Here is a 56,193-nt window from a genome sequence, read left to right as displayed (position 1 = left end):
GAACCCGCTTTGCCGTGGCCTGACCGATCACATAGTCGTCCAGAACTTCGCAAATGTCCTTGGGTGTCGGAACACCATCCGAAGATTTCAGCCCACTGGCCTTCGTCTCTTCGCGGATGATGTCCATGCACAGTTCGACGCATTCATCGCAGATAAAAACGGTCGGTCCAGCAATCAGCTTGCGCACCTCATGCTGGCTTTTGCCGCAGAAGCTACAGTAGAGCGTGTTCTTGCCGTCGCCGCCTGAATTCGTCGCCATGTTCTACCTTTCGGGCTTCGTCCCTGCGGTCCCCCTCGGACCGCTTGCCGCCTATTGGTGCAGCTTAGGCCAGCACCGAGACGGCTACAATCTCAAAATGCGCCTCCGCACAACGCGCACAGAGGCTCAACCTTAGGCCTCGTCACCGTCCATTTTGGCGCGGTTTTCGACGATTTCGTCGATGTGACCCCAATCTTTCGCCTCTTCCGGGCTCATGAAATTGTCACGATCCAGCGCCTTTTCAACCGCCTTTTTGGTCTGGCCGGTATGACGCACGTATATGTCATACAGGCGATCCTTCAGCTTCTGCGTCTCGGCCGCATGAATCATGATGTCGCTAGCCTGACCCTGATAGCCACCGCTGGGCTGGTGCACCATGATGCGGCTGTTGGGCAGCGAGAACCGCATTCCCTTCTCGCCACCGGCCAGCAAAACTGACCCCATCGAAGCCGCCTGACCGATGACCAATGTTGAACATTTCGGCTTGATATACTGCATTGTGTCGTAAATCGACAAACCGCTGGTCACAACACCGCCAGGCGAGTTGATGTAGATCGAGATTTCTTTGCTGGGATTTTCCGCCTCGAGATGCAGCAGCTGGGCAACGACCAGATGACTCATCCCGTCATGGATCGGCCCGTTTATGAAGATGATCCGCTCTTTCAGAAGGCGCGAGAAGATATCGTAGGCGCGTTCGCCCCGGCTGGTCTGTTCGACCACCATCGGGACGAGCGTATTCATATAGGTATCAACTGGATCGAACATTCTGAACCTGCCTGCTTTGCTATGGATCGGGACATTACCCGAAGAAACGTTACCCAAGTCTTAGTGTCGCCACAGGGGGGCTGCAAGGGGGACCGGAGACTTCATGCCCTGCAGCCGGAATTTGAGTGTTGAACCTGCTCTTTCGTAACCAGTTCGGACAGCGCCACACAAATAGACGCCCTCACATCACATCATTTTGATTCATGCATATGGAAATACATGCGCAAAATATGTAATCAAGGCTCTCAACTCTGAGAACCCGCACTCAAAGCCCGCTCTGTTTTCGAGCAAACAAGGAAAAAACGATGGCCCTTCCCCAGCTTTCGCAAGATATGCCTCCCGAGTCGTTCGACAAGATGGTTGAAAACGCAACGCGCGCGTCGAATTTCCTAAAAGCCATCAGCCACGAAGGTCGCTTGATGATCCTGTGCCATCTGGTGTCAGGTGAAAAATCAGTAACCGAGCTAGAAGGGTTGCTGTCCGCCCGTCAGGCGGCCGTGTCCCAGCAGCTGTCCCGTTTGCGCCTTGAAGGTCTGGTAACGCCACGCCGCGAGGGCAAGGCGATCTACTATCGTCTGGCGGATGACCGCCCCCGTCGCTTGATCGAACTGATCTACGATATGTTCTGCGGCGAAGACAAAGGCTGATTGCACAATCCTGTCGCGTTCTGATCGCCGTGCTTGGTTCGGCGACCCTTAAAGACCAAACAGGCCTCAAAGCACTGGTTCAATTCAAGGAAAACTGCTACGCAACACAAGACTAACACGAATGGAGATACTGATGATCCGTGCATTTCTGATTGGGCTTGCCCTGTTCACCCTCACCGCCTGCGAAACCACAAAGGGCGCTGGCAAAGACATTGAGAAAGCGGGTGACGCGATTCAGAACGCAGCCACGGACGTTCAGGAGAACCTTTGACGCCCTAGGTATCGTTAGGTCGCAAAGCGGGCACCCAGCATACAGTTGAAAATCAGCCGACCTGCCGCAGGGTTCGGCTTGCAGGTGGATAGGCGTTGCATTGCGTTTCCGACAGGACAGCGGGTCTTGTGAACACACAAAATCCCGCTTTCCTGTCAAACAAGGGTAAATTGGCAGCCTGTTTCAAGCCGAAATACGGCAAAAGGAAAAGGCGTCAGGTGCGCGGACGCTGTCCATGCACGTATCCTAGCGGACACTCCTGACGCCTTGCCGGGTCGACACGTCCGGGGGACGTCCCGAGCCAGTTGCCCTGGCCCTGATAGGAACCACGGCCGCCATGCCGCGCCAACAGGCACCTCACAGCCCGCGCCGGCCTTCTGAGAGGCTGGTCACCTGACCCGGATGCGTAATCCCGATCAACTGTCCATCCACCGGTAAGTCTCTGCGCAACGAGTCAAATCCTAAAATTCGCCCTCACAGCGCCGACCCCCTGGCCTTTGCGCCCCACCCAGGCTCCTGGGAACCTTTGTGGTAGGGTGATCGTTGCACCAGGGCCGGGGTCCGGCAAGAGAATAGCACTGCAGCATGAAATTTAGCCGGGGATAACGTGTTTATATCCTTTGGGAGCGTTTTGGGGATAACTCTGGAAGTCGCGCGACACGGCCAGTTTGAGGCAGGAAAACTTTGCGCAACGCCAAAACGCCCATTCAGACTGCGTTTCTGCGACTGCAAAGGGGTTAAAACGACACCTAAGTTTGAAAATTGCGTGTCCTGTGCCGATTTTCGGTTCCGCGATTCGAATACAGCCCGAGTCTCACACATCCAATAGACATGGAAACGGAACCAGAGCCGGACGCACGCCCTGCTCCCCCTGCAACGCCGTGCTGAAGGTTCACGAGCTCAGGATCGCCCATGTCGGGCTATACCTCAATTCGGCATGTAGCGATCCAAACCCTGTTGCAGGCAGCGCAGTGGCCGTCCGACCTGCCTCTTTCCGTCAGAGGCTTTGGTTCCGTCTCCTGCGAAGCGCTCCGACCCGACCGGGATTACCTATTATGCGCTGCACCACATCGCAGCCAGTACCCCCTACATACCGCTCGGGCCGGAGACGCTTCAGTTCACCTGACGTTCCAGAACGGTGCTGTAGGTCGTTCCGTTTCGCAGGCTACGGAAATCCGCAAATATCTTTCCGTCTTCGTACCGGGCATCGATCAACGCATTCGCACCGATGACCAGTGGTGAGGTTTCGATGATCCCGATGCTGCCTGACCCATCGAGGCTGATGGTGCCGGTGGCCTCATTCACATTCCACTCGGTGTCGCCATCGCGCCGCCATTTGCTGGGGCCCCAGAAGACGTTTTCCTCCTGAATCTGGATATCCAGCATCCACTCGGCCTGATTGAACCGGGGTTCATCGCCGCGATGCGTATGAGATGGCGAGACGGTCGTATACGACCCCAGCCATGTTCCGCGCAGGTCCGGCGCATCGGCCAAAGCGGCCGTTCCAAGGGTGAGGGTCGCGGCCAGAGCGGCTGCTCCGGCAGTCATGTATCTGGTCATTGGCTCTCTCCTCCAAAACAGTGGCCGTCCTTGGCCTGCTAGACAGATTGGAAGCGAGAGAGCCGGATACAACTTACCTAAGGGAAACTTCATCTGTGGTTCATTGATCCCTCAGACGACCCAGGGGACGGGGACACAGTCCCCGCCTTAATTCATTGTAAAAGTTACTTTATTCGACCGAAATACTACCATTGATCGTATTCACGAATTTCCTGGTATCGGGGTCGGTCAGAGATGAAAAGCTTCCACCTCCGGTTGCGCTGGCCCAGTTGCCCGAGCCGCCCGAAACCGTCCATTCACCGGTCAAGGCGCCGTCCTCACCGATCCCCGTGGCCGTCCAGGTCATCACCGCCTTTTCCCCTGCGGCAGTGTCGAACACGCAATTCCCGGTGCCCGAGACCCCGGCCCCATTGATCAGCACCGCGCCGAAGCACGATCCACTCGCCCCTTCCAGAGGGTGCCCGGCAGCGACCTCGAAACTTTCGTAATCGGTCTGCGTATTCACCACCGCGTGGCTGTCCGAGATGCCATAGACCTGGTTCGCATTCGTCCCCATGCCTTTGCTGGTGGCGTCATAGGTTTCTGCCACGGACAGGCCTGCGGACAGGCCGAGCGTCAGGGCTGTGGTTGCGGTCGCAATTAGGAACTTGTGCATAATAACCTCTCATTTCTGAGGGTCAGGCGTTGCAAGCATGTAAAGAAAAAACCGCCTGAACGCGGTCCCCCGCGCGGAGGATAACACATTCCGATCTTTGCGTCTAAACCGGGCGTTCAGCTTTCGAGTTTGCGGGCCACCAGAAACGAGACCGGAAACGCCGCCACAAACCCAACAACCGCAGCGATCAGCAGGGTTGTCCACGATGCGTGGCCCATGACCAGAACCGCAATCACAGCGGACCCGGCAAGGGTGGAACCAAGGAAGATGTGAAGGATCAGTGTCAGCGGCGACATAGCGGCCTCGTTTTTACCAGTCTGTTTCCGCGGACCATAGAATTGAGATCAGGAACCCTCCTTGATCTGTGTCAGAAAGCGCAGCGCGATCAGGCCCATGCCAGTGCCGTTCCCACCAAAACAAGGCCAATCCCCGCGACCTCACGGTACGAGAAATTCTCTCCGAACAAAAAATACGAGGCAATGGCGATCAGGATGACCTCGGCCCCCAGAATGCCGGTATAGATGATGCCCAGCCGTTCCTCGCGCAGCGCTGCAAGCTCCAGCGTTGCTCCGGCAAGCAGGGTCGCAACGATCAGCAGGCCAAGGCCCACGCCGGGGAGTTTCCACCAGAACTTCATCGCGATCATGGCCACGGAATAGAGACCCGCCGACCCGAGGGCGATGATGGGGATCATGGATGTGGACATCTGCGCCTCCTGCCGAGGGTTCCGTTGGGTCAAGTGTAGCAGGTGTGAGGGGTTGGGGCTGTGAGGTGGGTCACAGTGCGAGTGATGGGTTGAAAACCCATCCTACGTAGGGTGGGTTTTCAACCCACCATTTCACCCGTAGGGCGGGCTCCAGCCCGCCATCTCCATCCAATTAATTCGCGTTGGTTCGGTCAGGCAAATGGCGGGCTGAAGCCCGCCCTACGTTTAATGAATACTGTTCGATCAAAGAACTGAGGGCAGCGCCGGCCCGAGGGGTGCGCAAACGCGCAGCCCGTTTTGCCGGAGGCAAACATTCGGTTTGACAGGGGCGGTTCATGCCGGAGGCATGCTTTCAGCATGACGCGGCCCGGCGGTGCCGCCGGGCGGGTGGGTTGATTTGACTGCGGCACAAAGCAAAAAATGGAAATAAGCTCTTGCTGCAGCTACTTTTTTCGCGCTCAATCAGCTGATTGAGACAGAACCTGTTCGAGCAAATACATGAGTGAACAATTTCCTGACAAAGGCACGGCTATGGAAGGATTGCTTCCAAAAGAGTTCGCTTATTGCTTAGGGCTCTATCTACAAACCTGCGCTCACATTGAACTTTGGGTAAGTGCGCTGATTGTTTGCCTTGAAGAATTGAAGCCAGAAAACAAAGACTGGTTTGATCGGTACTGCCAAGTGCGAAAGCTCCCTACAAAAGAACTCATCAGAGAATTGAAAAAGTCTAGCGAACTCGCCAAAAACTTCGGATTCGATGAAGACTTGTCAGCGTTATCAGATTGGATAGCAAGGTTTGTTGGTAACCGACATATGGCCGCACATGGCGCTTTTTTCGGATCGCTGAACGGTTTCCTTCGTGTTGACTATGTGACGAACACTGGCTCGAGAAAGGACCCTATCTTCAAACGTTCAACAAGTGCCGTGACAAAAGAAAGTATTGACGAAGTACTAGCAGACGCAGACCGAATCTACCTCATCGTTCTTGGGATGATTGGCCGTATCCAAGAAGATTTGCCAACTAGAGTACATCGAGCGATCGTGCCGATAGTAGAGCACCCTACTTGGGAAACTCGGTCGCTATCACGCTCCACCATGTGGGCACGCAGTCGGCTGCGCCAACCGCTTTCGCCCACTCGCCGTAAAAATGGCCAGCATTTTAGCTGTCCATTTTTAAGGCGCTAATAAACGCCTCCTGCGGGATATCGACCTTCCCGAACTGGCGCATTTTCTTCTTACCCGCCTTCTGCTTGTCCAGCAGTTTGCGTTTCCGTGTGGCGTCGCCTCCGTAGCACTTCGCAGTCACGTCCTTGCGCAAGGCGGACAGGGTCTCTCGGGCGATGACCTTGCCTCCGATGGCGGCCTGGATCGGGATTTTGAACATGTGGCGCGGGATCAGGTCCTTGAGCTTTTCGCACATCGCCCGGCCCCGCATCTCGGCCCGGTCGCGGTGAACCATGGTCGACAGCGCATCGACCGGTTCGTCATTCACCAGCACCGACATCTTGACCAGATTGTCCTGCGTGTAGCCGGTCATCTGGTAGTCGAAGCTGGCATAGCCCTTGGTCACCGATTTCAGGCGGTCGTAGAAGTCAAAGACAACCTCGTTCAGCGGCAGGTCATAGACGACCATGGCGCGGCTGCCCGCATAGGTCAGGTCCAGCTGGATACCGCGGCGGTCCTGGCACAGTTTCAGCACGTCGCCGAGGTATTCGTCGGGCACCAGAATGGTCGCCTTGATGCGCGGCTCTTCGATATGATCGACCTTGGACGGGTCGGGCATGTCGGCGGGGTTGTGCAGCTCGATCATCTCGCCGTCTTTCATGTAGACGTGATAGATCACCGACGGCGCGGTGGTGATGAGCTCGATATCATATTCGCGTTCGATGCGGTCACGGATGACCTCAAGGTGCAGAAGGCCAAGGAAGCCGCAGCGGAAGCCAAAGCCAAGTGCGGCCGAGGTTTCCATTTCAAAGCTGAAGCTGGCGTCGTTCAGCGCCAGTTTATCGATCGCGTCGCGCAGGTCTTCGAATTCAGCCGAGTCCACGGGGAAGAGGCCACAGAAGACCACCGGTTGCGCGGGCTTGAAGCCCGGCAGGGCGACCTCGGCGCCGTTGCGGTCATTGGTGATGGTGTCACCGACGCGGGTGTCGCGGACCTGTTTGATGGACGCGGTGAGAAAGCCGATCTCGCCGGGGCCCAAGGAGTCGATCATCTGCATTTCGGGCCGGAACACGCCGACCCGGTCAACATGGTGCAGGGTGTTGTTCGACATGAACTTGACCCGCATCCCCTTTTTCAGCGTGCCGTCCATGATGCGGACCAGAACGATGACGCCCAGGTAGGCGTCGTACCACGAATCCACCAGCATCGCCTTGAGCGGCGCGTCCAGAGTGCCCTTTGGTGCGGGCAGTAGTTTTACGATGGTTTCCAGCGTCTCATGGATGCCCTGCCCCGTCTTGGCACTGACTTGAATGGCGTCGGTCGCGTCGATGCCGATCACATCCTCGATCTGTTCGGCCACGCGGTCACAGTCGGACGCGGGCAGGTCGATCTTGTTCAGCACCGGCACGATCTCATGATCGGCGTCGATGGCCTGATACACGTTGGCCAGCGTTTGCGCCTCGACCCCTTGGGTCGAGTCCACAACCAGCAGCGAGCCCTCGACCGCACGCATGGATCGCGAGACCTCATAGGCAAAGTCCACGTGACCGGGGGTGTCGATCAGGTTCAGCACGTATTGCTCGCCGTTGTCGGCGGTATAGTCGATGCGGACCGTGTTGGCCTTGATGGTGATGCCGCGTTCCCGCTCGATATCCATACTGTCGAGCAACTGTTCCTTCATGTCGCGATCCTTGACCGTTCCGGTCTCTTGGATGAGCCGGTCAGCAAGGGTGGATTTGCCATGGTCGATATGCGCGACGATGGAGAAATTGCGGATATGAGCGAGGTCTGTCATGGGTTGGGGATATGCGTCGGAAATGGGCTGTGGTCAATGGTTCAAGGTGATCTGCCGTAGCCAAAACACTCTCATTGCAAGTTGCCTAGAAATTGGCTCGATACTGGTACGTGGCGTCGCACCTGATTTCGGAGTTTGTCTCGTGTTGTCGCGGCACGCCTTGTTAAGGCCAATGCGCGTGCTGAAGTTGCTGCATATTGGATATAAAGCACTGATTGTATCCATAGTCTGAATCAGACCTCCAATCCCTGAGGTCTATGATTGTGCGCGCGACGTCCCCTTCAATGCGTTCACTCGCCCAATAGTCTTCATTGGCAATCAAGCTCTGTAGCGGGCTTCTCGGAGAGTAAGGAGAGGACAGCAACGCAGCAGCGGTAACGGTACAATCGGAAATCTCATCCGCACAGTAATCGCTGCAAAAGTTACGAATGGGGGTCCAAGCCACTATCTCTGCGCTAAGTTTAGCCGCTGCCTCCCGGATATCGGTGTCATGAATCAATTCTCTTGGAGCGAAAATGCCCCAAGCTAGCTCGGACGCCTTGAAGCGATCATCTCCAGTATTAAGCCAGGCCAGCGATGCCGAACCTCCATAATTTGGACCGTCCGAACTATGTGTCTGTAGGTACAATGCCCAGAATAGGAAGATACTGGCTTCTTCGGGCAATTTGTGGTCAAGGCCTCGCAAAACCTCAACCAAATCAGCCCCTCTGCCATCGTAGAGCATGGATTGCGCTGCAAGCATTGCTGTTATTGGCTCACCAAGCTCGACTAGCACTGCGATTGCAGGCGCTTTATCCTCGAACTTGGCAGCTTGCAGTAATGCAAGGGCCAAAGGCTCAGAGTTTTGCGCTTCTGTTAGCCATGACTTTCCCGACAGACCGCCGGGTTTTCGTAACAGAGCTATGCGGACTTTCCGAGCCATTTCAGAAGTTACATGCGCGTGGAAACTACTCCGGCCAGCGATGCTAGCCAGCAAGATCTGCGCAGCTGCGTTGCCCTTTTGTGCCTGATCAGACAAGCTTTGTAATGCTGTCAAATCCTCTCCATTCAACCACGCCTGAACCGCCTCTATGAATTCCGGCGCATCTTTACCTTGCAAAGAAGGCGTATCCGACAAAGCCATAATCGGCGACAAACAAAGTAACGCTGAAATAAAAAACGACCTGATAGAATTCACTTGTCTACCCTATAATTCGACTGCTCATACTCGCTTCCAACGCACCTCAGCGTGCTGTTTTATCCCCAGCAAATCAACACCGTTTGATTTGGCTGTCAAAACAATTGATCCCTTCCCCCGTTTGATTCATACTCCTGCCCAGACCGAGAGGGGCAACAGACCCGTCCGGGCAGGCAAAAACGAGGCTCGAGCATGAAACAGTTTCTCTTAATCGCATTCTGTGCGGCATCGCTGACGGCGATGGCTCCGACAGTGGACGCGGCGCAGATCAAACGAGCGTGTCTGACGTCCGACCGTACGGCCGCAACGCGGGACCGGTGTAGCTGCATCCAGCGCGTCGCGGATCAGGCGCTCACCCGCAGCGACCAGAAGACTGTCGCCAAATGGTTCAACGATCCCCATCAGGCGCAAGAGCTGAAGATGTCGAAAACCGCGCGCGATGATGCGCTGTGGGACCGGTATCGGAACTTCGGCCAGATGGCGCAGGCAATCTGCAACTGACCCGCTTCAAATCCTTGACCTGACGCTCGCTGCCCCTCAGAAAAGGCGCAGCGAGAGGATGTTGCATGCTTATAAAAGGGCTGACCCTGCGCGGACTCGAAGTGTTCGAGGCGCTGGCGCGGACTGGCTCGGTGGCGCAGGCTGCCGAGATCACGGGGCTCAGCCAGCCCTCGGTGTCGCAGCAGTTGCGCAATCTGGAAAACGCCCTGGGGACCGATCTGGTCGATCACGGGCGCCGCCCTATGCGACTGACGCAGGCGGGGCGCAGCTTTCTGACCCGGACAGAGGCAGTGCTGGCCGAATTGCAAATGGCTCAGAGCGAGTTGACCGTGATGGACCTGGGCCATCTGACCACCCTGTCCATCGGGCTGATCGACGATTTCGACAATGACCTGACGCCTCGGCTTGCGACCCTGCTGGCCGACAGCCTGACCCGTTCGAACTTCAAGCTGCTCACCCTGCCCAGCCTGGATTTGTTCGAAGAGCTAGAAGCCCAACGTTTGCATCTTATGGTTTCGGCCCATTCCGGCGAGGTGCTGGAGGGCGTGATCGAATACCCCCTGGTGCAGGACCCATTCATCCTGGTGACGCCCAAAGGGGTTGAGAATGCCATTCAGGAACTTCCCTTCTTGCGCTATGCCCGCGAACAATTGATCAGCCGCCAGATCGAGGCACATCTGGCCCGGCAGCGACTGGACTATGAAGAGCGGTTCGAAATCGGCTCACATCTGGCGCTGATGGCGATGGTTGCGCGCGGGTTGGGATGGGCTATTACCACGCCTCTGGGCTACATGCGGGCAACCCGGTTTCACGATTCACTCGAAGCGCATCCCGCCCCGTTCGGGGATTTTGCACGCACGATTTCCCTGTTCACCCGTACCGACTGGTCCGATCAGGTTCCACAAGAAGTTGCAGGCATGATGCGTCGTCTGATGCGCAACCAGATCGTCGATCCGGCGTTGGCGCAATTGCCGTGGCTTACCGACCGCCTGAAGGTGATGGGCTAGGTCTGCAGATACGCGTCGAGCCCCGCCACGGCGGTCTCGATCAGGTCCAGCGCCCCTTCAAAATCCCGCGTATAGTAAGGGTCGGGCACGTGGTCGGCTCCTGCCTGCGGCGCGAAATCGGTCAGAAGGCGGACCGGGGTCTCATTCCCTGCAGGCCGCAAGGACTCAATGTTCCTGATGTTCTCGGCATCCATACCAATGACCAGGTCAAACCGATCAAAATCCTCGGTCCCGAATTGCCGCGCCCGCAGGTCGCTCAGTTCAATACCCCGTGCTCGCGCCGCCGTCTGCATCGGCCCATAGGGCGGATCGCCGATATGCCAGCCCGAAGTCCCGGCACTGTCGGTCATGTGTTGGGGAGCACGGGCGCGAAACGCACCTTCGGCAGCGGGAGAACGGCAAATATTGCCGAGACAGACAAAGAGGATACGATGGGTCATAGGCCAAGGTGTACCGCGTGAGGCAAAGATGGAAAAGATCGTCATTCTGACAGGGGCCGGGATCTCAGCCGAAAGCGGGCTGGGCACGTTCCGCGATGAAGACGGCCTGTGGGCAAAGCACCGGATCGAGGATGTCGCCACACCCGAGGGCTTTGCCCGCGATCCGGCTCTGGTCCATGGCTTCTACAACGCCCGCCGGGTTCAGGCAGCCAAGGCCTTGCCTAACGCAGCGCATCAGGCGTTGGCCCGCTTGCAACAGGACTTTCGCGGCGACGTGGTGATCGTCACTCAGAACGTCGATAACCTGCACGAGGTTGGCGGCGCCCGAAACGTGTTCCACATGCATGGCACGCTGGCCGGGGCGCTGTGTGCGGCTTGCGATCACCGTTGGCCCGCTCCACCTGAAATGGCGGTTGGCGAAAACTGCCCGGCCTGTAACGCCCCCAAAGCGCGACCGGATGTGGTCTGGTTTGGTGAAATGCCGTACCACATGGACGCGATCTATGACCATCTGGCCAATTCAACCCTGTTCGCGGCCATCGGCACCTCGGGTCAGGTCTACCCCGCTGCTGCCTTCGTGCACGAGGCCCGCATGTCCGGCGCGCAAACAGTCGAGCTTAACCTCGCCCCGTCGGATGGCGCGTCCAGTTTTGACGACGTAATCCTCGGCCCCGCGTCAGAAACTGTCCCACGCTGGGTCCAGGGGTTGCTGGGATAATCTGGTAGCAAACCCCGCAGACAGCAGCAAATTTTCCTGTTTATAATAAAGGCCTAACACGCCGGGAGAGCATCATGACAGACCCCCAGTTTCCACGCGAAGAAATCCTTGATGACGACAGTCTGGACGACCGCGACGCGCTGGGTGACCAGTTGGCGGGGCTGTGGTGGACCTTCCTGGTGCGCGGGGTTTTGGCCGGAGCGCTGGGCATCGCGGCCCTGTTCTGGCCGACGGGCAGCATCTCACTGCTGTTGCGGTTGGTCGGCCTGTTGCTGGTGTTCGACGGCGGCCTGACCTTGCTGGGCTTTGGACGACGCGGCCTGATTGGAGGCGCCGGGATCGGCGCCTTGTTGATCGGGTTGATCTTACTGATCTGGCCCGAGGGCGTGGCCCGGCTGACCTTCTTCCTGCTGGGCGCATGGGCGCTGATCATGGGTGTTGGTTCTCTTATGGCTTGGCGGCAGATGTCGGATCAACACCCCGATGCCGCTTCGGTCCGCAACTCGGGGATCGTGGCGCTGGTGATCGGTCTGGCGCTGATCTTCTGGCCCGGAAGCGGCATGGTGGCGCTGGGCTGGGCTATCGCATTCGGGGCACTGGCCTTTTCGGCTGTGATGTTCTGGCTGACCGCCCGTTTCAAACGCGCCCATGATCGCGTGGCGATGCGGGTGGTCAATCGCTGAACCATTCGCCACAACGCAAACAGGCCGGGCAAAGCCCGGCCTGACGTATGGATGACGGCCGCAACGCGGCCTGAAGACAGGCGTAGCCTCAGTTCGAATGCGACCCGTGACCGCCCTCGTCCTGACGCTCCAGATCGACGGGAATCTCGATCTCAACCTCGCCCGCCTTTTCAAAGATCAGGGTTACGGGAACCGTTGCGCCCTGTTCGAACGGAGCGGTCAGCCCCATGAACATCACATGGTCGCCACCACGTTTCAGCATATGGGTTTCGCCCGCAGGGATGGCAAAACCTTCTTCGACATGCACCATCTTGGCCACGCCGCTGTCATCGACCTGATGGGTATGCAGTTCGACCCGCGCCGCCGCATCGGATTCCGCGCCGATCAACCGGTCGTCAGCTTCACCGGTGTTCTGGATCATCATGAAGGCCGCACCTGCCTTGGCCGATTTGCCCGACGACCGGGCATAGGCGTCATCGACAGAAATTGTATCCTGCGCAAAAGCAGTTGTGGCCAAGGTTGCGGCAGCCAAAGTGGCGAGCAGTTTGGATTTGAGGGACATCGCGTCTCTCCTTACTTAGATATTTGATAGGAATGGAGAATTTTCTAAAACAGAACCGGCGGCGCACGCGCCGGTCTGTACGGTACCGGAAGCGCAATCAGGTTTTCTGCCTTGTGCACGGGCGCGGGCAGTGCTGCCGCCGGTGCCACAGGCAATTCGGGTGCCGCGACCGCAATCGCACCCAAAAGGGTCAGCGCATAGTCGGGGCAGAAATGCGGCGGATGCGTCGGCTGGCCCCCGGCGTCCATATAGACCACCACCGGACCCGAGCCTGTGCACAGCACCACCTGCCCCACCGCCCTATCCATTCCGCGAGATGCGGACACCCCCTGCCCCGTAAGAATAACGAGCAGTGACAGTGCCAAAGGCAGGAATCTGTTCAGAAAATGTTTCATTCTGCGCCAGATATAAGCCCGACGCAAAGCGGGCTTCAAGCGCAAACGGATGCGCCCGAAGCCCGATATTTCAGGTTACGTATCAGCTGTCCACGCCAGGACGTTTGACAGATCCTTTGGTCAGGCTCGTATGCAACCTGTTCACCTGTCGTTGCATCCGAAAGCATGTCCCAAACGTTTTGCCTAAAAAGGCCGCCAACAGGGAGAGATAATCAGATAATTTGAAAGACATGAAACAGAACTCCGCCAGATGAATATGACTAAACATAAGGCGAGCAGAGCAAGGTGTATGTGAACAATATCACCAAGGGGTGAATTTTAGTTCCAATTCAGGAACAGCCCACGAAAGAAAAGACCCTGCACCTTGCGGTACAGGGCCGAATTCTTCTCAAGTAAAAAGGGCTTAGGCCGAGGCTTGTGCCTTGGCGATTTCCTTTTTCACTTTCAGCGCGTTTGCCGACAGGTCTTCGTCCTTGGCTTTGGCCAGGAACGCGTCCAGACCACCGCGATGGTCAACCGAGCGCAGCGCAGCAGCCGAGATGCGCAGCTTGACGCCACGACCCAGGGATTCGGACTGCAGGGTAACGTCGTTCAGGTTGGGCAGAAAACGGCGACGAGTTCTGTTTTTGGCGTGGCTGACATTGTTGCCAGTCATCGGGCCTTTTCCGGTCAGTTCGCAACGGCGCGACATGGTTTCTTCCTTTGTTTCTGGAGGCCGGGCATTACACCCTCGGCCAAATCACAAGGGGCGCAACCCGAAGTCGCGCCCGAAAACTGGTTGGATGCGTGTAGTGGGAATCGCAGGAAGGGTCAAGACGGATCACGCGAATTCTTTAAGCCGACGTCACTGACCGGATAGGTTTGTGCCCGCAACAGTGGTTTGTTGTTCTTTCGGTGCCGTTCCAGCAGGCGCGCCTGCTGCCGCCCACGCGGAATTAACCGCGCAGGCATCGGAGACAGTCGCTTTTCGATCAGTTCTGGAAAAATTTCAAAAATCTCACGCCTTGCGTCGACACCAATCGATTTCAGGGCCTCGGCCCCGGTGAACAGGCTTTCGGTCGGGGCGTTTTCGGCGAAGATCACCTGATGGCGGTCGAACAACAGGTGAAAATACTCCACCCCCGCAACAGATTCATCGACGAAAATCCCCGGCAAAACGGTTAATTTGATCGCCGGGATCAACACTTCGGATGTACCGAACATGCGTTCCGCGATCTTTGACTGCACCAGCATCCTGTGTTGACGCGAAACCAGCAGGTCGCGCCGGGGCAGCTCGGTGCCCAGCGCCCCTGTCAGGATGCGAACCGGCCAAAGGCGCGGATTGTTCAGCAATGCAGCCCGGTCAAACCCACGGCGACCAATCCACCGGATGTTTTGCAGCCCGTCCTCCATGGTGGGGATCATATCCCCGATCCGCAGATCTTGAATCGGGCGTTCTCCGGTCTGCGTCAGTACAGCGGTGTCGCGGGTAAAGCAGGGAACCCCCGAGCCGTTTTCGAACGTCGAATACGTGACCGCGATCCCGGACGGCAAGGTAAATGTGCCACTGGACAACGAATAGCCGACACCATCCTCAACCGTGATGGTGCCGAAAACGCTGTCATTGATCACCGTCCCTACGGGTAGATTCAGCGTGTCCGTTCCGTTGCCACCGCGGATATCGCCGTCGACGGATGTACTGCTGAAATTCAGAGTATCGTCACCGCCCCCCAGACGAATGGACCCAACGGTCGAGCCGGTGATGTCAACGGTGTCGGCATCCGACCCCGATGCAACGCGGTCGCCAATGGTGCTGTTGGTAACCGTTATGGTGTCACTTCCGGCATTGCCGAGCACGTTGTCGGCGATGACACTGTTGGTGACATTTATGTCGTCATCACCACCCCGCCCCCGGATATTGTCAATCGGAGATCCCTGCGGGTTCCCGTTCAGGGTACCGCTATTGTTTGTGACGTCGATATCGTCGTCGCTATTTGTCCCATTTATGCGGGGCATTCGGACCGGTCCTGTACGTCGAGGGTGTCAGAATAACACTATTCTGCGCCACCGTCAGGTCACAACACAACTCTGGATGGAAAGTCCGCTGCACCCAAGTCCGGGGCAATTGCTAACGCGGGATCAGTGACATCAGCATGGTTTCCGCAGCCGCTGAGGGGCTCAGCCCGCCTGCCCGCACCTGGGCGCCCAAGTTTTCCATGTCAGCCCGCGCCTGCGCAGTAGTCAGCCGCGCCAAAAGCGCGGCGCGCACCTCCTGCTCGAACCAGTACTGCGCTTGCGCCGCCCGGTTCGTGTCCCAGTGGCCACGTTCTCGGCGCGACTGGGTGAGGGATTGCATCTCGGACCACGCTCCCTCCAACCCATGTTCCTCGACCGCCGAGACCGTCATCGCCTTGGGGAACCCCTCTGGGTCTTGCGGGCGTTTGCGCAGTAGGCGCAGGGCCCCAGCGTAGTCGGCGCAGGTTCGGGTTGCGGTGGCCTTCAGGTCTCCGTCCGCCTTGTTGACCAGAATCATGTCGGCCATTTCCATGATGCCACGCTTGACGCCCTGCAGTTCGTCCCCGCCCGCCGGGGCCAGCAGCAACAGGAACAGATCCGACATTTCCGAAACCACGGTTTCCGACTGACCGACCCCCACAGTTTCGATCAGGACGACGTCGAAGGCAGCCGCTTCGCATAGGGCAATCGCTTCGCGCGTTCGGCGCGCGACACCACCCAGATACGACTGGCTGGGCGACGGACGGATAAAGGCGTTTTTCTCACGGCTCAGACGCTCCATCCGGGTTTTGTCGCCCAAAATCGAGCCTCCAGACCGAGCCGAGCTGGGATCGACCGCCAGAACCGCTACGCGCAGCCCCTGCCTGATCAGCATCATACCGAAGCTTTCGATAAAGGTGGATTTACCTACCCCTGGCGTCCCCGACAGACCAATGCGCAAGGATTGCCGTTGAGACTTGGCCACATGGGCCAGCAACTCGGTCGCCTGCGCCCGGTGGTCGTCGCGGCCGCTTTCGACCAGAGTGATCGCCCGAGCCAGCGCGCGGCGTTCACCGTTCAAAATCCTGTCGCCCAGCTCAGCGGTATTCATGCACGTCCCCCTACCCGATTTTCGCCTTGATGGCGTAGCGGAACGGGGTTTGTCCAGTGCCAAGAACCGTGAGAATTGCCGCAGTGCGTCGGAACTGGACCTTGCCGGGCGGTTGGCGGATAAAGCCCGCATGACACGCCTGCCCATCGACGACGCCATCCCTGACCTGCTTGCGACCCTAAAGGCCTCGGGCCGCGCCGTGCTACAAGCGCCTCCAGGTGCGGGCAAGACTACACGGGTGCCTTTGGCAATGCTCGACGCGGGCTTGTGCAACGGCAAGATCGTAATGCTGGAACCGCGCAGGCTGGCCGCGCGCGCAGCCGCCGAACGCATGGCTGAAACGCTGGGTCAGCGCGCGGGTGAAACGGTCGGCTACCGGGTGCGCGGCGACACCAAAGTTTCGAAATCAACGCAGATCGAGGTGGTCACCGAGGGCATCCTGACCCGAATGCTGCAATCCGATCCCGATCTGCCAGGTGTCGGTGCGGTAATCTTTGACGAATTCCATGAACGGTCCCTGAACGCTGATCTGGGTTTGGCTTTGTGCCTGGAAGTCACCGGCGCGCTGCGGGACGACCTGATCCTGTTGGCCATGTCCGCGACACTGGATGCTGAGCCTGTTGGGCGGCTGATGAAGGCCCCATTGGTCACCTCCGAAGGGCGCAGCTATCCGGTCGAAACCCGCTGGCTGGACCGGCCTTTGGCTGCGCAGGCAAGGCGATTGGACGCTCTGGTCGATCTTGTGATTCAGGCTGAAAGGGACACGCGCAAAACCGGCGGCGGTGTACTTGTGTTCCTACCCGGCGAGGGCGAAATCCGGCGGGTCGAGACCGCCTTGTCCGGACGTTTGCCTGGCGATTGCGTGGTACGTCCCTTGTTCGGAGCGATGCCCTTTTCCTCCCAACGAACCGCGATTGCGCCGGTTGACGAGGGGCGCAAAGTGGTGCTGGCCACGTCGATCGCCGAAACCTCGCTGACCATTCCCGACATCCGTGTTGTGGTCGACATGGGCCAAGCGCGGCGGGCGCGTTTCGATCCAGGCTCGGGCATGTCACGGCTGATGACCGAGCGCGTGACGCGGGCCGAGGCCACCCAGCGCGCAGGCCGCGCCGGGCGCGTAGCCGAAGGGGTCTGCTATCGGTTGTGGTCCAAGGGAGAAGAAGGCGCTCTGGCCGCCTATCCCCCGGCCGAAATCGAGGCGGCCGACCTGACCGGGCTGGCCCTGGAACTGGCGCTTTGGGGCGCGGGGCCGGGCGATCTGGCCTTCCTGACGGCGCCGCCTGACGGCGCCATGGCCGAGGCCGAGGCCCTGCTGAACATGCTGGGCGCGCTGGATACCAAGAGGCGGATCACCGATCACGGGCGCGCGCTGGCCGCGCTGCCTCTGCACCCGCGTTTGGGGCATATGCTGGTTCGGGCGGGATCAGGCGCCGCGCCATTGGCCGCACTGATGGCCGACCGCGATCCACTCAAAGGTGCCCCGGCGGATATGCTGCTGCGGCTGGAAGCATTGCGCGACATTCGCGCATTTCAACGCAACCGGGTCTGGCAGGTGAAGCCGGGAGCAGTGGATCGGATCAAGGCCGAAGCCAAACGGCTGCGCAAACAAGGCAACTCCTCCGACCTAAGTCCCGCCTCCATGGCCGCGCTGGCCTATCCCGACAGGATCGGACAGCGCCGCAACGGCGATGTGCCGCGCTATGTCCTGTCGGGCGGCAAAGGGGTTGTGCTGGACAGTAGCGACACGCTGGCCGCCGCGCCCTATCTGGTGGTCACGGATACCGACGGCAACCCGCGTGAGGCACGCGTGCGCATGGCGGCCCAGATATCGGAACGGGAAATCCGCGATCTGTTTGCGGATCAGATCGAATGGGTAGACAGTTGCGAATGGTCAAAGCGCGACCGTCGGGTCGTTGCGCGCCAACAAGAGCGATTCGGTGCAATCACTCTGAGCGACCGCATCTGGAAGGACGTTCCTGACGATGTGGTGGCACATGCCATGCTGAACGGTGTGCGCGATCTTGGCCTGCGACTGGACGGTGCCGCGGCGCGGCTCGCCGCACGGGTGGAACTGGTGCGGGCCGAGGGAGCGGATCTGCCCGATTTCACCGTCGAGGGGTTGACCCAAACCCTTGAAGATTGGCTGCTGCCGATGCTCTCGGGTGTGCGTAGTGTCGACGAGTGGAAACGGTTTGACCTGCTGCCCGCCCTGCGTGCCCGGCTGGACTGGAACCAGACGCAAGAGCTGGACCGCCGCGCGCCGGGCTCGTTTGAAACACCGCTGGGGCGCAAAGTACCGATTGAGTACGGGGGCGCAGTGCCCGAGATTTCGGTCCGCCTGCAAGAATTGTTCGGAGTAACCCGCCATCCCGTAGTGGGCGGCGAGGCGCTGAAGATCACCCTGCTGTCTCCGGCGCAACGCCCGATCCAGATCACTCGGGACCTGCCGGGTTTTTGGGCGGGATCATATGCGGACGTTCGCAAGGATATGCGCGCGCAATACCCCAAACATCCCTGGCCCGAAGACCCAACCCAAGCCGACCCCACCCTGCGCTCCAAACGAAGGAGACAAAACCGCGATTGACCTTTTGTTCAGGTTTTCAACTAAATGTCTGGGCAGGCGACGAAGGCACACTAACTTCCCAAAAAGGCTCATTGAAGATGCAGCTTTGCGTTGCTATATCTCTGCGGCTTAACGGTAACGCGCGTGCAATTAATCAACTCATGACAAAATGGTTGCGAAACATCTGGGAGGAGGTCGCACGACCCATATTCCTACGCCCCAAGCGGGTGCAGGTTGCTGCGCTGTGCACCCGGGAACGCGAGACCGGAACAGAGGTTTTGCTGATCACCAGCCGAGATACCGGACGCTGGATCATCCCCAAGGGCTGGCCGATCGATGGCAAGGATGGTGCAGAAACCGCCCTGCAGGAAGCCTGGGAAGAGGCTGGCGTGCGCGGAGTCAGCCTTGCCAAAGAGCCGATAGGCCATTTTACCTACGAGAAAATCCTGAACAACGGCTCGGCCCTGCCAGTGTTGACCAGTGTCTACCGGATCGAGGTTCAGGACCTTGCGAATGCGTTTCCAGAAGCAGATGAACGCAAGCGGGCTTGGGTGGCTCCTGCGACTGCGGCTGAACGTGTAAATGAGCCGGAACTGCGCGACATACTGCTCCAACTGTAACAGTTTCGCAAAAAATTGAAGACAAAGCGGTTGCTCACGCTCGTGAAACCGTCTAGCCGCGTGCGGCAACGCAAATAAGCCGCGAAATCCCATGTCGAACATGACTACAAAACCCCGTTGGCAGGCGCTGGACAACGACCTGCACCGCATCTCGCGTGTCGAAAGTGCGAGTGTCCATGTTGCGCGCCCGATGATGGCACCCGGCATCGCACTGGCCTTTATCGCATTGGCCGGTCTGTCGGCTGCAGTGTTTTTCGGACAGGCCGATGGCGGTTTGATCGTAGTCGCGGCAGCGGTTTTCGGGGCTTATATGGCGGTCAATATCGGCGCCAACGATGTGGCCAACAACATGGGGCCTGCAGTTGGCGCAAATGCTCTGACCATGGGCGGTGCGATCATTATCGCGGCCATAGCAGAAAGCGCGGGCGCGCTATTGGCTGGCGGAGATGTGGTTTCGACCATTTCAAAGGGAATCATCGACCCGGCCTCGGTTCAGAACAGCAATGTATTCATCTGGGCGATGATGGCCGCGCTGATATCGTCGGCGATGTGGGTCAACCTTGCCACCTGGGTCGGTGCACCGGTTTCGACCACGCATTCGGTCGTTGGGGGCGTGATGGGCGCAGGCATTGCTGCAGCAGGTCTGAGCGCTGTCAGCTGGGGCACGATGAGCGCCATCGCCGCAAGCTGGGTGATCTCACCGGTTCTGGGCGGGGTGATTGCAGCGTGTTTTTTGGCGTTGATCAAGACCAAGATCCAGTATCAGGACGACAAGATCGCCGCTGCTCGGCGATGGGTTCCCATCCTTGTCGCCGTCATGGCGGCGGCATTTGCCACCTATCTGGCCGTCAAAGGCCTGAAGCGGATCGTGAAGATCGAGCTGGAGATGGCTCTGCTGATCGGTTTGGCCTCGGGCCTGCTGGCCTGGTCGGTTACGGTGCCATGGGTACGGCGCAAGTCCGAAGGGATGGAAAACCGCACCAAGTCTCTGAAAACACTGTTTGGCCTGCCGCTAGTGATTTCGGCCACATTTCTCAGCTTCGCGCACGGCGCCAATGACGTTGCCAATGCGGTTGGCCCTCTGGCCGCGATCGTACACGCGGCTGAGTTTGGCGATTTCGCCTCGAAAGTGGCGATCCCAAGCTGGGTCATGGTGATTGGTGCCTTTGGGATTTCGTTCGGTCTGTTCCTGTTCGGCCCCAAACTGATCCGGATGGTGGGCAGCCAGATCACCAAACTGAACCCGATGCGCGCGTTCTGTGTGGCGCTATCGGCTGCAATTACGGTGATCGTGGCCAGTTGGCTGGGACTGCCGGTCAGTTCCACCCACATCGCCGTGGGTGCCGTGTTCGGAGTTGGATTCTACCGCGAATGGCACTCGGATCGCCGCTGGAAGCAAACGAACCGCCAGCGCCCCGCCGAACAGCGCCTCGCCCGCGAAGAGCGTCAGCGCCGCAAGCTTGTGCGTCGCTCGCATTTCATGACGATTGTGGCGGCTTGGGTAATTACCGTACCAGCGGCTGCGGCTATGTCGGCGGCGATTTTCGTGTTTCTGACGGCCTTTACCTGACCCGGCTAGAGCGAGATCTGCCCCGGCAACAGCGTGGTTTCGGGCGCCTGTTCGATCAACGCCCGCACTTTGGCACAGATCGGGGTCGCCACACCAAACTGCGCGCCAAGGCGAATGATCTCACCTTGCAGGCTGTCAATCTCAGTCGGGCGCCCCGCCATCAGATCATATGACATCGAGGTCCGCGCGCTGGGGTCGATGGTCAGCATCCGCGCCGCGATCCGCGAGAACACCGGCGTCGGCAGCCGCAGGATATGCGGTGTTGCCCACGCAGGCAGCGGTGTGGTCGAAGCCACCGGGTGATCTGCTGCCTTGAGAACCTCAAGAGCTTCGACCATCTGATCCGCCATCAACCGCCGCCAGTTGCGATCCAACAATTGCTCTTTCAACGTCAGACCCGACAGAGCATTCAAAGCATTGTTGAGATTGATAACCAGCTTGCCCCATTGCACAGCATCAATGTTGTCGCTCTCGATAACCGGCAGGTTTGGGCTGCTGAGCCTATAGCCCAGCGCACCGGGACCGCTTTGAATGACAATCTCGCCCGAGGTCGCACGGTGAAAACACGACGGGTCAGTCGGCACCACGTTAAACGGCACCATCCCGGCCCTAACGTCGTGTTCCGGTAGGGTCGCACGCAGAATACGGGTGTTGTCCATTCCGTTCTGCCAAGACAGGATCGGGGTGTCTAACGGTGCATATTGGGCGATCCGGGCGGCAATTTCAGCTGTCGCGCCAGTCTTGACCGTCACAATCGCGGCTTCTGCGTTGGTCAGACAACTTGGGTCCTCAGTTAAGGTCAACGTTCGTGCGGGTACGTGACGGTTCAGGCCAGAATAGTCCGTGACCGTTAGCCCCTTGTCGCGGACCGAGTCCAAAATGCGCGACCGGCCCAGCAGGATCACGTCATGGCCTGCATTGGCCAGTAAGGCCCCACAAAAGCACCCGATACTACCTGCGCCTGCGATCACGATCTTCATGAAGCCCCTCCCCGGCGCGAAGGATCGCCGGGATCAGCGCCTCAGGCAAGGCCCCCTGACGCTTGGTCAGCGCGCTAATCGTGGCCGAGTGCGCTCCAATTCTTCCGAGATCGGAATGAACTCCAGATCATCCCCCGGAGGCAGGTGGAACGCGCCATTTGCCCAATCGGCGGTTTTCCATTCACGTGTGGCGGCCTCGATCTTTTCCTTCGACGATGACACGAAATTCCACCAGATATAACGATCCTCGTTCAGCGTCGCGCCACCCAAAAGCATGAGCCGCGCGCCCAGAGGTCCGGCTTTGATCGAAAGGCGGTCGCCCGGGCGGAACACCATCATGCGGCCTTCCTCGAACCTGTCACCGGCAATTTCGACCGAGCCCTGCGTGACGTAGACGCCCCGGTCCTCGTGATCGTCCGGCAGGGGGAACGTGGCATCCGGGTCAATCTGTACGTCCAGATAAAAGGTCTCGGATAACATCGTGACCGGGCTGGTCTCGCCATAAGCCGAGCCGAGGATAAGACGGGCACTGACTCCGTTGTCTTGAATGTGCGGCAAGGCGGCTTGTTTGTGATGCTCGAAATCGGGGGCCATATCCTCATGCGCCTCTGGCAAGGCGATCCAGGTCTGGATGCCAAACAAGCTGTGCTTCTGGGCGCGCGTTTTCGCACTGGTGCGCTCCGAATGAGTGACGCCACGCCCGGCGACCATCCAGTTGACCTCGCCCGGGTAAATCATCTGATGGGTGCCAAGACTGTCGCGATGTTCGAATTCGCCCTGGTACAGGTAAGTGACGGTGCCCAGACCGATATGCGGATGCGGGCGAACGTCGATGCCGCCATCGGTGATGAACTCGGCAGGCCCCATCTGGTCGAAGAAGATGAATGGACCCACCAGTTGGCGTTTGACAGAAGGCAGCGCGCGGCGCACCTCAAATCCCCCCAGATCGCGGGCGCGCGGGATGATCAATGTTTCAAGCGCTGCGTTTTCCGACAGGCACTCGGGGTTGTGGGTCGGGCTCCAACTCATTCCAACTCTCCTGCGATCAGAGGCTTAAGGTTCATAAATTGGTAATATAGGTCAAATTATTGCCAGAAAACTCGCAAATTTGCACAACTTGGGTGCATTTCCCTCAGCAATCGGTACTTTATGTAATGCCTAAGGCCATAGCCGGGGGAAGAACGGCCCGTCGATACGATCGCCTTCTCGGTAGCCTGCCGCCTCGAACTGAGCGCGCTCATCTTTTGCCCAATCGCCGCGATACCGGATGATCCCGTCCGGCGCCGTCATCCGCAGGGTAAAGCGCCGAACCGTTTCAGTTGGCGTGACCGAGGACAATCCACCGTGCAACGTGCGCATGTCAAAGAAGATGCAATCGCCCAACTGCATATCCCATTGCAGCAGGTCATAAGCTTTTGGATCGGCGTTGACATCGGGTGGTGGATGATAAGTAAGGCCCGCGACCTCGGTCGGTTCATAGCTTGGATGCCCGTCAGCAAACCGGACCCGCATAAACAGTTTGTCCCATAGGTGCGAGCCCCTGACGAATGCTATCCCGTTCTCCTTGCTCACCGGCTCCAGCGGCAGCCAGAGGACGCACATCGTGCCTTCGAAATCGAAATAGGACAGGTCCTGATGGAACGGCGGGCGCGAGGTTGACCCGGCCTCCCGCAGGAACCAGTTGTCCATCACAAGGTTGATCGAGGATGCGCCCAACAGTTCAGCTGCCAGCGCAGCGCAGGGGGAATGACGCACAAAGTCGGTGAATTGAGGAATTTTATTCCAGGCCCAGTAATCCTCGAAATAGGCCGGGGCGCGCGGGTCTTTGGTATGGCGGGTGAAGTTGTCGGTTGGATCGGCAAGGTCCGCATCGATCCCGTCGCGCAGCAACGTCAGCCAATGATCCGAAAATTTCGAACGCAGAACAACCGCCCCGTCGCGCTTGAAGGCGGCGATTTCATCGGGTGACACTTTTTGCATCTTGTCCATTGGGCAGCCTTTCGGATCGGTATCGCAAAGATGGCACCGTTTTTTGAGCAGGGTCAAAGAAATTCGCGCGCATCGATCACGGGGACGTGAAGGCTGCCTCGGAAAAGGTGTAAACCGTGCTATCTTTGCGCTGTGGCTCGTCCTAGCCCGTTTGGACGACACCTAGCAGGAGGTTCCGACATGACGAATACACGCTTTACCCGTCGTTCCGTGATCGCCTTCGGCGGTACTATTCTGGCGACCGGCACGACGGGCCTGCTGCTGCCTGCGCGTGCGGCGGGGCCGGCCCCCACGCGGTCAATGCGCGGTGGATCCAACAACTACCGTCCCGGCGCGCCCATCGTTGATCGGATCGGTGGCGGCGGGTTCTGGATGACCGGCACGGTGCGCCGCGCAGGTGATGGAGCCCCCTTGCCCGGACAGCGTATCCAGATCTGGGCGCACACAACCGAAGGGCACGAACGCGACCCGCAGAGTCACGGCGCAACGCTGACAGATGCGAACGGAGTATTTCGGCTGGAGATGCCGCAAATTGTGCCTGCCTTTGGCCAACCACATGGCCATCTGGCCTATGACAGCGGCGAATTCGAGACCGTGTTCCTGCGGCCGATCATGGCGAGTTCAAAAGACAAGACCCTCGCCGCACACTTCGTCCTGCAGCCCGCCTGACCTTTTGTGACCCGCGCCCTGTTGACCTGGACTGTTCTGGCCCTAATCCTGGCGGTTCCGCTGATCGCGGCGGCAAACAGCCCTCTTCTGGCGTGGCGCGATCCGATCTACATCATCGCGGGGTTTGCCGGCGCAGTCGGAATGGGGTTGCTGTTGGTGCAACCTCTTCTGGCCGGGCGATACCTGCCTGGTCTTTCCCCATTGGCCAGCCGCCAATGGCACCGAAAGGTTGGCATCTCTCTGGTTGCAGCCATCCTCATTCACGTAGGTGGCTTGTTGATCACCAGCCCGCCGGATGTTGTGGACGCTTTGCTGTTTGTCTCGCCCACCCCGTTTTCTGCTTGGGGCGTCATCGCGATGTGGGCGGCCTTTGCGGCCGTTTGTCTGGGACTTTACAGACAACGTCTGAAACTGCGGTTCCGGGTCTGGAGGCTGGGTCATACAGGGCTGGCCGCTGTAACCATAACGGGCAGCGTCGTGCACGCAATGCTGATCGAAGGCGCGATGGAGATCATGACCAAAACCGCCCTTTGCGCGCTGGTCTTGTTGGCAAGCGCCCGGACGCTCGCCAAACTGCGTGTCTGGGATGTGCGCAGGCGTTAAACGCCCAGACACCAGCGCATTACCGCCTTTTGCGCGTGCAGGCGGTTTTCGGCCTCGTCAAAGATCACCGAGTTCGGCCCGTCCATCACCTCGGATGTAGCCTCTTCCTCTCGGTGCGCGGGCAAACAATGCATGAACAGCGCGTCCGGTTTGGCGTGCGACATCAGCTCGGTGTTTACCTGATACGGGCGCAGCAGGTTGTGGCGGCGTTCCTTGGCCGACTGTGAATCGTGCATCGACACCCAAGTGTCAGCGACCACCAGGTCTGCGTCTTCAACGGCTTTGAACGGATCACGCTCGACTACGATTTTCGAGCCCTTCTTGCGGGCGAAACCCATGAACTCTTCCTCGGGGTCGAACTGGGCCGGGCCGGTGAAGGTCAGGTCAAACCCGAACTGGCCCGCCGCGTGCAGGAACGAGGCGCAGACGTTGTTGCCGTCACCAGTCCACACAACCTTTTTGCCGGCGATCGGACCGCGGTGTTCCTCGAAGGTCAAAACATCGGCCATGATCTGGCAGGGGTGGGTACGGTCCGTCAGGCCGTTGATCACCGGAACATCCGAGTATTCCGCCATCTCGGTCAGAATGGTTTCGTCAAAGGTCCGGATCATGATCATGTCGACATAACGCGACAACACACGGGCGGTGTCGGCGATGGTTTCGCCGTGGCCCAGTTGCATATCCTTCCCCGACAGTACCATGGTTTGCCCACCCATCTGGCGCACGCCCACGTCAAAGGACACGCGAGTCCGGGTGGAGGGCTTTTCGAAGATCAGCGCAACCATGCGGTCCTTGAGCGGCAGATCATCATCCGGGGCGGCTTTGGGCTGACCCAGTCGGGCCTGCTTCATCTCAGAGGCCTGATCGATCATCGCCCGCAGGTCGCCTGCGTCGGTTTTGTGGATATCGAGAAAATGGTTCATTTCGTTTCGCTTTTGGCTGTCGGGTGGTGGGGTCAGCCCCCCTCACCCAAGGTAATTGGGAACAGATGGAAATCAGGCGGTCGCAAGCTCACCTTCGACCTGAGCAGCAGCCTTGTCGAGGCGGATCATGGCCTGGGCAATGTCATCCTCGGTCAGGGTCAGCGGCGGAAGCAGGCGGATAACATTGTCGGCGGCGGGAACGGTGATGACCTCATTGTCATAGCCCGCGTTCACTACGTCCGTATTGGTTGCCTTACACTTGATACCCAGCATCAAGCCAGTGCCCCGTACCTCTTCGAACACCTCAGGGTGGTCAGCGACCAGGCCTTCCAGCTTTTGGCGCAGCAGTCCAGCCTTGCGGTTCACACCTTCCAGAAAGGCCGGTGTGGCGACCTGATCAATCACCGCACAACCGACGGCGCAGCCCAGGGGGTTGCCGCCATAGGTCGAGCCATGGGTGCCCGCCGTCATGCCACTGGCCGCGTCTTCGGTGGCCAGTACCGCGCCAAGCGGAAAGCCGCCGCCGATGCCTTTGGCGACCATCATGATGTCTGGGGTAATCCCCGCCCATTCATGCGCGAACAGCTTGCCGGTCCGGCCGACGCCGCATTGCACCTCGTCCAGGATCAGTAGCAGCCCGTTTTCGTCGCAGATTTGACGCAGGGCCGTGAGCTCAACGTCGGGGACAGGGCGGATACCACCTTCGCCCTGAACCGGTTCTATCAGAATGGCAGCGGTCTTGTCGGTGATGGCATTGGTGACGCCGTCGAGGTCCCCGAACGTGACATGCACGAAACCCGGCAGCAGCGGGCCGAAACCCTTGGTCATCTTCTCGGACCCCGCAGCGGCGATACCGGCAGAGGACCGGCCGTGAAACGAGCCGCTGAAGGTGATAATCTCAACCTTTTCGGGCTGGTCTTTGTCATAGAAATACTTGCGGACCATTTTCACGGCCAGTTCGCAGGCCTCGGTGCCCGAGTTGGTAAAGAACACCGTGTCCGCAAAGGTATGCTCGACAAGCTTGTCGGCCAGCGCCTGCTGTTGCGGGATCTGATAGAGGTTCGAGACATGCCACAGCGCATGTGCCTGCTCGGTTAATGCGTTGACCAAAGCGGGATGCGCGTGCCCCAGCGCATTCACCGCGATCCCGGCGCCGAGGTCCAGAAAACGTCGGCCATCCGCCTCGGTCAGCCAAGCGCCCTCGCCCTTCACGAAGGTCAGGGGCGCACGATTGTAGGTCGGCAGAACGGACGGGATCATCGGATCATCCTTTTCGATAAGTTAAGCCCCGTGAGTGATACACGAAGGCAGGGTTCGTCAACAGATTTGGTGGGGTTTGCGCGGATTTACAGCGCGCAATTGATCAAACGGGCCGGTTACGCGGCAATGCGTCGGCGTCGGAGTCGCAGGATATGTACGTGTTTGATCATGTCGGCGCGTATAGCAATACGGTGACGGTCTGAAAACCCTGAAAATCGCGGCACCCGAAATTTCATACTGAGACGCATGTTTCTTGCTTGCTAATTCCCTGATGCTGGCCCACCGCTAGAGGCATGACGCTCGTACGCCACAACCCTGCCCTTGCGGCCTTGCTGATCGTGATTGCCAGCGCATTCATCGCCGGCACCACGCTGCTGGCCAAAGCGCTGGGGACGGATACGCTGGGTCCGGCGCTGCATCCGATGCAGATCAGCCACGGACGGTTTCTGTTTGCCTTTCTGGTGATCGTCAGCGCGGTGGGTATCCTGCGCCCGAAGCTGCGCCGCCCACATTGGGGGCTGCATATCGGGCGGACCAGTTTCGGTTGGGTCGGGATCACGCTGATGTTTGCCTCTGTCGCGTTTATCCCCATTTCTGACGCCACGGCGATTTCCTTTCTGAACCCGGTTTTCGCGATGGTACTGGCGATTCCGTTGCTGAAAGAGGGCGTTGGCCCATGGCGCTGGCTGGCCGCCGCAGTCGCCCTGACCGGAGCGTTGATCCTGCTGCGACCAACGCCTGCCAGTTTCCAGCCCGCGGCCCTGCTGGCCCTGACGGCAGCGGTGGTGATCGGGATGGAGCTGATCTTCATCAAGAAACTCTCTAACCGGGAAATCCCGATCCAGATTCTGCTGATCAACAACGCGATAGGGCTGACGATTGCCTCGGTCGCAGTAAGCTTTGTCTTCCAGATGCCCACGCCACAACAATGGGCAGCACTGGTTGGGATTGGCGTGCTGATGGCCTGCGCGCAGGCCTGTTTTGTCAACGGTATGGCGCGCGCGGATGCGTCCTTTGTGGCTCCGATCAGCTATGCCACGCTGATCTTTGCCGCCCTTTACGATTTCGCGGTTTTCGGCGTGATTCCGGATGCGATCAGCCAGATCGGCTCAGCCATCATTCTGATCGGCGGGCTGATCCTGGTGTGGCGCGAAACGCGGCAGCGTCAGGCCTTGAGCCGGTAACCGGTGCGCAGCATCTGCCATGTGATCCCACCGACCGCAAGTGTTGCGCCAGTGCAGACGAACATACCCAACCACGGAGAACTATCGGACACGCCGATCATCCCATAGCGCAAGCCGTCAATCAGGTAGAATACCGGGTTCAGATGGCTCAGGCTGTTGAGAACAGGAGGCAGCGCCTCGACCGAATAGAAGGTACCCGACAGGAAGGCCAGCGGCGTGACGATGAAGTTTGTGATCGCCGCCATCTGGTCGAACTTGTTGGCGAAGATACCGGCAAAAAGACCCAGAGCCCCCATGAAAGCACCGCCCAGGATCACGAAGATCAGGGAAATCAACGGGTTTTGCGGTGCAATAGACAGGAACACCAAAAACGCCGCCGAAACGACAAAGGCGATCAGGACGCCTCGGGCGATGCCTCCGGCCAAGTAACCAAGCAGAATCTCCAACGGCGACAACGGCGGCATCAGAGTATCGACGATATTCCCCTGAACCTTGGCGATGATGATTGAGGATGAGGTGTTGGCAAAGGCATTCTGGATCACTGTCATCATCATGATCCCCGGCGCCAGAAACAGGATAAACGGCACGCCCATCACGTCGGGTCGCCCCGGTCCAATGGCGATTGTGAAGATCAGCAGGAACAAACCTGCCGTTACCAGCGGTGCCAGCAGGGTCTGTGTCCAGACCGCCAGAAACCGCAGGGTTTCACGTTTGGCCAGCGTGTAGAGGCCCATCCAGTTGACCGCCCCAAACCGGCGCGCGTCCTGATCCATAAGATTCTGCATGTCTGCCCCATAGCTGATTCGAAGACCGCTTGTAACTCGGCCCGCAGTGATTAAAATAGGTCGCTGAGACGAATTCCCAAGGCGGCCCGAATCCGGGGCCGCTTTCCGCTTTTGAAAGGCAACCGATGTCCTGGACTGACGAGCGCGTAGAACTTCTGAAGAAAATGTGGGGCGAGGGCCAGTCGGCTAGCCAGATCGCCAAGGAACTGGGCGGTGTGACCCGCAACGCCGTGATCGGCAAAGTGCACCGTCTGGGCCTGTCGAACCGCGCAACCGGTGCCGCCCCGGCCAAAGCCGAACCCAAAGAAAAACCGGCACCCGCCCCTAAGGCCGAAGCCAAGCCGAAACCTGCACCCAAAACCGAACCCGCCCGCCCGGCCCCAACCCCGGCGGCCGAGGCGAAACCCGCAGTCCCCGCCCGCCGCCAGATCATCCCGGCAGGCCAACCGCTGCCGCCACAGCCCTCGGCCAATGAAATCAGCCCCGAGGCTCTGGCCAAGGTCAACGAGATCGAAAAGAAAGCCAAGAAGCTGACGCTCATGGAGTTGACCGAGAAGACCTGCAAGTGGCCCGTCGGCGACCCCGCAACCGAGGATTTCTGGTTCTGCGGCCTGCCCGTTGAAGCCGGTAAGCCCTATTGCGAGGCGCATGTGGGCGTGGCCTTCCAGCCCATGAGCTCGCGCCGCGACCGCCGCCGGTAAGCTTGATCTGACAAATAGGCTGGCCGCTCGCCCAATGGCGGGCGACCAACCTTACCACTATGTTTTCTTTACAAGATTTTTTCAGATTCAGTTCAGATTGAATCCTAAATACTATTTCTGCGGCTACGCTGCCCTTATCTTTTTGGCATCTTTCCAGCCATTTGTCGGGCGACACATAGTATTGCCATTCATCGACAGCTAAGTCATTGATTTTGAGTCATTCGATTTTTGATGGGCGCACGGGTTTTGCCATTTGCGACTCAAGGGTTTTCCATCAGGCTGAAACCATCGCACAGCGGCAATTGCCCTTCTGTTTAACAGATACGGGCAAAAGCCGTATGCACAGGCGGATCGCACGCTCTAAATTGCTTTAGGTTGCAACGTGCGAAACATCCCTGTCTGGCGAATAGATGTCGAGAATGTTCCAATGCCCGGTTGTTGGTGTCGGGTTGTTGATCATTGGGACGTCAAGAACGGTTGGTTTGCCGCTGGCGATCGCTGCTTCTAATGCGGGCAACAATTCATCAGCAGTACTGAGCCTGTGCCCTTCTGCACCGTAAGCTCGTGCAATGTCTGCGTAACCCGGTCCGTTTGCAGGAGCTGCCGCTGATCCAGGGAACGTTGTTCCATAAGTCAGACCGTAGTGCGCCTTTTGAAGACCCGCGATAGTGCCGAAGGCGTTGTTGTTCATAACCAGCCAGATGATGCCCAGATCAAGTTCGACAGCCGTTGCCAGCATTGACGGGTTCTGACCGAAACCGCCATCGCCAACCAGGCTGATCACCACACGTTCAGGTGCTGCCAGCTTCGCGCCGATCGCGCCCGGCGGGCCAAATCCCATCGTCGCGAACCCGCCTGGGGTCAGTATTGAGCCGGGTGTCAGGATATCGAATTGCTGTCCGACACCGTTCTTGTTCCACCCAACGTCCGTGGTGATGATGGCATCCTCAGGCAGCGCCTTGCGGGTATCGGCCAGAATACGCTCGGGCATCATCGGAAAGACTGATGAAGTCGCCATGTCCACATTACGCGCTTTGAAGTCCGTCCGGAAGTCAGCGATCTCCTGCTCCAGCGTGGGGTGCTTGAAGCCGTCCGGATACATCTCGCGGGCCACCCGATTGAGTACACAAAGCGCGGCCTTGGCGTCCGCAACGACGCCGATCTCGGTGGGGTAGTTCCGACCGATCTCTTGCGGCTCAATGTCGATGTGAATGACCTTCGAGCCGGGAATGTTGAACGTGTAACCGGGATACCAGCTGGAGCAATCGGCCTCTTTGAACCTTGTGCCTACGGCAAAGACATAGTCCGCGTTTAGGCAGGATTGGTTGACCAGTTCTGTGCCCCAAAAGCCAGTCATTCCCAGCACAAGCGGATGGTCGTCCCGCAACGCGCCCTTGCCCATCAGTGAATGCGCGACTGGCAGGCCCATTTGTTCAACAAATTCTCGCAGCTCCTCGCTGGCCTGTGCCAGAAGAATACCACCTCCGACATAAGCGACTGGGTTTTCGGCTTTAGCCAACGCTTCGACAATCTCTCGCGCTGTCTCGTCGTCAATCGACGGTTTCTTGAGCGCGCGCGTGTTGTCACGGATACGGTCGAAGCTGTCCGAGGGGATCACCTCTGAAAAGATGTCCATGGGGACATTGACCAGTACCGGCCCGGGCTGGCCGCTTTCAGCCAGATGGAACGCCTTTTCCAGAATTTCGGCCATCAAGTCTGCACGGTCTACCCGCCAGGCGCGTTTTACGAAGGGTCGATAGATCTCCCACTGGGCGGCGTCTGCATGGAGGTTCACCTCCTGATGCGGATGCTTGCCGTAGTAATGCGTGGGAATGTCACCTGCGATCACAACCATGGGGATACAGTCCAGCGCCGCGTTGGCGACCCCGGTGGCGCAGTTTGTCAAACCTGGGGAGAGGTGAGACAAGACCACCGAGGCCTTGCCCGTCACGCGGGCATATGCGTCCGCCGCGTGGCTGGCGATTTGTTCGTGTCGTACTGTGACGAAATCAATTGGACTTTCGGCCAGCGCAGCCAGAACCGCGATGTTCGTGTGCCCACACAGGCCGAACACATGTTTGACCTCACGACGCTCCAGGAAATCAACGATATGCTCGGCGACCGTCTTGCCGTCTAGTTTCGCTCCGTCCATCACGCGACCTCCTGTCCGTAGAATTCACCGAACAGGTCCGGCTCCGAGGGGCGATCCTCGGGGATCGGACGGCTGACCCAAGTGTAGTTCATCATGTGTTTCATGGTGACGTTTTCGTTGGTGATGTTGCCGCCCCAGATGCCGCAACCCAGGCTGCTGGTCATAGGCATGCCATTGGTCCAGGCGCCTGCATTGGCCTTGGACTGAGGCTGTCGCACCATCATGCGGCTAACCGGAGCCAGACGCGCCAGCCGGTCGATATGATCGTCATTGTGGCTGTAGATGCCGCAGGAATGGCCCTTGCCCCCAGTGTTGTAAATCTGGTTGACCGTTTCCAGCGCGTCATCGAACGTGTCGAAGTGATAAAGCGCCATCAGCGTGGTCAGTTTTTCCTTGGAGAACTTATGCTGCGGTCCGATTTGCCCCTGATTTTCAACCATCAGGAATTTGCGATCTTCTGGGATCGAGAATCCGGCGACCTTGGCCGTTTGTTGAGGCGGACAAGCGATGGTTGGGAAGGTGCGGTTGCCCTTTTCATCCCACATAGCAGCTTCGAGCATAGCCTTCTCTTCATCCGAGCACAGGTACCCGCCTTCGGCTTCAAGCGCCTTGACCATATCGTCGTAAACTGAGCGCTGGATGATGATGTTGCCGTCGGCCGAGCAGCCCGAGCCAAAGTCGGAGGTCTTTGAAATGCAAGTGTTCTGTGCGGCGATGTCCAGATCGGCGGTTTCATCGATGACGATGGACGAATTGCCCGCGCCGACACCATAGGCTGGACGCCCTGAGCTGTACGCTGCTTTGACCATGGGCTTGCCTCCCGTCGCCAAAGTCAGGTCGCAGATCTCCATCAGATGTTGCGTCAATGGGATCGACGGTTTGCGAATGGATTGGAACAAATCCTCGGGAGCACCGGCGGCATGGCAGGCTGCGCGCATGACTTCGACCATTTCATAGGTGGTATGGGCGGTTCGCGGGTGCGGGCTGAAGATGACCGCATTCCGGGCGTTCGCGGCGGACACGCCGGTCACCGGTGGCGTCATCGCAGGGTTGGTCATGGGAATCAAGGATGCGATCACACCAGCAGGTTTGGCGTATTTCACGAGCCCCTTTTCTTCGTCGATTTCGACGATCCCCGTCGAGGGCGTGCGCAGAACATCACGCAGCACCATGTGAATCTTAAATCGCTTCGCAGGACGCCCTTCGCGGTCTCCGATACCGCTTTCGTCCACGCCTTGCTGAGCCAGACGGGTGAAGGTTTTCTCGTTCCCCGCATACCATGCAATGGCCTGAGACAGGCGGTCCAGGCTGTCCTGATCCCAATCCTCGATTTCGGCCATGGCAGCGCGGGCGCGTGCCAGCATATCGGCCGCCATGTTGCGGTCGTTTTCAGTGAGCTCTTTGCCCATGATGATCCTCTTGGTGTTTTGGAATTGCTGCATCGGGCACACGACGCTGAGATCGCGCCTTGCCGAATGTTCGTTTGGCGTGGCTGAGACAGCGACGCGCGTGTTCTTCATATCCCAACTCCGCAACGCGGCTTTGGTTGGGCAGTTCGATGGAATAGTCGACGGGCGGCATCCGTTCGATAATGCCGGTGAAATCGATCCAGCCTTCGCCGGGGTACAACCTTGCATCGCGCGCCAGCTGGATCATGCCCTCGCGCGTATCGGCGATGCCGGGCAGGCAATCAGAGATATGCAGGAAGTGAAACAGGCCCGAGGGGACGTGTAGCAGCTCTCCTAAGTCAACGCGGCTGAGGTGCAGGTAAAGCGTATCGACCAGAATTCCGCCATTCGGCTGATCGGAGGCACGGACAATATCCAATGCCTCATCCAGAGTGCGCAAGCGAGAGAAGCTCGGGAACTCCAGGTCCACCGTTAAACCGTAGGGCGCTGCCAGTTCACAGGTTTCAGAATAGACGTCGATCAGATAGTCGCGATCATCGCGGGTGTTGGTCCACGCGCTCATGATCATGCGTTTGGCGCCGAGTTCTCCGCCGATCTCCAATGAAGGCTCAAAACTGCGCGGATCGACATCTTCCGTGATGCGCGCAAGTTCGACATCGAGGACTTTCAAACCGGTGGTAGAGAGAGCAGTTTTGGTGGCATGCACCTGTGCCTTGTCGATTGGAGATTGAGTGAATTCACCGGGCACATGCATCGGAATGAATCGGGGGCTGACGGCATCGTAACCGGCCCGCGCGGCGATATAGACCAGCTCGGGCGGCGTACAGCCAATCAGCGTCAGATGCGCCAAGGAATAGAGAGAGGGGCGTGTGCCAGCCTCTTCGGGTTTCGCCATGAATGACAGCTCCGGGTGTCTGCGAATCTTACTTTCATCACACGTAGTAAAAAATATCTGATATTTTTTAAAATATCAACTTTTAATGCTGAACAGAAAATAGAAACGCCCGAGCAATAGCCCAGGCGTGTTTTACATTTGTGTTGGCAAAGCCTTAGAGAGTGACCCAGTCCCCTCCGGACTGGTGAGAGCGCACAGAGGCATCAATGAATCGGACACCGTCTGCGCCTTGTTCGACACTGGGGTAAGCAAGCCAATCGGCCGGAACGGTAACGCCATCCCAACGCGCGGCCACGGCCATGGCAAATTCCGTATAGAGGTTGGCCCAGGCTTCGATAATCCCTTCGGGGAAGCCACGCGCGGTACGGATCAGACGTTCCGCACCGCGGCCGATGCCGTGCCCGTGACCTCGGCTGATGATACGATCCGGCTCACCAAACCGATTGAACTTCAGCTGCTCCGAATTCTCCAGATCCCACTCCAAGCCCCCTTCGCTGCCGAAGACCCGCAACCGCAACCCGCCCCGGTTTCCGGGGGCAAGGCGCGTTGCCATCAGAGTGCCCGGAACCTCGTTTTGATAGCGGGTGAACATGAATACCGTGTCTTCCAAAGGCTTTGGCGCGCCGCAAACATGAAACTCGGCGCGCAGGTGGGTCATTGGCAGACCCGAGACAAAACTGGCGAGATGCGCGGCATGGGTGCCGATATCACCGACACAGCTGGTCGGACCAGAAATCTTTGGGTCCAGCCGCCACTTTACATGAGGCGCATCGGCCACATCTTCGGGCGTCATCCAGTCTTGCATGAACTCGACGTGGATTTGGTTGATTTTACCGATGCCGCCGTCGGCCACTATCTGCCTCGCCTGCCGGATCACCGGAAAACACGACATCGCATAGCCGACAGCAAAGATGTGCCCCGTGCGCGCGGTAATCTCCTCAAGCCCCTCGGCCTCGGCGACTTCGTTGGTCAGGGGCTTGTCGCACAGCACGTCAATGCCCGCCTCCAGAAAGGCTTTGGCCGCTTCGAAATGAACGTGGTTCGGGGTCGTGATCATGACGACATCTACGCCATCCGGGCGGGACGCCTCGGCCTGTGCCATCTCGTCGAATGACGCATAGCACCTGTCTGGCGGCAGGAACCACTCAGCCCCACGCGCCTTGCTGCGCGCAGCGTCAGAACTGAGCGCGCCTGCGGTGACCTCCCAACGGTCGCTCATCCTCGCTGCCATCGCTTGCGTGACAGAGATCCGTCCTCCGCCAACAACGCCCAGCCGCAAACGGCGAGACAACCGGGGGAAAGGGCCGTCGAAGTTCAGGTCTTCGGGTAAAAGTCTCTCAGCCATTCTGAACCTCCATGTCCGGGACCCGTACGCCTTCTGGCAGCATTTCCACCGCCATGAAGATGCTGGGGGTAATCGTCTCGTATTGATGCCAGGGATAGTTGCCTTCAGCGTCATACACCGGCTTGTGCGTCGTGCCGGGGGCCATGAATTCTTCGAGGTAAAGGGTTTCAACGTCCCGTTCGCGGCATTGCTGCATTTTGCCAAAGCCTACGATTTGCGTATGCACTTCTCGAAACCCCGGTACCGGGCAGAACGGATGATCCTTGTGCAATCCGACATTCAGCGGCACCGAGCCCGAGTGGTACATGGTCAGTCCAACGTTACCCACGAAGACCTTCGGCGACATGTAGTGGCTGACACCGCGCAGACGCTCCTCTTGGCGGACATCAAAAGCCGATGGCCACGTATCTTTGACCCGTTCAAACAAATCGTTGTCATCGGCATGGGTGTCGAAACCGTGGACAATGACTGCACGTTCCAAACCTTTGAGAGAGCTATTTTGCACGATAACAGACGAAAGCGGTGCAACGGCCTGATCCTCGACCGAGAGTTCCAGCCGCCCAAGGTTAAGGACGATGGCGCGACCATCGACGGATATTCTGTCTTCATCACTGATGTGCTGGACGCGAAAGAATGGCTGAGCAAAGTCGAGTGTCTCAATCGGCATGAACCATTTCCTTCCTTTCATCGCTAAGGAAATCGACCGGCAAAAGCTCGGGAGCCGCGCAACGGCTTTCTATCGTCTGATAGGCGCCAAATTCCGGTGCCCGTTCGATCGCGTCCATGACCTCGAAAACATGGTAGGCGAGCGTTCCACTTGCACGGGGTTGGCGTCCTTCTTGTGCCGCCAGGGCCAGATCCAAAAGGCCGAGCCCGCGGCTGTCTTCATTGAACCCGTGTTTGTTTTCGACCACCTGCCAGTCTTCGCGACCGGTTGGACGAGGCTGATGAGACCAGCGCGAGGTCTCCCGCGTTTTCAGCCAGACATCCCCTTGAAAGATATTGGCACCATGAACCGGGTCAGGATCAGGAATGCTGATGGTGCCGTTTTCGCCGTAGATCTCGAACCGCGGAGTTTCGCTGTCCCAGACGTCGAAGCTCATGGTCATCGAACCTATAGCTCCGGATGAGAACTGCAGCAGGCTTAGGGAGTGCGTGTCGACCTCGACATCCATCCATTCGCCGTTGCGAGGGCCGTTTTCGATCATCCGCTTGTCAAAAGTCCGCCGTGCCATTCCTGCGACACGATCAACGGGACCAAGGCAACAGATCATGGCGGTTAGGTAATAAGGCCCAAGGTCCAGCAATGGCCCCCCACCGGCCTGATAGTAGAAATCCGGGTTGGGATGGTGGCGCTCCGTCCCGTGGGTCCCGACATGGGCAAAAACCCCTGTCGGTTTCCCTATCGCGCCTTCATCGATCAAGCGCCGAACGGTCTGCCAGCGACCACCAAGAAATGTGTCTGGCGCGCAGCCGACCAGCACCCCTTTTTCAGAAGCGGAGTGCAGGATCGCCTTTCCATCCGTTCGGTTCATGACTAGTGGCTTTTCTGAATAGACGTGCTTGCCAGCCTCCAGAGCGCGCATGCTGATTTCGGCATGGGCCGCCGGAATAGTCAGGTTCAGAACACAGTCGATTGTCGGATCGTCGAACACCTCATCCGGCGTGCAGACCTTGGCGATGCCGTATTGATCCGCCTTGGCGCGGCTTTCTGATGGATCGAGGCTTGCACAAGCCGCAACCTCGATGCTCGAAAATTTGGATAGTGTTTTTAGATAGATATCGCAGATACGACCACAGCCAATAAGGCCGACCCGGAAGGATTTCGATGTCTCACGTGTCATCATTCCTGTCTTCGTAGAGGGGTAAGTAATTCGGGGGCATCGGTCCTTTGTTCCGACCGCCCTGCCCCATCTGCTCCCAGGCGTGGGCGAGTATTCCGACCGAGCGGGACAGGCAAAACAACCCTCGCGACAAGGGCGCAGGAAAGCCAAGTTCGCAGAAGATCACAGCTGTCGCGCCATCGATATTCATGGCAATAGGTCGACCGCCGCGTTGACGGCCGAGTTCGGCCTGAACCTTTTCTCCGATATCGGCAAACCGGCCAGAAACTGTGCCTTCCGCCGCCGCATCACGAACAAGTTGCATCAATCGAGGCGCACGTGGATCGACGGGTTTGTGGAACCTGTGACCAAAGCCCGAGACGATCTTGCCATAGGTCTCGCTCCAGCTGTCCAAGCCATCCCGAACAGCGTCATTCAGCGAAGCTCCCGCATCCATGCGGGCCGCGATGTCATAGTACAACTCTGCGCACTGCTCTCCTGCCCCGCCATGCACATCGCCCAGCATGTTCACCGCAGTCGCCATCGCGTTATTGAGACCCACCCCGCAGGTGGCCGCCATACGAGCAGCCGCGATTGAGGGAGCCTGTGGGCCGTGATCCACGCCTGCGACCAAAGCGGCCTCGAACAGGCGCGCTTGCGCGTCGCTGGGCAGATCACCCCGCACCATCAGCCAGATCATCTGCGGGAATGAAACGTTCCCGATCAGGTCCTCTATGGCGTTGCCACGAAAAGCGATCTGACCGGGCTTCATGTCGATGATGGAGGTACGCCACCATTGGCGAACGGCGCGCTCATCCATCGTAATGTTTTCATCCAGCACAGTCATTGAGTCTGCACCTCTTTGAGCGTCTGGGTTTTGCTTTGCGCGGCGAGGCGAATGGGTGCATTGCGCGCACCGTAGCCGGCATAGCCCATGCGGCGTTCAACAATTTCGAAGAAGAAGCCGTTGAAGATGGGGCGGCTGTAGATCTGAAAATACTCAGCACCCGCTGCCCGATCATAGAGGATGTTACCCCGGTGCAGTTGTGCGATCAGATCGTCATCCAATCCGAAAGTCGCTTGCAGATCAGCGTAGTAGTTTTCAGAGATGGACAGGCTGGGAAAACTGGACTTGAGCAACTGGGCTGAGGTTTCAAAAATATCATCCGACTGAAAGGCAATGTGCTGAACACCAGCCCCAAAGCCATCTTCAAGGAATGACGCGGCCAGTGTTCGGCGCCCAACGGCCCCGTTCAAGTTCAGGCGCACTTCGCCCTCAGGGCTTTCAATGGCTTGGCTTTGCACGACGCCCGACGGGTCGGCGACGTTTACAATAGGAGACTTTGCCATCTCAAAAGTCGAAATGTAGTAGAGCAGCCAGCTTTGCATCTCATCGTGACGCATCGTCTGTGCCAGATGGTCGATGCGACGCAGACCGGCAGGCTGGGTCGCTTTGGTCTTAGCGACTGGCTCGAACTCGATATCCCACACCCGATGCAGATCGGATCTCTCATCTATGAAATGGACGACGTTACCACCGACGCCCCGAATGGCCGGGATATCCAATTCCCCTGTTCCCACCGGTTGTGAGAAATTCGGCGCGCCCAACGCGGTTGCCCGCTGAACCGTCTGATCCGCATCTTTGACACGCAACCCCATGTCACAAACGGAGGGGCCGTGACCCAGGAACGCCGAATGGGCAAAGCCTTCCTTTTCGGTATTCACAACGATGTTTATCGCGCCCTGCCGCCACAACTCGACGGACTTGCTCACATGCTTTCGCTCCATTCGAAAACACATTGCTGACAACATATCTGCCAGCTGCGCGCCGCTTGTTTCGTCGGCTGTAAATTCGACGAACTCAAAGCCTGATGCATAGACGCGTTCCGGTAGGCCCGGGATGCCGAAATCGGTTCCCGGCTCGGTTCGCGATACTTCATCCAGAAGGTTCACCAGCGACCTGTAGCTGTCTCGGGCCAGTGTTCGGCCACCGGGTTGAGGAGCTGCTTCGTTGACGCGTGCAATGGACCAAGGCCCCTTGTACCCAGCGCGGGACAACACCTGTACGAAGCCCGCAAGGTTCAGCGACCCAAGCCCCGGCAGAAGCCCAAAGTGCCGCTTGAGCCGACGTATATCCATCTCAAGCCGGGGCGCATCGGACAGTTGCACATGGAACAGCCGCTCTCCGGGAATGTCCCGAAGGCGGGCGGGTTTGGACCCGTCGGCAAGCGAGAAGAATGAGTTCAAGGCCAACCCCAAATGAGGGCTGTCGATTGCTTCAACGACGCCTAACGCCTGCTCATCCGAATGAATAAGATCCGACCATGGCAAGCCCATATAGGCCAGACGCAACCCCATCTCTTTCGCGATCTGGGCCGCCTCGCCAAGATCTGCGATTACCTGTTCTTCGGTCGCAGCGGCATCGACCTCGAAGGCAGACCCGATGAGCAGTAGTTCCGTTCCCAACTCACTCATCAGGTCGAGTTTGCGCTTCAGTCGATCAAAGGCGCGCTCCCGTCCGGCGTCGGCCTGGCCTTCAAGGTTGTGGAAGGGTTGTAGCAGGCAAATCTTCAGGCCGAGGTCCGATGCAATTTCGCGGACTTGCGATGGCGGTCCATCAAAAGCGGTCAAATCCGGTTCGTGTAATTCGACACACCCGAATCCCGCGTCAGCGATAGCACTCAGCTTTTCGGCCAAATCACCGGGGATCGACGTTGTCGAAACCGAGAGGTACATTATCCCTGATATCCAAACATACGCGGCAACCACAGGACCAGATCCGGCATCAGCATCATGATCACCAAGGCGAAGATGAGAACCGCGAGGAAGGCCCAGATTTCCGAGATGATTTCACGCAGCGGAATGTCCGTCACGGCGTTGATCACAAAGAGTAGAATGCCATAGGGAGGCGTGATCAGACCGATCATCGAGTTCACGACAACCAACACCCCGAAATGCACCAGATCAATCCCGAGCGCTTCGCAGGTCGGAATGAACAAGGGCACAATCACCAGGATGATCGTTGTTGCGTCTAACACGCATCCCAGCGCGAGGATCAGCAGGTTAACCAGGATCAGGAACACAATCGGGCTGACATCAGAACCTTCCAGCAAGGCCGAGATCGACTGTGGAATCTGCTCCTGAATGACGATGAAGTTCAGAATGAACGCGCCACCGATGACTACCCCAACGGCTGCCGACGAACGGGAACTGTCAACGAAGACCTGATAGAGACCACGGAACGACAGGGCGCGATAGAAGAACGCTGCCAGCAGCAGGGCATAGAATGCGGCCACCGCGGCGGCCTCGGTCGGTGTAGTGACACCCCCGTAGATGCCATAGAGCAGGATCGCAGGCATCAACAGCGCCGGAAACGCGTTGGCGGTTTTTGCGGGCAACTCGCGCAGAGGAATGGGTTCTTCCAGGGCAAAGTTTCGCTTTCCAGCCAGATAGTAGTTCATCGCCATCAGAACGACGCCCATGATCAGGCCCGGCAGAATACCAGCAAGGAACAACGACCCGATAGACGCCTTTGAGACCAGCGCATAAAGAACCATCGGGATCGAGGGCGGAATGATCGGACCAATCGTCGCCGACGCCGCAGTGATTGCGGCTGCATAGCCCCGGCTGTAACGGCCATCTTTGGTCATCATCTCAATGATAATCTTGCCGATGCCTGCCGCGTCCGCGACTGCAGAGCCGGACATGCCGGAAAATATCAGCGACGCGACCACGTTGACGTGACCGAGGCCACCCTTGAACCGCCCGACCGCAGCGACGCAAAAGTTTAGAAGACGGTCCGTGATCGACCCCGCGTTCATGATATTTGCAGCGACGATGAACAATGGCACGGCAAGCAGGATCGTGCTTTTGTAGAATCCTTGCAGGATTTTTTCACCCGCCAGCGCAACGTCCAGACCAGCGACGCCCAGATACATCAGTGACGCCAAAAGGATGGAATAGCCGATAGGGGTCCCGATGCCTGCCAGAACAAAGAGTGTGAGCAGGCAAGAAAGAAGTTCGAAACTCATTTTCTTGCGCCCTCGTCTTCTTCCACGTCAACGCGGGGATGTTCGTCGACCACGTTGTATCCCACGACCATTTCAAGTTCGGTTTTTGGTGGGCCGTTGCGCATGATGTCAAAGAACAGCCAAGCATACCGCGCGGCAACGACCAGCATGAACACGGCATAGATCGAAAACACAGTGCGCAGCGGTATCTTCTCGCCCGAGAAGGGATTGCGAACCGTCGCGGTCTTGCGGATTTTCATCCAGTCGATGTAGTCCCACGTCGGTAGGAAACTGTAGAGCATCCCGACCACGATTGCCGCAGCCGCGAGCATCGCAAAGACCTGACGGACGCGCCGGGGCACAGACAGATAGATAATGTCGAACTTTACGTGATCCCTCTCGCGCACGATGAAGGCGCAGCTGAAGAAGATCACCCAGACCCAAAGAATGCCGATAAGTTCAAGAGTCCAACCGGCGGGCGTAAAGAAGTACCGCAGAAGAATTTGCAGAAGGAAGATCAGGAAGATTGCCGCCAGCATCCCGCCAGCAATCGCTTCGGTCAGTCGGGAGAACCCCTTTATGAAGCCTTTCATTGTGGTTCTCCCTCCCTTCTTCAGATGAGCTTAGTTGCCCAGAGCGTTGATCTGCTCCAGAACACCGTCCGGCCATGATCCGGCGAACTCGCTTTCCAGATACATCGACTGTACCTGATCCCGGAACGCCGCGAGGTCGGGCTCATAGACCTCCATGCCCTGCTCTTTCAGGAAGCTGACAAGGTCCTCTTCTTTCTGAAGCTGCTTCTGGCGACCAGCTTCAGCCGCTGCGTCGGCAGCTTCCTGAACCTTGGCTTGCTGTTCCGTTGTCAGCCCGTCCCAAACTTCTTTGCCGATAGCGATGTAGTTCAGGTCAACCAGATGAGACGTCAAAACGATCTGATTGGTCACTTCGTAGAACTTTGCGTCCACAACGGTCGGCAGTGGATTGTCTTGACCGTCAACAGCACCGGTCGACAAAGCCGTATATACCTCTGAGAACGCCATTGGTGTCGGGGCAGCACCCAGTGCTTTGCCAAGGAACTGCCATGCATCTGTGCCTGGCATCCGCAGGTTCACACCTTCCAGATCAGCCGGAGTGCTGACGGTCAGTTCGTCCTTGGGTTGGCGCAGGTTCACCTGACGACGCCCCAGATACATGACCGACAGCAGTTTGACGCCCAGTTCTTCTTCGGCCTTCTGTTTAAAGGCATCCATCAAGGGATCGTTGAAGACAGCCACCTGATGCGCGGCGTCCTGGTGAACATAGCCTGCGGTAAATATCGAAAACTCGGGGAAGAACTGTGCCAGCTCCTGCGCCGAGGTGATCGACATTTCCAGGTTACCCCGGCTGATGGCGTCCAACTCGGTGCCTTGGGCGAATATGGTTCCATTATAGCTGGGCTCGTATCTTGCGAAATCAGCGACCATGGGCGCGAAAACCTCGGCCATGGCGACCGAACGCTGGTCGGTCTCCGATCCTGATGTTGCGAGGCGAAGTTGCACTTTGTCTTCTGCCAGCGCGCCGCTTGTTGCGCTAAACAAAACACCGGTTGCAACCAGGGCTGATACAGCAGCCCGGCGGGTAAGTTTGGTAATCACTTTGCTCCTCCCTGAGACATCATGATGTATTTTTCCGATTCTGAGTTTTGACCTATTTTGGTAATTTTGCAAGATTTTTTACAAAATATCAGATATTTTTCATTACCTGCAATCTCTGTTGTTGCGTTTCCTGAAGGTTTCCTATCCTGACAGTCTCGCCAGTCCTGCAGGAATTCTGAATGGCTTCAATAACTTGAAGTGTTCTAAAACCTTCCCATCCAGACACAATTGGATCTGCTTCGCGCCGAGCAACTTCAACAAAGTGCCTGAGTTGATTGACCAGAGGGTCAGAGGCACCCTTCTTCAGCGCGGTTGATGAGATTGGCGTCCACCAATCCCTTTGCTCTCTCTGGTAACTCCACAGGCGAAGATCGGGAACAGACAACGAACCATGAGAGCCACCTATCATGTAGCTACTCTCAGTGGTTGAAGGATAGATTGGATATTCCTGAGACGTCATCTCCCAGCTCCACGGAGCGACGATGCTGTCGGACACACTTATGGTCCCTATCGCCCCGCTTTCGAACGTCAACAGAGCACCGGCAACATCTTCGTTGTCGTAACCCCGCTGCGATGCAGCCGACTGAGCCTGTACGGTCATGACTTCTCCGGCCAGGTACCGCAGCAGATCTACATCGTGGACAAGATTGACCGAGATGGGCCCTGCACCGGGCTTCTTTCTCCAAGGCGCAGCATCAAAATACTCGTCTGGCTTATAGAACCAGCAATTCGCATGGACAGCCCGCACATCGCCAATCTTCCCACCGACAATGGCTTCCTTAGCCGACCGGATCAGAGGATTGTGTCGACGATGATGTCCGACCATCAGTGGCACATTGGCCTTCTCCGCTGCTTGAACAAGCTCAAGTGCAGCGGTTGCTTCTACGGCGATCGGTTTTTCGACAAGAACGGGACAACCATGTCGAACACACTTGAGGCCTTGTTCAACATGAAGCGTGGTCGGGGTCGCAAGAACAGCTCCGTCTGGCGTCTGATTTGCAAACATTCCCTCGAGGGTCTCGTAGCACGCGACCCCGTGCTCAGCGGCGTAAGCAAGACCTTCATCGCTGGGGTCGACCACCGCGACGAGATCAACATGACGCAACGCTCGGATAGCGTCTGCGTGGCGGCGTCCAACAAGACCAATGCCGACAATGGCAATGCGAAAATTCTTAGACACTTTGCTTCCTTCCGGAGGGTCCGGAAAATCCCGAAACCGATGATTGCGATCAGGCTGCTTTGCCCAACTTGGCCACGACCGTATTGGGGTTTTCGCGATTCCGCAATAATGTATGATATTTTTATTTTTACCATACATCAGTTTGGATTGCTGATGTCTCTGAAAAATGCTAATTGAACGAGGAAACTGATAATATCGGGTGAAACGCATGGCGAAACAGCCGTCTACGATAGGTGCAAGCACCTATCAGCGCATCAAGCGGGACATCATCTTCGGGGAGCTGCAGCCCGGCTCCAAACTGAAGCTGGACGCCTTGAAGGAGCGCTACTCGGCAAGCCTTTCGACACTTCGTGAAACGCTGAACAGGCTCGCCAGTGACGGATTTGTAGAAGCTCCCGAGCAACGAGGTTTCCTGGTCACGCCGGTTTCACGAGAAGACCTGACCGAGATTTCAGAGCTGCGGGTCCTGTTGGAATGCCACGCTTTGGAGTTGTCCATCGCGAACGGCGACACGGACTGGGAAGGCAACCTCGTTGCCGCACACCACAAACTGCACCTGATGGAACAGCAGCTTCTCAAGGGCGACGAGTCCGAGAAAGAAACCTGGAAACGATATGATTGGGAGTTTCATCAAGCGATGATCGCAGCCTGCAACTCCAAGAACCTTTTGTCTCTGCACTCGATCATCTATGACAAGTATCTGCGGTATCAGATGCTCGTGCTGACCTATCGCGGCGAAGAGGCCGTAAGGGAGCACAAGGGCATGTTCGATGCCGCATTGGCCAGAGACGCGGGCACCGCAATCAAGCTGTTGGAAGATCACATCCGAAACGGTCTCTCACATACGCTGGAGGCTATGTAGCTCGCTGTTGTTGCTGCCTTGCACCAACAACTGGATCAGCGACACGGGACCTGATAGGCAAGTTTAATATCTGTGCTTACCAGACGAATTTCGTAAGTTCATTATTCAACATCCTAACCCCGCTGCATCAGGCGGCCTTATTAACAGGGATGAGAACACTAAGCTTCCGCAACCAAGGGTTGCTCTGCACCACCATTACAAACCCCAAACGTCGCAGTAGCAGTTTTATGTGAAGCGATCTCTGGTTGAGTGATGGCCGTTCATTGGAACGAGTACGAAAGGCTGCCTCGGGGGACGATGCTGTCGTTGACCCTTCGAAATCGAACGGCTGCTTTGCGCACTCGGCTACCGCAACGAAAAACACCATGGGCGGAGAGCGGAAGTTCGCTGCGACAACCACCAACGGCTGAAATGAGAATAAACGGAACTTTGAACTCAACCTCGTCTGTACTGACGAGACAAAGGTTGCTTGGATAACTTCAAGTGGATTGAGAACGGCACTCGAATTCAGAATCGCCGAAAGCTCTGATCCGTCATTTTTAGTGCATCAACCCCACTCCCTGCTATTGCTTGCGATGAGCGTCGCTTCGATCGGCGACACATTAGAAACTCGCGCTGCAAAAAAAAATGTTAGCTATGAGAAAGGAGAACGGAAACTGATCTCGATAATCGAATTCTCTCCAACCATACCCTTGTCCGATATCCAGGAGACAAATGATTTCCTGAAGAGAACCTGGGCATGTCTACGTGATGACGCCAAAGTTGGCTTTAAATACATTGGTACGAGGCGTTTCCAACACCTGCCGCGAATGTCCGGTTCCCGCCCATTCTTTAAAAAAACAACGTGTTCTGGCACATAGAGTGACGGCGCAGCCTACGCTTCCGCACTTGTTTTGGGGCCAGCAGGATTTGGACAAGCCAAACGCCTCTGGCCATCAGGGGTAAGACGCTGCCTTCCCCCTCGGGCAACCCTATTAGACAACACCGTATCCTCGGCTGCGCCTGCTGGCCGCACCACCACAGTCGAATAGCATTGCCCCGCCCCCATCCGCGTTCGCCACTTGGCAGATCAGCAGGAACAGGCGCCTTCGGCGTCTGATCTGCAAATCAGCCTGATTTTCCCAAAAGGGAAGTCAGGGTCATTGAAATTGGTCTAGGTGCTGGATAAAGGAAGTGAGGCGAAAATGGCAAGGTTCTGTCGCTGGTGGCAGAACTATGTGTCGCCTGACAATTGGAACGAACTGTCTTCGAGCCGGACTATTCCTTCGGAACTTTCCCATTCGGGATACAGGCCATGTATCTTGTGGTTTGGATTGCGCCTGCGGTGCCGTTGATCCTTTCAGCTATGGTTTTCATGGGACTGCGCCGGATACCCGCTTTGCTCACCCACACCCTTTTCGGCGCCACAATTCTTATTGGAGTTTTCTTCACACTAGCCTCTGGCGTGCTCTCTCTATTTTCCACCATTCAACTGCTCCATGGTCTTACCTTGACAATTGCATTGGGCTTGGGTTCCTATCTGGTCCGGAAAAGATAGGAAAGTACGTCCCTCACGTTTTGCAATGCTTGGAATAGCGGTGTCGGTTGTCGCAGCGCTGTGGTCTTTGCTGACCGTCCCGATGATCCTTATTTAAACACGTGTGATCGCGGATGGTTCATCCTATTGCATCGCCGAACACGTGGAAAATTCTCCGATCGAAACCTTGCGCCACTACGTGGGTTTTCATTCTACACAGCAAAGGCCGGCTACAAGTCGACTTCCGAATGGTACTTTCACGGCCTGCTAATTGTCGATGATCCCGAAGAAGAACGCATCTTCAATTGGTCGCCGCGACGAAGGTGTTTCGATCTGGTTGAGCGCCCGGATGCGCTGATCAAACCAGTCACAAAGGTCTGCGTCCCCGGCTGGCCCTTACTGAGCCGGATGCGACGGCAAATCCGGCATCGGCACCCAGCCCGGTAATTCATCCGGTGCGACCGAGACATGCAGGCGTTCTGAGGGATCGCGCCCGACTTTCCGGTGTTTGCGCAACAGGAAAATCTTGCCCCAGCCGCGCCAGGTTCCGACCGAAGGCGCGGTGGTCGCAGTCGGGAACCGGTCGCGCCAGCCGTCCGGCAGAGGCAACCCGTGCAGCTCGGCCTTGTCCAGCATCCAGATCAGGGAAATGTTGCTGAGCGGCCGCGCCTCTTCGAACCCGTTCAGTTGCCCACCGACATCGCCATGGGTGCCCCGGAACCAGACCTGTTCGACGTGACCATTGAAATCAGAGGTACACTCCCACAGAACCGGTTCATAAACCTCGCGCGTTTCGTCCAGCGCCATGGCGTGATAACCGTGCCGGGTAGCAGGTCCGAGTTGATGATTGTGGAATGCGTGCTTTTCCTCGGCCCGGCGCCACAGCAGCGGCAGGCGCAGGCCCAGCGCTTTGACAGTGTCCCAGACACCGATCATCTCGATGGCGATTTCTTCGTGGCAGAACTGATCGCGGAAATACCGGGCTGCGGTGCCGTCGGGATTGCATTCGTAGTGGCGGTAGGCCTGTTTGATATTGCGCACGGTGGCGTGCTCGGCCTTGAGCAGGCCAATCATGTCGATCACCCCGGCAAGGCTGCGCACGCCGTAGGCCCCGCGCGAATAACCGATAAAATAGATCCGATCACCGGGTTTGTAGCGCGACGCCAGATAGCCATAAGCGCGACGGATCTGCCGGTTGATCCCGCGCCCCATCATCACGTCCAGCGAGGTTTTCCAGCTTTCCCACTGGACCCCCGCTTCGTAGAACACCGAGACCTTGCCACCCATTTCCTGACACAGACGGAACGCCTGACCCGCATGGGTTTCAAATCCCGGCTCCAGAGTCGACATGGTGCCGTCGAGGATGATGACATGGCTGACAGGCTCACGGTGCAGCGCCTCGGCCGAGTGCTCGGACCGCAGAGGCCGCCCGAGCCATCCCAGTACCTTTCTACTCAGCCGCGACAGAACCATGTGTCAACAATTCCCATACTCTGCTGGGTGTGAAAGGCATATCCGCCTGCCGCACCCCGTGATCCCAAAGCGCGTCCTGAACCGCGTTTGCCACAGCGGCCAGCGCGCCCACGGTGCCGGCCTCTCCGCAGCCTTTCATACCCATCGGGTTGGAAGTTGACGGAACCGGCGCCGAGGTAAACTTTATCATGGGTATCTCGGCCGCGCGGGGCAAGGCGTAGTCCATCAACGAAGCCGTGAGCAGTTGCCCTTGCGCATCATGCACAACATGCTCGGTCAGGGCCTGTCCAATGCCCTGGACCACACCGCCATGCACCTGTCCTTCGGCCAGCATCGGATTGATAAGGTTACCAAAATCATCAACGACTGTATAGTGGTCCACCCATGTTTTACCGGTGAAAGAATCGATAACGATTTCGGCAACGTGTGCGCCGTTGGGATAGCTGCGGGCATCTAGGTTGGCGCGCGCTTCGTGCTGCAGCAGGTCGGTGCGGCCATCGGCGCGAGCCATCTCAACCGCCTCGGTCAGGGTCGGTGTCAGGTTCGATCCGGGTGCGCGGAATGTTTCGTGATCAAAACTCACGTCAGCCTCCTCGATCCCCATCTTATCGGCAAGGTAAGGCATGAATGCGGCGATCATGACGTCGATTGTCGCCAGCGTCGCCGTACTCTGCACGGTGACCGAGCGCGACCCGCCTGTACCGCCACCGTGGGGCAGTTGATCACTATCCCCCTGAACGATGGTGATCCTGTCCATGGGAATGCCCGTCTGGTCCGACAGGAACTGGGTATAGGCCGTCTCATGCCCCTGCCCGTTTGACTGTGTCCCCACGTAAAGGTTCACGGTTCCATCCTCACAGAATGCGATCTTCGCGTTTTCGGAGGGGTCGCCCAGAATGCTCTCGATATAATAACACAGCCCTTGCCCCCGGATCAGTCCGCGCTCGGCATCGGCAGCTTTGCGGGCAACAAAACCCCGCGTTTGTTCACCCGCACGGGTCAGGACCATATCGAAATCGCCGACGTCATAGGTTTCGCCTGTCGCGGACTTGTAGGGAAACAACTCGGGCCGGATAAAGTTCTTCCGCCGCAGCTCCCAAGGGTCGACACCCAGCTCGCGTGCAGCTCGGTCCATGACCCGTTCAAGCACATAGATCGCCTCAGGCCGTCCCGCCCCGCGATAGGCGTCGACCTGCGTGGTGTTGGTATAAAAGCCCTCGACCCGCAGATAGGTGGTCTGTACGTCATACCCTCCCATTAGCACCTTGCTGAACAGGTCGGTTTGAATCGCCTGCCCGAAATGGCTGTTGTAAGCTCCCAGGTTTACCTTGCTGTGGACACGGTAGGCGGTGATCCGGTGATCGGCATCAAAGGCCAGCTCGGCCAGAGAGGTCAGGTCGCGGCCATGATGATCGGACAGCATCGCTTCGGACCTATCCGACATCCAGTGAACGGGCCTGCCCAGTTTCATCGCGGCTACTGCGACACAGAAATACTCAGGGTACGGCATTACTTTCATGCCGAACCCACCCCCTACGTCCGGGGTGGTGACACGGATAGTTTCCGGCTTCAGTTTCAACTTCTGAGCCAGCTGCGCGCGCATAGCCCAGACACCCTGTCCGCCATAGGCAAAATGCAGCCGCCCATCGGCCCAATGCGCCTGGCACCCGCGCGGCTCGATGGAAGTGATGATCACCCGGTTGTCAGCCACGTTCAGTGAAACCGTATGGGCGGCCTGCTGAAACGCGGCTTCGGTCGCGGCCTCATCCCCCAGCCCCCAGTCAAAGGCGCGATTGTCAGGGGCTTCGGGGTGCAGCGGCTCCCCTCCGGCATCGACATCCAGCTTGGCAGGCAAATCGTCGGTCTCCATCCAGATCAACTCAACCGCATCGCAGGCCTGCATCGGAGTGTCCGCGATCACCACCGCCACCGGCTCGCCGACAAACCGAACCCGATCCTTCGCCAGCATATGCCGGTCAGGTGCCGCCGCTTTGGAGGCATCCCGGTTGGTCACTGTGGCCGCCTTCAATACTGTATCGATCCCCGCCTCGGTCAGATCGTCCAACACCATGACCAGCCGCACACCTTCCACCTCGCGCGCGGCATCCAGATCCAGAACGGTGATCCGACCATGGGCAACCGGGCTGCGGAAGAAGGCGGCGAACAGCGCGTCGCTTGGCACTACATCATCCATGTACCGCCCCTGCCCGGTTAAAAAGCGCTGATCCTCGGTCCGTTTGAGCGGTTGGCTTTTTCCGAACCTTTTCATTGCATGCTCCCGTCGATGCCCTGCAGGCGACATTAGGCTGCGCCAGTTCGTTGTCCAGTGCGTCCGCAGACCCTTCCCCTTCCCTTGCGCATTCGCTATTGCAGGCGCTGACCCGAGATTGATGACGCAGGACGCACCCATGGCGATGGAAAAGACATTCAACGCGGCCGAGGCCGAGGCCCGCATTTACAAGGCCTGGGAGCAGGCCGGAGCCTTCAAGGCAGGCGCGAACAAATCACGCGACGAGAGCTTTACCATCATGATCCCGCCGCCCAACGTGACGGGCGCGCTGCACGTGGGTCACGCGTTCAACAACACGCTGCAGGATATTCTGATCCGCTGGCACCGGATGCGCGGGTTTGACACGCTTTGGCAGCCCGGTCAGGACCACGCAGGCATTGCCACGCAGATGCAGGTAGAAAAGATGCTGGCTACCACCCAGCAGCCCGGTCGCCGGGAACTGGGGCGCGAGAAATTCCTTGAGAAAGTCTGGGAATGGAAAGGCGAGTACGGCGGCACGATCATCGAGCAGTTGAAGCGCCTGGGTTCCTCCTGCGATTGGTCTCGCAACGCCTTTACCATGGCCGGTGCGTCGGGTGATCCGCGCACGGGCCATGAGAACTCTGCCAACTTCCACGACGCGGTGATCAAGGTTTTCGTCGACATGTACGAAAAGGGCCTGATCTATCGCGGTAAGCGTCTGGTCAACTGGGACCCGCATTTCGAGACCGCGATTTCCGACCTTGAGGTCGAGAATATCGAAGTCGCGGGCCATATGTGGCACTTCAAATACCCGCTGGCCGGGGGCGAGACCTATACCTATGTCGAAAAGGACGAGGACGGGAACGTCATCCTTGAGGAAGAGCGCGACTACATCTCGATCGCCACGACCCGCCCGGAAACCATGCTGGGCGACGGTGCGGTTGCGGTTCACCCGTCGGATGAGCGATACGCGCCAATTGTAGGGAAGCTTTGCGAAATCCCGGTTGGTCCGAAAGAGCATCGCCGCCAGATCCCGATCATCACCGATGACTACCCCGATCCCGATTTCGGCTCGGGCGCGGTGAAAATTACCGGCGCGCATGACTTCAACGACAACATGGTCGCCAAACGCGGCGGCATTCCGATGTACCGCCTGATGGACACCAAGGGCGCGATGCGGGCCGATGGTGCGCCTTACGCCGACGAGGCGGGAAAAGCGCAGGAATACGCGCGTGGGCGTGAGTTCACCGAGAACGAGATCGACGCCATCAACCTCGTCCCCGATCACCTGCGTGGCCTCGACCGGTTCGAGGCACGTGCGAAGGTGGTTGAAGAAATCACCGCCGATGGTTTGGCCGTGATGACCCGCGCGGATGATCCGCGTCTGGGTTCGACCGCGTTGAAGCCGGACCACGAAGGCGCAGACAAGCAAGTCGCGCTGGTCGAGAGCAAACCGATCATGCAGCCCTTCGGCGACCGCTCGAAGGTTGTGATCGAACCGATGTTCACCGACCAGTGGTTCGTAGATGCCGAAAAGGTCGTCGGCCCCGCTCTGGATGCGGTCAAGGACGGCACAGTCAAGATCATCCCTGAATCGGGCGAGAAGACCTATTACCACTGGTTGGAAAACATCGAGCCCTGGTGCATCTCGCGCCAACTGTGGTGGGGGCATCAGATTCCGGTCTGGTACGGTCTGGATTTGTCCGCAGAGAATTTCATGGATGATGAAAATGACGGCAATCTTGATCTCGTTGAACTGGGCCGGTTGCTCAATGAAGGTGGCATGTTGCACCGTGGCAGCGTCATGGAGTGTGCGCCGACATTCGAGGCGGTCACTGAAAAGTTCCTCAACGACAATGCCGACATTCCCAGCCCGCTGAGCCACGCTACCGTCGTTGAAGTCGCGGACAAACACGAGGCAATGCATCGGTTCGCCGAGAGCCTTGCGCAGTATGCGGTTGAACAGGACCCAACCAAGCTGGTCTATCCGGTCTGGCGCGACCCCGACGTCCTCGACACCTGGTTCTCCTCCGGCCTCTGGCCGATCGGCACGCTGGGCTGGCCTGAGCAGACCGAGGAGCTAGAGCGCTACTTCCCCACGGACGTTCTGATCACTGGCTTCGATATCCTGTTCTTCTGGGTCGCCCGGATGATGATGATGCAGCTGGCCGTGGTCGATCAGATCCCGTTCCACACCGTCTACCTGCACCAGCTCGTCCGCGACGAGAAGGGTAAAAAGATGTCCAAAACCACCGGCAACGTCATCGACCCGTTGGAAATCGTGGACGAATTCGGCGCCGACGCCTTGCGCTTCACCAACGCCTCGATGGCGGCGATTGGCGGCGTGCTGAAACTGTCCCGCGAACGCATCACCGGATACCGGAATTTCGTCACCAAGATTTGGCAGGCTTCGTCCTACGGCTGCAACGTCATCGGTGCCTTCGACGCCGAGCGCGGCGCGATGCCGCCCAAGGCCAGCCTGACGCTGAACCGTTGGATCATCGGTGAAGTCGCCAAGCTGCGCGAAACGGTTGATAGCAGCTTTGAAAGCTATCGCTTTAACGACGCCGCGCATGCTTTGTATTCTACCTTCTGGAACACCTTCTGTGACCGGTATCTGGAATTCACCAAACCGATCTTCCAAGGGGATGACGAAGCCGCCAAAGCGGAAACACGTCAAGTCTATGCGTGGGCAATCGATCAATTCATGATCCTGATGCACCCTGTTATGCCCTTCGTCAGTGAGGAAATCTGGAACGCCACGTCGAGCCGTGGCTACGAGACCGGCGACACTTCCAAGATGCTGGTTCATCAGGATTGGCCAACTTACTCTGCGGCGGACCTCGTTGACCACGAAGCCGAAGCCGAAATGAACTGGGTGATTTCCATGATCGACAACACTCGCTCGGCGCGGCAGCAAATGCGCGTTCCAGCGGGTCTGTTCGTTTCGATGCTGGTTACGGATATCGATCCGAAAGGTCAGGAGGCTTGGGATCGCAACGAAGCGCTTATCAAAAGTCAGGCTCGCATTGAAAGTTTGACCAAAGCGGATTCGTTTCCCAAAGGCACGATCTCGATTGCCGCTCCAGGCGCGAGCTTCGGCCTGCCTTTGGCGGATATCATCGACATCGGCGCGGAAAAGGAGCGGCTGGAGAAAGCCAAGGGCAAGCTGGCCAAGGAACTGGGCGGTCTGCGAGGACGCCTGAACAACCCCAAATTCGTGGCCTCGGCCCCGGAAGAGGTTGTTGCTGAAGCCAAGGCCAACCTTGCAGCCCGCGAAGAGGAAGAAGCAAAACTGAACGAGGCGCTCGCCCGTCTGGCCGAAATCGCCTGATCTTGATCCTTTCACAAAACGCTTAAATCCAAACCCCACCTCCCAATCCGGCGGTGGGGTTTTCTTTTTACGCAGGGACTTGCCCCCAAAGCCTAACCCTTGTTAGCAATTGCCGGTGGCAAGCCCCGAGGTCAGAATGGCACGCACAATTCCGCCGATCCGAACCGTCTCGACCGGGCTGGTTGTGGCTATTGTCGGGTTCTTCAGCTCATTCCCCATCGTGTTACAGGGATTGGCAGCCATGGGGGCGTCACCGTCGGAATCCGCCTCAGGGCTGATGATGGCCGCCATTGCCATGGGGCTGGCGGGCATTGGCCTCAGCCTGTGGTACCGGCAACCCATCAGCGTCGCGTGGTCGACACCGGGCGTCGCGCTGTTGGCTGTGTCCGCGATGCCCGCGGCGGGTTTCTCGGATGCCGTAGGGGCGTTCCTGTGTGCAGGCGCGCTAACCGTGCTGGCCGGGCTTTGGCGCCCATTGGGGCGGTTGGCCGCAGCAATTCCGACGACGCTGGCACAGGCTATGCTGGGAGGCGTTCTGCTACCCCTGTGCATCGTCCCGTTCAAGGCAGCCGTTGACCTGCCCTGGCAAGCCTTGCCGGTGATCCTGACGTGGTTCATCGCCGGGCGTATCAATCGACTGTGCGCCGTCCCTGCGGCGGTGATCGCTGCAGCGATTGTTGTGGTCCTGAATGCAGGCGATACACCGGTTGCACTATCTCATCTGATGGCCGCACCGGTCTGGACGATGCCGACTTTCTCGCTGGCTTCCATCATCGGCATCGGAATCCCGCTTTTCATTGTAACTATGGCAACACAGAACATCCCGGGCATCGCGGTGATGCGAAGCTTTGGTTATACGCCTGCGCCTGGTCGGCTGTTTTCTTCGGTGGGTGCGGCCAGCATTCTGTCAGCCCCGTTTGGCGCTCCAGCCACCTGCCTCGCCGCGATCACCGCCGCGATGTGTTCAAACGAGGACAGCCACCCCGACCCGGCCCAGCGCTATTGGTCGGCCGTGATGGCGGGTGTGTTCTATTGTCTGTTCGGCATCTTTGCGGTGGCGATTACCGGTTTTGCCGTACATGCCGATCCTTTGCTGATGAGTACATTGACGGGAATTGCGCTGATCGGGGTTTTGGCCAATGCAACCCACGCGGCACTTGAGGTGACTGCCGAAAGAGAAGCCGCAATTCTGACCTTTGCCATCACAGCCTCTGGCATTTCGGTCTTTGGTCTGGGGGCGGCCGTCTGGGGATTACTGGCAGGCGGGATCGTCTATCTTGTGACACTTCGAGCACGGTAGCCGCTTTCAAAGCAATAATGGCTGAGGTATCCTCTCTCCATGCTTGGATCACTGGGAAAACTGATCGAACGCCAGATCAAAAAGGCACAGTCCGAGGGCCTCTTGCAAGGTCTCGAAGGCGAAGGACGGCCTCTGCCAGACCGCTCCAGCGAAGCGCAAAGTGACCCCGCAATTGCAGCCAGTCATCGGATCATGGCACAGGCCGGAGTCCTTCCTGAAGAGTTCGAGATCAAGAAAAGGCTGGACTCGGCGCGAAAGAACTACGCCAGCCTGACCGACCGGGATGAACGCAAAGCCGCCATGGCCCGGATCGCGGACCTTGAGATGCGATACAATATGGCACGTGACGCGCGGCGGGCTTTTATGCGCTGATTACTTGAACTCGGGCTTGCGGCCCTGCATCTGCGCCATCACGACCTCCATCTGATCGGGTTTGCCAATCAGTTCGACCTGTTCAGCGGATTCCTCCAGCAGAACTTCGGCCCGGGTTTTGGTCTCTGCCACTTCGATCAGGCGTTTGGCGGCCCGGATGGCCGAGGGGCTTTTGCCCGCGATGTCTTCTGCCAGCGCTTGCGCCTCGGTCAGCGGGTCGTCCGAGAGTTTGGTCACCACCCCCCAATCCGCCGCCTGCTGCGCGCCAATAGGACGCGCGGTGTAGGTCAGCAAACGCAGCACGTCCGATCGCACGAGTTGCGGCAACAGGACCATCCCGCCCATATCGGGGATGATGCCCCATTTCATTTCCATCACCGCCAGCTTCGCCTCGGGGTGT

At 58.2% G+C, this 56,193-nt stretch carries 54 protein-coding genes (2 of these 54 cut by a window edge); 19 read left to right on the top strand and 35 right to left on the bottom strand.

Going from position 1 to position 56,193, the window contains the following annotated elements; translation table 11 throughout:
- A protein-coding gene (gene clpX / locus ACR0IM_RS15965) for an ATP-dependent Clp protease ATP-binding subunit ClpX (protein WP_058282413.1) crosses the window boundary here: on the bottom strand, positions 1–259 show its 5' end (the start). 1,007 nt of this gene lie to the left of the window's left edge; the window shows 259 of its 1,266 coding nt (coding positions 1–259); it begins with the start codon at positions 257–259; its stop codon lies off the left edge, out of view.
- Positions 260–391: 132 nt separating this feature from the next.
- The gene (locus tag ACR0IM_RS15960) at positions 392–1,024 is read right to left on the bottom strand and encodes an ATP-dependent Clp protease proteolytic subunit (RefSeq protein WP_058282412.1); all 633 of its coding nucleotides are present in this window, start codon (positions 1,022–1,024) and stop codon (positions 392–394) included.
- 305 nt (positions 1,025–1,329) lie between these two features.
- On the opposite strand from ACR0IM_RS15960, the gene ACR0IM_RS15955 reads away from it, so the two are divergent.
- Both ACR0IM_RS15955 and ACR0IM_RS15950 read left to right on the top strand, forming a co-directional pair.
- Positions 1,330–1,671, top strand: coding sequence for an ArsR/SmtB family transcription factor (locus ACR0IM_RS15955; protein WP_480593834.1), 342 nt, complete (start codon positions 1,330–1,332; stop codon positions 1,669–1,671).
- A gap of 133 nt (positions 1,672–1,804) precedes the next feature.
- Entirely contained in the window at positions 1,805–1,942 is a 138-nt protein-coding gene (locus tag ACR0IM_RS15950; protein WP_480593835.1) for an entericidin A/B family lipoprotein, read from the top strand.
- Between the two features lie 1,113 nt (positions 1,943–3,055).
- On the opposite strand, the gene ACR0IM_RS15945 is transcribed toward ACR0IM_RS15950, so the two are convergent.
- The 4 genes from ACR0IM_RS15945 to ACR0IM_RS15930 form a co-directional block, all read right to left on the bottom strand.
- Positions 3,056–3,502, bottom strand: a complete 447-nt coding sequence (locus tag ACR0IM_RS15945) for a hypothetical protein (RefSeq protein ID WP_480593836.1) — start codon at positions 3,500–3,502, stop codon at positions 3,056–3,058.
- 169 nt (positions 3,503–3,671) lie between these two features.
- Positions 3,672–4,157, bottom strand: coding sequence for a hypothetical protein (locus tag ACR0IM_RS15940; protein WP_480682515.1), 486 nt, complete (start codon positions 4,155–4,157; stop codon positions 3,672–3,674).
- A gap of 116 nt (positions 4,158–4,273) precedes the next feature.
- Entirely contained in the window at positions 4,274–4,453 is a 180-nt protein-coding gene (locus ACR0IM_RS15935; RefSeq protein ID WP_480643533.1) for a CTP synthetase, read from the bottom strand.
- Positions 4,454–4,542: 89 nt separating this feature from the next.
- Positions 4,543–4,863: a hypothetical protein gene (locus tag ACR0IM_RS15930; protein WP_480593839.1), complete on the bottom strand. Its 321-nt coding sequence runs from the start codon at positions 4,861–4,863 to the stop codon at positions 4,543–4,545.
- A 498-nt stretch (positions 4,864–5,361) separates the two neighbouring features.
- Between ACR0IM_RS15930 and ACR0IM_RS15925 the strand changes: the two genes are divergently transcribed.
- Positions 5,362–6,048: a hypothetical protein gene (locus ACR0IM_RS15925; RefSeq protein ID WP_480682514.1), complete on the top strand. Its 687-nt coding sequence runs from the start codon at positions 5,362–5,364 to the stop codon at positions 6,046–6,048.
- On the opposite strand, the gene lepA is transcribed toward ACR0IM_RS15925, so the two are convergent.
- The gene (lepA, locus tag ACR0IM_RS15920; protein WP_480682513.1) at positions 6,023–7,822 is read right to left on the bottom strand and encodes a translation elongation factor 4; all 1,800 of its coding nucleotides are present in this window, start codon (positions 7,820–7,822) and stop codon (positions 6,023–6,025) included. The genes ACR0IM_RS15925 and lepA overlap by 26 nt on opposite strands.
- Before the next feature lie 163 nt (positions 7,823–7,985).
- The gene (locus tag ACR0IM_RS15915; RefSeq protein WP_480642993.1) at positions 7,986–8,999 is read right to left on the bottom strand and encodes a hypothetical protein; all 1,014 of its coding nucleotides are present in this window, start codon (positions 8,997–8,999) and stop codon (positions 7,986–7,988) included.
- 192 nt (positions 9,000–9,191) lie between these two features.
- On the opposite strand from ACR0IM_RS15915, the gene ACR0IM_RS15910 reads away from it, so the two are divergent.
- Both ACR0IM_RS15910 and ACR0IM_RS15905 read left to right on the top strand, forming a co-directional pair.
- The gene (locus ACR0IM_RS15910; protein ID WP_480593844.1) at positions 9,192–9,500 is read left to right on the top strand and encodes a hypothetical protein; all 309 of its coding nucleotides are present in this window, start codon (positions 9,192–9,194) and stop codon (positions 9,498–9,500) included.
- A gap of 65 nt (positions 9,501–9,565) precedes the next feature.
- Positions 9,566–10,507 carry a LysR family transcriptional regulator gene (locus ACR0IM_RS15905; RefSeq protein WP_480682512.1) on the top strand — a complete coding sequence of 314 codons (942 nt, stop codon included), beginning with the start codon at positions 9,566–9,568 and terminating at the stop codon, positions 10,505–10,507.
- Here ACR0IM_RS15905 and ACR0IM_RS15900 read toward each other — a convergent pair.
- Positions 10,504–10,947 carry a low molecular weight protein-tyrosine-phosphatase gene (locus tag ACR0IM_RS15900; protein WP_480682511.1) on the bottom strand — a complete coding sequence of 148 codons (444 nt, stop codon included), beginning with the start codon at positions 10,945–10,947 and terminating at the stop codon, positions 10,504–10,506. The genes ACR0IM_RS15905 and ACR0IM_RS15900 overlap by 4 nt on opposite strands.
- 28 nt (positions 10,948–10,975) lie before the next feature.
- On the opposite strand from ACR0IM_RS15900, the gene ACR0IM_RS15895 reads away from it, so the two are divergent.
- Together ACR0IM_RS15895 and ACR0IM_RS15890 are read left to right on the top strand one after the other, a co-directional pair.
- Positions 10,976–11,665: an NAD-dependent deacylase gene (locus ACR0IM_RS15895; protein ID WP_480682510.1), complete on the top strand. Its 690-nt coding sequence runs from the start codon at positions 10,976–10,978 to the stop codon at positions 11,663–11,665.
- A 74-nt stretch (positions 11,666–11,739) separates the two neighbouring features.
- Positions 11,740–12,348 carry an HdeD family acid-resistance protein gene (locus ACR0IM_RS15890; protein WP_480682509.1) on the top strand — a complete coding sequence of 203 codons (609 nt, stop codon included), beginning with the start codon at positions 11,740–11,742 and terminating at the stop codon, positions 12,346–12,348.
- Between the two features lie 88 nt (positions 12,349–12,436).
- Here the strand turns inward: ACR0IM_RS15890 and ACR0IM_RS15885 are convergent, their stop codons facing one another.
- From ACR0IM_RS15885 to meaB, 5 genes are all read right to left on the bottom strand, one after another.
- The gene (locus ACR0IM_RS15885; protein ID WP_480682508.1) at positions 12,437–12,910 is read right to left on the bottom strand and encodes a copper chaperone PCu(A)C; all 474 of its coding nucleotides are present in this window, start codon (positions 12,908–12,910) and stop codon (positions 12,437–12,439) included.
- Between the two features lie 44 nt (positions 12,911–12,954).
- The gene (locus ACR0IM_RS15880; RefSeq protein WP_480682507.1) at positions 12,955–13,305 is read right to left on the bottom strand and encodes a hypothetical protein; all 351 of its coding nucleotides are present in this window, start codon (positions 13,303–13,305) and stop codon (positions 12,955–12,957) included.
- A 403-nt stretch (positions 13,306–13,708) separates the two neighbouring features.
- Positions 13,709–13,996: a 50S ribosomal protein L28 gene (gene rpmB / locus ACR0IM_RS15875; RefSeq protein ID WP_480593850.1), complete on the bottom strand. Its 288-nt coding sequence runs from the start codon at positions 13,994–13,996 to the stop codon at positions 13,709–13,711.
- Positions 13,997–14,115: 119 nt separating this feature from the next.
- Positions 14,116–15,300, bottom strand: coding sequence for a Hint domain-containing protein (locus ACR0IM_RS15870; RefSeq protein ID WP_480642989.1), 1,185 nt, complete (start codon positions 15,298–15,300; stop codon positions 14,116–14,118).
- 112 nt (positions 15,301–15,412) lie between these two features.
- Positions 15,413–16,390: a methylmalonyl Co-A mutase-associated GTPase MeaB gene (gene meaB, locus ACR0IM_RS15865; RefSeq protein WP_480682506.1), complete on the bottom strand. Its 978-nt coding sequence runs from the start codon at positions 16,388–16,390 to the stop codon at positions 15,413–15,415.
- Positions 16,391–16,520: 130 nt separating this feature from the next.
- On the opposite strand from meaB, the gene hrpB reads away from it, so the two are divergent.
- The 3 genes from hrpB to ACR0IM_RS15850 all read left to right on the top strand — a co-directional run bounded on the left by hrpB (position 16,521) and on the right by ACR0IM_RS15850 (position 21,143).
- Positions 16,521–18,974, top strand: a complete 2,454-nt coding sequence (gene hrpB, locus ACR0IM_RS15860) for an ATP-dependent helicase HrpB (protein ID WP_480682530.1) — start codon at positions 16,521–16,523, stop codon at positions 18,972–18,974.
- A gap of 140 nt (positions 18,975–19,114) precedes the next feature.
- Positions 19,115–19,573, top strand: coding sequence for an NUDIX hydrolase (locus ACR0IM_RS15855; RefSeq protein WP_480682505.1), 459 nt, complete (start codon positions 19,115–19,117; stop codon positions 19,571–19,573).
- Between the two features lie 91 nt (positions 19,574–19,664).
- On the top strand, positions 19,665–21,143 hold the full coding sequence (locus ACR0IM_RS15850) for an inorganic phosphate transporter (protein WP_480682504.1): 1,479 nt from the start codon (positions 19,665–19,667) through the stop codon (positions 21,141–21,143).
- A 5-nt stretch (positions 21,144–21,148) separates the two neighbouring features.
- Here ACR0IM_RS15850 and ACR0IM_RS15845 read toward each other — a convergent pair whose 3' ends face one another.
- The 3 genes from ACR0IM_RS15845 to ACR0IM_RS15835 form a co-directional block, all read right to left on the bottom strand.
- Positions 21,149–22,123 carry a 2-dehydropantoate 2-reductase gene (locus ACR0IM_RS15845; RefSeq protein WP_480682503.1) on the bottom strand — a complete coding sequence of 325 codons (975 nt, stop codon included), beginning with the start codon at positions 22,121–22,123 and terminating at the stop codon, positions 21,149–21,151.
- A 66-nt stretch (positions 22,124–22,189) separates the two neighbouring features.
- Positions 22,190–23,152 carry a pirin family protein gene (locus tag ACR0IM_RS15840; protein WP_480682502.1) on the bottom strand — a complete coding sequence of 321 codons (963 nt, stop codon included), beginning with the start codon at positions 23,150–23,152 and terminating at the stop codon, positions 22,190–22,192.
- 129 nt (positions 23,153–23,281) lie between these two features.
- Positions 23,282–24,112: a phytanoyl-CoA dioxygenase family protein gene (locus ACR0IM_RS15835; RefSeq protein WP_480682501.1), complete on the bottom strand. Its 831-nt coding sequence runs from the start codon at positions 24,110–24,112 to the stop codon at positions 23,282–23,284.
- 180 nt (positions 24,113–24,292) lie between these two features.
- Here ACR0IM_RS15835 and ACR0IM_RS15830 point away from each other — a divergent pair, with 180 nt between their 5' ends.
- Together ACR0IM_RS15830 and ACR0IM_RS15825 are read left to right on the top strand one after the other, a co-directional pair.
- Complete coding sequence (locus ACR0IM_RS15830; protein ID WP_480593858.1) at positions 24,293–24,781, top strand: twin-arginine translocation pathway signal; 489 nt, start codon at positions 24,293–24,295, stop codon at positions 24,779–24,781.
- A 6-nt stretch (positions 24,782–24,787) separates the two neighbouring features.
- Positions 24,788–25,384: a ferric reductase-like transmembrane domain-containing protein gene (locus ACR0IM_RS15825; RefSeq protein ID WP_480682500.1), complete on the top strand. Its 597-nt coding sequence runs from the start codon at positions 24,788–24,790 to the stop codon at positions 25,382–25,384.
- Here ACR0IM_RS15825 and argF read toward each other — a convergent pair.
- Complete coding sequence (gene argF, locus ACR0IM_RS15820) at positions 25,381–26,307, bottom strand: ornithine carbamoyltransferase (protein ID WP_480593860.1); 927 nt, start codon at positions 26,305–26,307, stop codon at positions 25,381–25,383. The two genes, ACR0IM_RS15825 and argF, sit on opposite strands and share 4 nt — an antisense overlap.
- Positions 26,308–26,379: 72 nt before the next feature.
- Positions 26,380–27,567 carry an acetylornithine transaminase gene (locus tag ACR0IM_RS15815; RefSeq protein WP_480682499.1) on the bottom strand — a complete coding sequence of 396 codons (1,188 nt, stop codon included), beginning with the start codon at positions 27,565–27,567 and terminating at the stop codon, positions 26,380–26,382.
- 293 nt (positions 27,568–27,860) lie between these two features.
- Between ACR0IM_RS15815 and ACR0IM_RS15810 the strand changes: the two genes are divergently transcribed.
- On the top strand, positions 27,861–28,751 hold the full coding sequence (locus tag ACR0IM_RS15810; RefSeq protein ID WP_480593862.1) for a DMT family transporter: 891 nt from the start codon (positions 27,861–27,863) through the stop codon (positions 28,749–28,751).
- Here the strand turns inward: ACR0IM_RS15810 and ACR0IM_RS15805 are convergent.
- Positions 28,733–29,536: an ABC transporter permease gene (locus ACR0IM_RS15805; RefSeq protein WP_480593863.1), complete on the bottom strand. Its 804-nt coding sequence runs from the start codon at positions 29,534–29,536 to the stop codon at positions 28,733–28,735. The genes ACR0IM_RS15810 and ACR0IM_RS15805 overlap by 19 nt on opposite strands.
- Before the next feature lie 125 nt (positions 29,537–29,661).
- On the opposite strand from ACR0IM_RS15805, the gene ACR0IM_RS15800 reads away from it, so the two are divergent.
- On the top strand, positions 29,662–30,237 hold the full coding sequence (locus ACR0IM_RS15800) for a GcrA family cell cycle regulator (RefSeq protein ID WP_480593864.1): 576 nt from the start codon (positions 29,662–29,664) through the stop codon (positions 30,235–30,237).
- Positions 30,238–30,607: 370 nt separating this feature from the next.
- Here ACR0IM_RS15800 and ACR0IM_RS15795 read toward each other — a convergent pair whose 3' ends face one another.
- The 12 genes from ACR0IM_RS15795 to ACR0IM_RS15740 form a co-directional block, all read right to left on the bottom strand.
- Positions 30,608–32,389, bottom strand: a complete 1,782-nt coding sequence (locus tag ACR0IM_RS15795) for a thiamine pyrophosphate-binding protein (RefSeq protein ID WP_480682498.1) — start codon at positions 32,387–32,389, stop codon at positions 30,608–30,610.
- Positions 32,389–33,798, bottom strand: coding sequence for an aldehyde dehydrogenase family protein (locus ACR0IM_RS15790; protein ID WP_480682497.1), 1,410 nt, complete (start codon positions 33,796–33,798; stop codon positions 32,389–32,391). Before ACR0IM_RS15790 ends, ACR0IM_RS15795 begins: the two co-directional genes overlap by 1 nt.
- Positions 33,779–34,693 carry a sugar phosphate isomerase/epimerase family protein gene (locus tag ACR0IM_RS15785; RefSeq protein ID WP_480682496.1) on the bottom strand — a complete coding sequence of 305 codons (915 nt, stop codon included), beginning with the start codon at positions 34,691–34,693 and terminating at the stop codon, positions 33,779–33,781. The genes ACR0IM_RS15790 and ACR0IM_RS15785 overlap by 20 nt, the downstream gene beginning before the upstream one ends.
- Positions 34,694–34,847: 154 nt before the next feature.
- Complete coding sequence (locus tag ACR0IM_RS15780; protein WP_480642980.1) at positions 34,848–36,038, bottom strand: Gfo/Idh/MocA family protein; 1,191 nt, start codon at positions 36,036–36,038, stop codon at positions 34,848–34,850.
- Positions 36,031–36,705, bottom strand: a complete 675-nt coding sequence (locus ACR0IM_RS15775) for a hypothetical protein (RefSeq protein ID WP_480642979.1) — start codon at positions 36,703–36,705, stop codon at positions 36,031–36,033. Before ACR0IM_RS15775 ends, ACR0IM_RS15780 begins: the two co-directional genes overlap by 8 nt.
- Positions 36,695–37,885 (bottom strand): Gfo/Idh/MocA family protein, encoded by a 1,191-nt coding sequence (locus ACR0IM_RS15770; protein ID WP_480682495.1) that lies wholly within the window; start codon positions 37,883–37,885, stop codon positions 36,695–36,697. The genes ACR0IM_RS15775 and ACR0IM_RS15770 overlap by 11 nt, the downstream gene beginning before the upstream one ends.
- Complete coding sequence (locus ACR0IM_RS15765) at positions 37,872–38,708, bottom strand: citryl-CoA lyase (RefSeq protein ID WP_480682494.1); 837 nt, start codon at positions 38,706–38,708, stop codon at positions 37,872–37,874. Before ACR0IM_RS15765 ends, ACR0IM_RS15770 begins: the two co-directional genes overlap by 14 nt.
- Positions 38,705–40,597: a bifunctional sugar phosphate isomerase/epimerase/4-hydroxyphenylpyruvate dioxygenase family protein gene (locus ACR0IM_RS15760; protein ID WP_480682493.1), complete on the bottom strand. Its 1,893-nt coding sequence runs from the start codon at positions 40,595–40,597 to the stop codon at positions 38,705–38,707. The genes ACR0IM_RS15765 and ACR0IM_RS15760 overlap by 4 nt, the downstream gene beginning before the upstream one ends.
- Entirely contained in the window at positions 40,597–41,892 is a 1,296-nt protein-coding gene (locus ACR0IM_RS15755; RefSeq protein WP_480682492.1) for a TRAP transporter large permease, read from the bottom strand. Before ACR0IM_RS15755 ends, ACR0IM_RS15760 begins: the two co-directional genes overlap by 1 nt.
- The gene (locus tag ACR0IM_RS15750; RefSeq protein WP_480593874.1) at positions 41,889–42,464 is read right to left on the bottom strand and encodes a TRAP transporter small permease; all 576 of its coding nucleotides are present in this window, start codon (positions 42,462–42,464) and stop codon (positions 41,889–41,891) included. Before ACR0IM_RS15750 ends, ACR0IM_RS15755 begins: the two co-directional genes overlap by 4 nt.
- A 30-nt stretch (positions 42,465–42,494) precedes the next feature.
- The gene (gene dctP / locus ACR0IM_RS15745; RefSeq protein WP_480682491.1) at positions 42,495–43,505 is read right to left on the bottom strand and encodes a TRAP transporter substrate-binding protein DctP; all 1,011 of its coding nucleotides are present in this window, start codon (positions 43,503–43,505) and stop codon (positions 42,495–42,497) included.
- Positions 43,506–43,593: 88 nt separating this feature from the next.
- Positions 43,594–44,895, bottom strand: coding sequence for a Gfo/Idh/MocA family protein (locus tag ACR0IM_RS15740; protein WP_480682490.1), 1,302 nt, complete (start codon positions 44,893–44,895; stop codon positions 43,594–43,596).
- Between ACR0IM_RS15740 and ACR0IM_RS15735 the strand changes: the two genes are divergently transcribed.
- Both ACR0IM_RS15735 and ACR0IM_RS15730 read left to right on the top strand, forming a co-directional pair.
- On the top strand, positions 44,894–45,547 hold the full coding sequence (locus tag ACR0IM_RS15735) for a GntR family transcriptional regulator (RefSeq protein ID WP_480642971.1): 654 nt from the start codon (positions 44,894–44,896) through the stop codon (positions 45,545–45,547). The two genes, ACR0IM_RS15740 and ACR0IM_RS15735, sit on opposite strands and share 2 nt — an antisense overlap.
- A gap of 1,294 nt (positions 45,548–46,841) precedes the next feature.
- Positions 46,842–47,084 carry a hypothetical protein gene (locus ACR0IM_RS15730; RefSeq protein WP_480682489.1) on the top strand — a complete coding sequence of 81 codons (243 nt, stop codon included), beginning with the start codon at positions 46,842–46,844 and terminating at the stop codon, positions 47,082–47,084.
- Positions 47,085–47,459: 375 nt separating this feature from the next.
- Here the strand turns inward: ACR0IM_RS15730 and ACR0IM_RS15725 are convergent, their stop codons facing one another.
- Complete coding sequence (locus ACR0IM_RS15725) at positions 47,460–48,536, bottom strand: DUF2235 domain-containing protein (protein ID WP_480593878.1); 1,077 nt, start codon at positions 48,534–48,536, stop codon at positions 47,460–47,462.
- Positions 48,514–50,805 (bottom strand): xanthine dehydrogenase family protein molybdopterin-binding subunit, encoded by a 2,292-nt coding sequence (locus tag ACR0IM_RS15720; protein WP_480682488.1) that lies wholly within the window; start codon positions 50,803–50,805, stop codon positions 48,514–48,516. Before ACR0IM_RS15720 ends, ACR0IM_RS15725 begins: the two co-directional genes overlap by 23 nt.
- A 139-nt stretch (positions 50,806–50,944) precedes the next feature.
- On the opposite strand from ACR0IM_RS15720, the gene ACR0IM_RS15715 reads away from it, so the two are divergent.
- The 3 genes from ACR0IM_RS15715 (at position 50,945) to ACR0IM_RS15705 (ending at position 55,793) form a co-directional block, all read left to right on the top strand.
- On the top strand, positions 50,945–54,121 hold the full coding sequence (locus ACR0IM_RS15715) for a valine--tRNA ligase (RefSeq protein WP_480593880.1): 3,177 nt from the start codon (positions 50,945–50,947) through the stop codon (positions 54,119–54,121).
- A gap of 136 nt (positions 54,122–54,257) precedes the next feature.
- A complete protein-coding gene (locus ACR0IM_RS15710; RefSeq protein ID WP_480682487.1) occupies positions 54,258–55,421 on the top strand; it encodes a benzoate/H(+) symporter BenE family transporter in 1,164 nt (387 codons plus the stop codon).
- A gap of 39 nt (positions 55,422–55,460) precedes the next feature.
- Complete coding sequence (locus tag ACR0IM_RS15705; protein WP_480642969.1) at positions 55,461–55,793, top strand: DnaJ family domain-containing protein; 333 nt, start codon at positions 55,461–55,463, stop codon at positions 55,791–55,793.
- Here ACR0IM_RS15705 and ACR0IM_RS15700 read toward each other — a convergent pair whose 3' ends face one another.
- Positions 55,794–56,193 carry the 3' portion of a crotonase/enoyl-CoA hydratase family protein gene (locus ACR0IM_RS15700; RefSeq protein ID WP_480642967.1) on the bottom strand. The gene runs 383 nt beyond the window's last position, so the window shows 400 of its 783 coding nt (coding positions 384–783); the start codon falls outside the window, past its right edge — the gene reads right to left on this strand; its stop codon occupies positions 55,794–55,796.

Source organism: Ruegeria sp. BF6 (assembly GCF_056538665.1).
This window is presented reverse-complemented; position numbering and strand designations above follow the sequence as displayed.

Excerpts from the sequence above, each read along its gene's own strand:
- ACR0IM_RS15960 (WP_058282412.1), bottom strand. The coding sequence starts at position 1,024 with ATGTTCGATCCAGTTGATACCTATATGAATACGCTCGTCCCGATGGTG.
- ACR0IM_RS15955 (WP_480593834.1), top strand. The coding sequence starts at position 1,330 with ATGGCCCTTCCCCAGCTTTCGCAAGATATGCCTCCCGAGTCGTTCGAC.
- ACR0IM_RS15950 (WP_480593835.1), top strand. The coding sequence starts at position 1,805 with ATGATCCGTGCATTTCTGATTGGGCTTGCCCTGTTCACCCTCACCGCC.
- ACR0IM_RS15945 (WP_480593836.1), bottom strand. The coding sequence starts at position 3,502 with ATGACCAGATACATGACTGCCGGAGCAGCCGCTCTGGCCGCGACCCTC.
- ACR0IM_RS15940 (WP_480682515.1), bottom strand. The coding sequence starts at position 4,157 with ATGCACAAGTTCCTAATTGCGACCGCAACCACAGCCCTGACGCTCGGC.
- ACR0IM_RS15935 (WP_480643533.1), bottom strand. The coding sequence starts at position 4,453 with ATGTCGCCGCTGACACTGATCCTTCACATCTTCCTTGGTTCCACCCTT.
- ACR0IM_RS15930 (WP_480593839.1), bottom strand. The coding sequence starts at position 4,863 with ATGTCCACATCCATGATCCCCATCATCGCCCTCGGGTCGGCGGGTCTC.
- ACR0IM_RS15925 (WP_480682514.1), top strand. The coding sequence starts at position 5,362 with ATGAGTGAACAATTTCCTGACAAAGGCACGGCTATGGAAGGATTGCTT.
- lepA (WP_480682513.1), bottom strand. The coding sequence starts at position 7,822 with ATGACAGACCTCGCTCATATCCGCAATTTCTCCATCGTCGCGCATATC.
- ACR0IM_RS15910 (WP_480593844.1), top strand. The coding sequence starts at position 9,192 with ATGAAACAGTTTCTCTTAATCGCATTCTGTGCGGCATCGCTGACGGCG.
- ACR0IM_RS15905 (WP_480682512.1), top strand. The coding sequence starts at position 9,566 with ATGCTTATAAAAGGGCTGACCCTGCGCGGACTCGAAGTGTTCGAGGCG.
- ACR0IM_RS15900 (WP_480682511.1), bottom strand. The coding sequence starts at position 10,947 with ATGACCCATCGTATCCTCTTTGTCTGTCTCGGCAATATTTGCCGTTCT.
- ACR0IM_RS15895 (WP_480682510.1), top strand. The coding sequence starts at position 10,976 with ATGGAAAAGATCGTCATTCTGACAGGGGCCGGGATCTCAGCCGAAAGC.
- ACR0IM_RS15890 (WP_480682509.1), top strand. The coding sequence starts at position 11,740 with ATGACAGACCCCCAGTTTCCACGCGAAGAAATCCTTGATGACGACAGT.
- ACR0IM_RS15885 (WP_480682508.1), bottom strand. The coding sequence starts at position 12,910 with ATGTCCCTCAAATCCAAACTGCTCGCCACTTTGGCTGCCGCAACCTTG.
- ACR0IM_RS15880 (WP_480682507.1), bottom strand. The coding sequence starts at position 13,305 with ATGAAACATTTTCTGAACAGATTCCTGCCTTTGGCACTGTCACTGCTC.
- rpmB (WP_480593850.1), bottom strand. The coding sequence starts at position 13,996 with ATGTCGCGCCGTTGCGAACTGACCGGAAAAGGCCCGATGACTGGCAAC.
- ACR0IM_RS15870 (WP_480642989.1), bottom strand. The coding sequence starts at position 15,300 with ATGCCCCGCATAAATGGGACAAATAGCGACGACGATATCGACGTCACA.
- meaB (WP_480682506.1), bottom strand. The coding sequence starts at position 16,390 with ATGAATACCGCTGAGCTGGGCGACAGGATTTTGAACGGTGAACGCCGC.
- hrpB (WP_480682530.1), top strand. The coding sequence starts at position 16,521 with ATGACACGCCTGCCCATCGACGACGCCATCCCTGACCTGCTTGCGACC.
- ACR0IM_RS15855 (WP_480682505.1), top strand. The coding sequence starts at position 19,115 with ATGACAAAATGGTTGCGAAACATCTGGGAGGAGGTCGCACGACCCATA.
- ACR0IM_RS15850 (WP_480682504.1), top strand. The coding sequence starts at position 19,665 with ATGTCGAACATGACTACAAAACCCCGTTGGCAGGCGCTGGACAACGAC.
- ACR0IM_RS15845 (WP_480682503.1), bottom strand. The coding sequence starts at position 22,123 with ATGAAGATCGTGATCGCAGGCGCAGGTAGTATCGGGTGCTTTTGTGGG.
- ACR0IM_RS15840 (WP_480682502.1), bottom strand. The coding sequence starts at position 23,152 with ATGAGTTGGAGCCCGACCCACAACCCCGAGTGCCTGTCGGAAAACGCA.
- ACR0IM_RS15835 (WP_480682501.1), bottom strand. The coding sequence starts at position 24,112 with ATGGACAAGATGCAAAAAGTGTCACCCGATGAAATCGCCGCCTTCAAG.
- ACR0IM_RS15830 (WP_480593858.1), top strand. The coding sequence starts at position 24,293 with ATGACGAATACACGCTTTACCCGTCGTTCCGTGATCGCCTTCGGCGGT.
- argF (WP_480593860.1), bottom strand. The coding sequence starts at position 26,307 with ATGAACCATTTTCTCGATATCCACAAAACCGACGCAGGCGACCTGCGG.
- ACR0IM_RS15815 (WP_480682499.1), bottom strand. The coding sequence starts at position 27,567 with ATGATCCCGTCCGTTCTGCCGACCTACAATCGTGCGCCCCTGACCTTC.
- ACR0IM_RS15810 (WP_480593862.1), top strand. The coding sequence starts at position 27,861 with ATGACGCTCGTACGCCACAACCCTGCCCTTGCGGCCTTGCTGATCGTG.
- ACR0IM_RS15805 (WP_480593863.1), bottom strand. The coding sequence starts at position 29,536 with ATGCAGAATCTTATGGATCAGGACGCGCGCCGGTTTGGGGCGGTCAAC.
- ACR0IM_RS15800 (WP_480593864.1), top strand. The coding sequence starts at position 29,662 with ATGTCCTGGACTGACGAGCGCGTAGAACTTCTGAAGAAAATGTGGGGC.
- ACR0IM_RS15795 (WP_480682498.1), bottom strand. The coding sequence starts at position 32,389 with ATGGACGGAGCGAAACTAGACGGCAAGACGGTCGCCGAGCATATCGTT.
- ACR0IM_RS15790 (WP_480682497.1), bottom strand. The coding sequence starts at position 33,798 with ATGGGCAAAGAGCTCACTGAAAACGACCGCAACATGGCGGCCGATATG.
- ACR0IM_RS15785 (WP_480682496.1), bottom strand. The coding sequence starts at position 34,693 with ATGGCGAAACCCGAAGAGGCTGGCACACGCCCCTCTCTCTATTCCTTG.
- ACR0IM_RS15780 (WP_480642980.1), bottom strand. The coding sequence starts at position 36,038 with ATGGCTGAGAGACTTTTACCCGAAGACCTGAACTTCGACGGCCCTTTC.
- ACR0IM_RS15775 (WP_480642979.1), bottom strand. The coding sequence starts at position 36,705 with ATGCCGATTGAGACACTCGACTTTGCTCAGCCATTCTTTCGCGTCCAG.
- ACR0IM_RS15770 (WP_480682495.1), bottom strand. The coding sequence starts at position 37,885 with ATGATGACACGTGAGACATCGAAATCCTTCCGGGTCGGCCTTATTGGC.
- ACR0IM_RS15765 (WP_480682494.1), bottom strand. The coding sequence starts at position 38,708 with ATGACTGTGCTGGATGAAAACATTACGATGGATGAGCGCGCCGTTCGC.
- ACR0IM_RS15760 (WP_480682493.1), bottom strand. The coding sequence starts at position 40,597 with ATGTACCTCTCGGTTTCGACAACGTCGATCCCCGGTGATTTGGCCGAA.
- ACR0IM_RS15755 (WP_480682492.1), bottom strand. The coding sequence starts at position 41,892 with ATGAGTTTCGAACTTCTTTCTTGCCTGCTCACACTCTTTGTTCTGGCA.
- ACR0IM_RS15750 (WP_480593874.1), bottom strand. The coding sequence starts at position 42,464 with ATGAAAGGCTTCATAAAGGGGTTCTCCCGACTGACCGAAGCGATTGCT.
- ACR0IM_RS15735 (WP_480642971.1), top strand. The coding sequence starts at position 44,894 with ATGGCGAAACAGCCGTCTACGATAGGTGCAAGCACCTATCAGCGCATC.
- ACR0IM_RS15740 (WP_480682490.1), bottom strand. The coding sequence starts at position 44,895 with ATGCGTTTCACCCGATATTATCAGTTTCCTCGTTCAATTAGCATTTTT.
- ACR0IM_RS15730 (WP_480682489.1), top strand. The coding sequence starts at position 46,842 with ATGTATCTTGTGGTTTGGATTGCGCCTGCGGTGCCGTTGATCCTTTCA.
- ACR0IM_RS15725 (WP_480593878.1), bottom strand. The coding sequence starts at position 48,536 with ATGGTTCTGTCGCGGCTGAGTAGAAAGGTACTGGGATGGCTCGGGCGG.
- ACR0IM_RS15720 (WP_480682488.1), bottom strand. The coding sequence starts at position 50,805 with ATGAAAAGGTTCGGAAAAAGCCAACCGCTCAAACGGACCGAGGATCAG.
- ACR0IM_RS15715 (WP_480593880.1), top strand. The coding sequence starts at position 50,945 with ATGGCGATGGAAAAGACATTCAACGCGGCCGAGGCCGAGGCCCGCATT.
- ACR0IM_RS15710 (WP_480682487.1), top strand. The coding sequence starts at position 54,258 with ATGGCACGCACAATTCCGCCGATCCGAACCGTCTCGACCGGGCTGGTT.
- ACR0IM_RS15705 (WP_480642969.1), top strand. The coding sequence starts at position 55,461 with ATGCTTGGATCACTGGGAAAACTGATCGAACGCCAGATCAAAAAGGCA.